Annotated in this window: 42 protein-coding genes (2 of these 42 running past the window's edge); 18 read left to right on the top strand and 24 right to left on the bottom strand. The window is 40.8% G+C overall.

Features of this window, described 5'->3' with window-relative positions; all coding sequences use genetic code 11:
- Positions 1-522 carry the 5' end (the start) of a glycoside hydrolase family 127 protein gene (locus EV194_RS10130; protein ID WP_132433917.1) on the bottom strand. 1,863 nt of this gene lie to the left of the window's left edge, so the window shows 522 of its 2,385 coding nt (coding positions 1-522); its start codon is at positions 520-522; the stop codon falls past the left edge of the window.
- Positions 523-946: 424 nt separating this feature from the next.
- On the opposite strand from EV194_RS10130, the gene aroB reads away from it, so the two are divergent.
- Both aroB and EV194_RS10120 read left to right on the top strand, forming a co-directional pair.
- A complete protein-coding gene (aroB, locus tag EV194_RS10125) occupies positions 947-2,014 on the top strand; it encodes a 3-dehydroquinate synthase (RefSeq protein ID WP_132433916.1) in 1,068 nt (355 codons plus the stop codon).
- A 35-nt stretch (positions 2,015-2,049) separates the two neighbouring features.
- On the top strand, positions 2,050-3,276 hold the full coding sequence (locus tag EV194_RS10120) for a 3-phosphoshikimate 1-carboxyvinyltransferase (RefSeq protein WP_132433915.1): 1,227 nt from the start codon (positions 2,050-2,052) through the stop codon (positions 3,274-3,276).
- Here the strand turns inward: EV194_RS10120 and EV194_RS10115 are convergent.
- From EV194_RS10115 to EV194_RS10105, 3 genes are all read right to left on the bottom strand, one after another.
- Positions 3,266-3,961, bottom strand: coding sequence for an ABC transporter ATP-binding protein (locus tag EV194_RS10115; RefSeq protein WP_132433914.1), 696 nt, complete (start codon positions 3,959-3,961; stop codon positions 3,266-3,268). The genes EV194_RS10120 and EV194_RS10115 overlap by 11 nt on opposite strands.
- The gene (locus tag EV194_RS10110) at positions 3,958-5,448 is read right to left on the bottom strand and encodes a DUF5687 family protein (RefSeq protein WP_132433913.1); all 1,491 of its coding nucleotides are present in this window, start codon (positions 5,446-5,448) and stop codon (positions 3,958-3,960) included. Before EV194_RS10110 ends, EV194_RS10115 begins: the two co-directional genes overlap by 4 nt.
- Positions 5,449-5,529: 81 nt before the next feature.
- On the bottom strand, positions 5,530-7,038 hold the full coding sequence (locus EV194_RS10105; RefSeq protein WP_132433912.1) for an acyl-CoA dehydrogenase family protein: 1,509 nt from the start codon (positions 7,036-7,038) through the stop codon (positions 5,530-5,532).
- Positions 7,039-7,231: 193 nt separating this feature from the next.
- On the opposite strand from EV194_RS10105, the gene EV194_RS10100 reads away from it, so the two are divergent.
- Complete coding sequence (locus tag EV194_RS10100) at positions 7,232-7,768, top strand: cold-shock protein (RefSeq protein ID WP_132433911.1); 537 nt, start codon at positions 7,232-7,234, stop codon at positions 7,766-7,768.
- Between the two features lie 615 nt (positions 7,769-8,383).
- Positions 8,384-8,824, top strand: a complete 441-nt coding sequence (locus EV194_RS10095) for an Hsp20/alpha crystallin family protein (RefSeq protein WP_132433910.1) — start codon at positions 8,384-8,386, stop codon at positions 8,822-8,824.
- Positions 8,825-8,865: 41 nt separating this feature from the next.
- Here EV194_RS10095 and EV194_RS10090 read toward each other — a convergent pair whose 3' ends face one another.
- The gene (locus EV194_RS10090; RefSeq protein ID WP_132433909.1) at positions 8,866-9,936 is read right to left on the bottom strand and encodes a PorP/SprF family type IX secretion system membrane protein; all 1,071 of its coding nucleotides are present in this window, start codon (positions 9,934-9,936) and stop codon (positions 8,866-8,868) included.
- A 10-nt stretch (positions 9,937-9,946) separates the two neighbouring features.
- Complete coding sequence (locus tag EV194_RS10085) at positions 9,947-13,825, bottom strand: PKD domain-containing protein (RefSeq protein WP_132433908.1); 3,879 nt, start codon at positions 13,823-13,825, stop codon at positions 9,947-9,949.
- Between the two features lie 291 nt (positions 13,826-14,116).
- Here EV194_RS10085 and EV194_RS10080 point away from each other — a divergent pair, with 291 nt between their 5' ends.
- Positions 14,117-15,028 (top strand): proline dehydrogenase family protein, encoded by a 912-nt coding sequence (locus EV194_RS10080; RefSeq protein WP_132433907.1) that lies wholly within the window; start codon positions 14,117-14,119, stop codon positions 15,026-15,028.
- Between the two features lie 15 nt (positions 15,029-15,043).
- On the opposite strand, the gene EV194_RS10075 is transcribed toward EV194_RS10080, so the two are convergent.
- A complete protein-coding gene (locus tag EV194_RS10075) occupies positions 15,044-16,417 on the bottom strand; it encodes an MATE family efflux transporter (protein ID WP_243699384.1) in 1,374 nt (457 codons plus the stop codon).
- Between the two features lie 168 nt (positions 16,418-16,585).
- Here EV194_RS10075 and gdhA point away from each other — a divergent pair, with 168 nt between their 5' ends.
- The 8 genes from gdhA to EV194_RS10035 all read left to right on the top strand — a co-directional run bounded on the left by gdhA (position 16,586) and on the right by EV194_RS10035 (position 25,706).
- Positions 16,586-17,953, top strand: coding sequence for an NADP-specific glutamate dehydrogenase (gene gdhA / locus EV194_RS10070; RefSeq protein ID WP_449406766.1), 1,368 nt, complete (start codon positions 16,586-16,588; stop codon positions 17,951-17,953).
- Between the two features lie 49 nt (positions 17,954-18,002).
- Positions 18,003-18,773, top strand: a complete 771-nt coding sequence (locus EV194_RS10065; RefSeq protein WP_132433906.1) for a TatD family hydrolase — start codon at positions 18,003-18,005, stop codon at positions 18,771-18,773.
- 13 nt (positions 18,774-18,786) lie between these two features.
- A complete protein-coding gene (locus EV194_RS10060; protein ID WP_132433905.1) occupies positions 18,787-19,812 on the top strand; it encodes an asparaginase in 1,026 nt (341 codons plus the stop codon).
- Between the two features lie 387 nt (positions 19,813-20,199).
- The gene (locus tag EV194_RS10055; protein WP_132433904.1) at positions 20,200-21,000 is read left to right on the top strand and encodes a MotA/TolQ/ExbB proton channel family protein; all 801 of its coding nucleotides are present in this window, start codon (positions 20,200-20,202) and stop codon (positions 20,998-21,000) included.
- A gap of 9 nt (positions 21,001-21,009) precedes the next feature.
- A complete protein-coding gene (locus tag EV194_RS10050) occupies positions 21,010-21,456 on the top strand; it encodes a hypothetical protein (protein WP_079556463.1) in 447 nt (148 codons plus the stop codon).
- 60 nt (positions 21,457-21,516) lie between these two features.
- On the top strand, positions 21,517-22,098 hold the full coding sequence (locus tag EV194_RS10045) for an ExbD/TolR family protein (protein WP_132433903.1): 582 nt from the start codon (positions 21,517-21,519) through the stop codon (positions 22,096-22,098).
- Positions 22,099-22,581, top strand: a complete 483-nt coding sequence (locus tag EV194_RS10040; protein ID WP_079556465.1) for an ExbD/TolR family protein — start codon at positions 22,099-22,101, stop codon at positions 22,579-22,581.
- Positions 22,582-22,736: 155 nt separating this feature from the next.
- A complete protein-coding gene (locus EV194_RS10035) occupies positions 22,737-25,706 on the top strand; it encodes a PEP/pyruvate-binding domain-containing protein (RefSeq protein WP_132433902.1) in 2,970 nt (989 codons plus the stop codon).
- Between the two features lie 216 nt (positions 25,707-25,922).
- Here EV194_RS10035 and EV194_RS10030 read toward each other — a convergent pair whose 3' ends face one another.
- Positions 25,923-26,558 (bottom strand): porin family protein, encoded by a 636-nt coding sequence (locus tag EV194_RS10030; RefSeq protein WP_132433901.1) that lies wholly within the window; start codon positions 26,556-26,558, stop codon positions 25,923-25,925.
- Positions 26,559-26,797: 239 nt separating this feature from the next.
- Here EV194_RS10030 and EV194_RS10025 point away from each other — a divergent pair, with 239 nt between their 5' ends.
- Entirely contained in the window at positions 26,798-29,137 is a 2,340-nt protein-coding gene (locus EV194_RS10025; RefSeq protein WP_132433900.1) for a TonB-dependent receptor, read from the top strand.
- Between the two features lie 4 nt (positions 29,138-29,141).
- Positions 29,142-30,002, top strand: coding sequence for a DUF4249 domain-containing protein (locus EV194_RS10020; RefSeq protein ID WP_132433899.1), 861 nt, complete (start codon positions 29,142-29,144; stop codon positions 30,000-30,002).
- Here the strand turns inward: EV194_RS10020 and folE are convergent.
- The 16 genes from folE to EV194_RS09940 all read right to left on the bottom strand — a co-directional run bounded on the left by folE (position 29,999) and on the right by EV194_RS09940 (position 54,008).
- Positions 29,999-30,622, bottom strand: coding sequence for a GTP cyclohydrolase I FolE (gene folE / locus EV194_RS10015; RefSeq protein ID WP_132433898.1), 624 nt, complete (start codon positions 30,620-30,622; stop codon positions 29,999-30,001). The genes EV194_RS10020 and folE overlap by 4 nt on opposite strands.
- A gap of 349 nt (positions 30,623-30,971) precedes the next feature.
- A complete protein-coding gene (locus tag EV194_RS10010; protein WP_132433897.1) occupies positions 30,972-31,547 on the bottom strand; it encodes a nitroreductase family protein in 576 nt (191 codons plus the stop codon).
- A 46-nt stretch (positions 31,548-31,593) separates the two neighbouring features.
- Positions 31,594-32,169, bottom strand: coding sequence for a superoxide dismutase (locus EV194_RS10005; protein WP_132433896.1), 576 nt, complete (start codon positions 32,167-32,169; stop codon positions 31,594-31,596).
- A 250-nt stretch (positions 32,170-32,419) separates the two neighbouring features.
- Positions 32,420-33,022, bottom strand: a complete 603-nt coding sequence (locus EV194_RS10000; protein ID WP_132433895.1) for a superoxide dismutase — start codon at positions 33,020-33,022, stop codon at positions 32,420-32,422.
- Positions 33,023-33,235: 213 nt separating this feature from the next.
- Positions 33,236-35,023: a translation elongation factor 4 gene (lepA, locus tag EV194_RS09995; RefSeq protein ID WP_132433894.1), complete on the bottom strand. Its 1,788-nt coding sequence runs from the start codon at positions 35,021-35,023 to the stop codon at positions 33,236-33,238.
- Between the two features lie 194 nt (positions 35,024-35,217).
- On the bottom strand, positions 35,218-36,855 hold the full coding sequence (groL, locus tag EV194_RS09990; RefSeq protein WP_132433893.1) for a chaperonin GroEL: 1,638 nt from the start codon (positions 36,853-36,855) through the stop codon (positions 35,218-35,220).
- 38 nt (positions 36,856-36,893) lie between these two features.
- Positions 36,894-37,172 carry a co-chaperone GroES gene (locus EV194_RS09985; protein ID WP_132433892.1) on the bottom strand — a complete coding sequence of 93 codons (279 nt, stop codon included), beginning with the start codon at positions 37,170-37,172 and terminating at the stop codon, positions 36,894-36,896.
- Between the two features lie 309 nt (positions 37,173-37,481).
- A complete protein-coding gene (gene secG, locus EV194_RS09980; RefSeq protein ID WP_132433891.1) occupies positions 37,482-37,844 on the bottom strand; it encodes a preprotein translocase subunit SecG in 363 nt (120 codons plus the stop codon).
- A gap of 12 nt (positions 37,845-37,856) precedes the next feature.
- Positions 37,857-38,789: a hypothetical protein gene (locus tag EV194_RS09975; protein ID WP_243699383.1), complete on the bottom strand. Its 933-nt coding sequence runs from the start codon at positions 38,787-38,789 to the stop codon at positions 37,857-37,859.
- 33 nt (positions 38,790-38,822) lie between these two features.
- Complete coding sequence (locus EV194_RS09970) at positions 38,823-39,350, bottom strand: LptE family protein (RefSeq protein ID WP_243699382.1); 528 nt, start codon at positions 39,348-39,350, stop codon at positions 38,823-38,825.
- Complete coding sequence (locus EV194_RS09965) at positions 39,334-40,584, bottom strand: sigma-54 interaction domain-containing protein (RefSeq protein WP_132433889.1); 1,251 nt, start codon at positions 40,582-40,584, stop codon at positions 39,334-39,336. Before EV194_RS09965 ends, EV194_RS09970 begins: the two co-directional genes overlap by 17 nt.
- A gap of 84 nt (positions 40,585-40,668) precedes the next feature.
- Positions 40,669-48,180: a T9SS outer membrane translocon Sov/SprA gene (sov, locus tag EV194_RS09960; RefSeq protein ID WP_243699381.1), complete on the bottom strand. Its 7,512-nt coding sequence runs from the start codon at positions 48,178-48,180 to the stop codon at positions 40,669-40,671.
- A 43-nt stretch (positions 48,181-48,223) separates the two neighbouring features.
- Positions 48,224-48,805, bottom strand: a complete 582-nt coding sequence (gene ruvA, locus EV194_RS09955; protein ID WP_132433888.1) for a Holliday junction branch migration protein RuvA — start codon at positions 48,803-48,805, stop codon at positions 48,224-48,226.
- A 68-nt stretch (positions 48,806-48,873) separates the two neighbouring features.
- Complete coding sequence (gene thiL / locus EV194_RS09950) at positions 48,874-49,917, bottom strand: thiamine-phosphate kinase (RefSeq protein WP_132433887.1); 1,044 nt, start codon at positions 49,915-49,917, stop codon at positions 48,874-48,876.
- A gap of 103 nt (positions 49,918-50,020) precedes the next feature.
- Positions 50,021-51,970, bottom strand: a complete 1,950-nt coding sequence (locus EV194_RS09945) for a DUF3857 domain-containing protein (RefSeq protein WP_132433886.1) — start codon at positions 51,968-51,970, stop codon at positions 50,021-50,023.
- A gap of 175 nt (positions 51,971-52,145) precedes the next feature.
- On the bottom strand, positions 52,146-54,008 hold the full coding sequence (locus EV194_RS09940; protein ID WP_132433885.1) for a DUF3857 domain-containing transglutaminase family protein: 1,863 nt from the start codon (positions 54,006-54,008) through the stop codon (positions 52,146-52,148).
- Positions 54,009-54,625: 617 nt separating this feature from the next.
- Here EV194_RS09940 and rimP point away from each other — a divergent pair.
- From rimP to infB, 3 genes are all read left to right on the top strand, one after another.
- Positions 54,626-55,093 (top strand): ribosome assembly cofactor RimP, encoded by a 468-nt coding sequence (gene rimP, locus EV194_RS09935; RefSeq protein ID WP_132433884.1) that lies wholly within the window; start codon positions 54,626-54,628, stop codon positions 55,091-55,093.
- An 18-nt stretch (positions 55,094-55,111) separates the two neighbouring features.
- The gene (gene nusA, locus EV194_RS09930) at positions 55,112-56,353 is read left to right on the top strand and encodes a transcription termination factor NusA (protein ID WP_079556486.1); all 1,242 of its coding nucleotides are present in this window, start codon (positions 55,112-55,114) and stop codon (positions 56,351-56,353) included.
- A 76-nt stretch (positions 56,354-56,429) separates the two neighbouring features.
- Positions 56,430-57,671, top strand: partial view of a translation initiation factor IF-2 gene (infB, locus tag EV194_RS09925; RefSeq protein WP_132433883.1) — the beginning only. The gene runs 1,728 nt beyond the window's last position; only the first 1,242 of its 2,970 coding nucleotides appear in the window; it begins with the start codon at positions 56,430-56,432; its stop codon lies off the right edge, out of view.

The following is a 57,671-nucleotide window of genomic DNA, read 5'->3' as shown; positions in this document are numbered from 1 at the left end:
ATGGATATTGTACCATGGAACCCATTTCCCATTTAAAGAAAAATTACCAGCATTGATATGACCGGTTTTGATCTCCTCCCACATGGCCATACCTCCCGGTATTCCACCAACATATCCATTGCCATTGGCTATTTGACAACGCTCCAATTCATCAACCATATAATCCAGACGACGTTTTGCTTCCTCATTACCGGTTGAGGCATACATTAGTGCAAATGAGGTAAGAAAATGCCCACCCGTATGGCCGTCAAGGCCGTCACTTTCCCAATTCCCATAACGAGGTGCCCGCGGTTCAAGTCCGGCATCAATTAAAAATGGAGCTAGCAATCGATCAACATCATGCGCCATTACATAGCCTTCGTTCATAAAACTAGCATGAGTAAAAGGACTCTCAAGCAAACTGACAGCAGAAAGGTGAAAAGGCTCTAATTCTCCAGATGGCAGAGGAGTTTTACCACAACTTAAAAACACAACCGCCACCACAAAAAGAAATGCTTTAAACCTAATTAGATTTTTTCTCATAAAAAGATGTTTTAGTTTGTTATGGCATTCTACATAATTAGAAACAAATAAAAAACATTCATGAAGTTACCACAACAATTGTATCTACACAAAAGATTAAAAGGTAAATATACTTTTAAAAGTATTATTAAAACAAATATCATCCAAAAAAAATATCATTTTTTTTAATAACATGCATTTTCAATAAACAAAAAGCCTTAGTCAACGGCACAAATTCGAACAACTCTCATTTAAAAGTATTATTTTTGTGGCTAATGTAATAGCTTGCAAGTTCCTTTAATATTGGCTTAAAGCAATCTCTTCATTTATAAAAACCTGCCAAAAAAGCATCTTGTAGCAAGAATATAGTCCTAAGAATGAGTTAAAGTCAAGTTTAACGTCGTCAACTTTTGAGAATATTAGAATTCATGTTTTACATAGCATTATGCAATCACTACATACACAAGAAACAGATGTTTTCCTGGCTGACAATCTGGCCAATGACCTTGAGCAACTGATTGAGCCTTTTAAAAATGAAAAGATTTTTGTCCTTACCGACAAAAATACTCACCGCCATTGTTTCCCGCTGATAAGCCGGATTGAAGGTATTTCTGAAGAGCGTTGCATCATAACGGATCCCGGCGATGAATATAAAAACACCGAAACGCTGATTTCTGTGTGGCAAAAACTGGTGGAAGGCGGAGCCAACCGCCATGCTTTGCTGATTAACCTTGGAGGCGGAATGCCTTGCGATTTGGGAGGTTTTGCCGCAGCTACCTTTAAAAGGGGAATTGCTTTTATCAACATTCCAACCACACTTCTGGCTCAGGTGGATGCGTCGGTTGGAGGTAAAACCGGAATCAATTTCATGGGGTATAAAAATGAAATTGGTTCATTTATGCAAGCCAAACATGTTTTGGTGGATACGACGTTGTTAAAAACCCTTGACCAACCCAACTTAATTTCCGGTTTTGCAGAGATGATTAAGCATGCGTATTTAAAAAACGAACCATTACTGAAAAGAACCCTCAATTTTGACATTCTCAATCCCGACATGCAAGAGTTGTCAAAACTGGTAGCAGAATCCATTAAAATAAAAGACGAGGTGGTAACTGCCGACCCTTTTGAAAAAAACATCAGAAAGGCGCTGAATCTTGGACATACCATTGGTCACGCTTTTGAGAGTTTTGCCCTCAAAAACAACCAACCGGTTTTACATGGGTATGCCGTGGCATGGGGAATGGTGGCTGAACTCTATTTGGCGCACATCAAACTGGGTTTTCCTCTAAAGATGGTTGAAGAACTGACTGCATATACAAAAAACATCTTTGGAAGTTTTTCATATACAAAAGCTGATTTTGATTATTTGTATGAAACCATGACTCACGATAAAAAAAATCAGGCAGGACGCATCAACTTTACACTTTTAAAAGCTGTTGGAGATATTGCCATCAATACCCACTGCGAAGTGCACGAAGTGCACGAAGCGCTGAGCTTCTATCTGGAAAATTAAATAATCATTTGTTGAACCTTCTTTGAAATCTGTATATGTCCATCATCATAAAAGCACCTGAAAAAACCAATAACATCAACGTAGAATTGCCTGCATCAAAAAGCATCAGCAACAGGTTGCTTATTCTTAATGCATTAAGTTACAGTCCGCACCCCATTAAAAATCTGTCGGATAGCGACGACACAAAAGCTATGTTGCAGGTTTTCAACTCAAACACCAACCATTTTGACATTGGCGCAGCAGGCACCACCATGCGGTTTTTAACCGCATACCTTTCAAAAATTGTGGGAGAATGGACCATTACCGGCAGCACACGTATGAAACAACGGCCTATTGCTGTTTTGGTGGATGCCCTGAATCAGCTTGGAGGTAAAATTGAGTACATGGAAAAGGAGGGATATCCTCCTTTAAGGATATTTGGGAGTTCGCTGACCGGAGGTGAGATGGAACTGCCCGGCGACATCAGCAGTCAATATATTTCGGCTTTGTTAATGGTTGGTCCGGCCATGGAGAATGGCCTCAGACTAAAACTTACCGGAGAAATCACCTCCCGTCCATACATTCATCTTACCCTAAAACTGATGGAAATGTATGGCGTTAAATGCCACTGGAAAGAGAACATCATTACCGTGCCTGTTGCCAATTACAAACCGGTTGAAGCCAAAGTTGAATCAGACTGGAGCGCAGCCTCCTATTGGTTTGAAATCATAGCGCTTTCTAATCCCGGCGATTCTGTTACGCTGAAAGGACTTGACAGGTACAGCTGGCAAGGAGACTCCGCCGTAGCTGAGTTGTTTAAGAAGCTGGGTGTTCAAAGTAAATTTTCAGCGAAAGGACTCACGCTGACCAATACCGGAGAGTATGCAGAGAAGTTTACACACGATTTTACCAAGGAGCCTGACCTGGCACAAACTTTTGCTGTAACCTGTGCATTTCTAAACATTCCGTTCAGTTTAACAGGACTACACACACTTAAAATAAAGGAAACCGACCGCATTCAGGCTTTGGTAAACGAATTGGGAAAATTCGGATTTGAATTGAACACCAACGATAAAGACAATCTGGTTTGGCAAGGTGATAAAAAAGAAGCGACCTCAGATATTGAAATTGCCACTTATAAAGACCATCGCATGGCGATGGCCTTTGCTCCGGCCGCTTTAAAACACAACCTGTTTAAAATTGCCGACCCGACGGTGGTATCAAAATCTTATCCGGCTTTTTGGGATGACCTCCGCAAGGCAGGATTTGAAATTACTGATTAAAGTAATTCTCAAGCTCAACCGCCATTTGTTCGTCAGATTTCATATCCTTTATTACCAAACCCTTCTCCAACAAAACTATCCGGCTGCAAATTTCAGTCACATGATTCAAGTCGTGACTGGAAATAAGAAATGTACGTCCGAACTCCTCCTGCTCCCTTCTGATGATTCGTTTCAGTCGGGTTTGGGAGGTGGGGTCAAGGTTCTCAAATGGTTCGTCAAGCAATACCAGACCAGGATTACCAAACAGTGCAGCAGCCAAACCTGTTTTCTTGATGTTTCCCTTTGACAAGTCCCTGATATATTTGGATGTGCCGGTAATTTCTCCGTTAAAAAAATCAAAAAACCGGTCTAAATGAATGCGAACATCTTCTTTTGACAAACGATAGAACTTTCTCAAAACCTCAAAATACTCATCGGGAGTTAAATACCCCAACAACATATACTCATCCAGATAGGCACCTGTTCTTTTTTTCCACTCTTCGCCTAAACTCACATTTTCACCATTGATTGTGACAGAACCGGCTGTGGCTTTTATCATATCCAAAATCAGACGAAAGAGAGTGGTTTTTCCCGCACCATTATTCCCAACCAGACCGAAACACTCTCCTGTTTGTATCTGAAGATTGTCAATATTTAATACCACTTCCGAGTGGTATTGTTTTTTTAAGTTGATAATTTCTATCATGACTCTTTTCTGAATGTAGAAGATATATTATATCGGTTTTCAATAACTTTTTTCACCGCAAGACCTGAGAAATATGGAAACAGAATTAAACCTATCAGCCCTATTCCTCCAATTACAATAAAAGCAACTACCTGGCTAAAAAAGAAAGACAAAATAGCGACAATGATTAATGGAACTCCCAAAACAGGAACTGCAAGTAGAAACTGTGCGCATCCCATGCCTTCCATGTTCCATGTTCCGCCTGCATTGAGATTGATGGGTTTGGGTTGCCATAAGGCAAGCCAAACTATTATGTTCAAATTAACTCCCACATTGTATAAGAATGCGGCCAAATGCAGATACAATATCTGCCATCCAAAATAAGCATAAGGCAGAGATAAGATAAGCATAAAAGAAACAGCCAACATATAAAGCAGGTATTTGCCGCGAATTAAACTGGAAATACCATCAGGTTTGTTCATGAAAAAATCGAAATGAGAACTGTTCCAACTTATAAACAACTGACCAAATTGCATCGCAAGCGTTCCGGTAATAAAAATAGCCGGCAATATTAACACAGTGCTAATGGATCCATCTTCGTTAAAGTATTGAGGATTGGTGTAAAATATCATTCCATATGTTAAGAAAATCAGACCTGTAAAAAGGAGGTTTCTGCTTCTTTTATGTCTCAAAATTAACCTCCATTCAAGTATGGCAATATCACCCAGAAAACCAAATCGGGATAAGATTCCCGGAGCATAATTGTAAAAATTGTACCCGACTTTCTTTACATCATCTTCAAGATGGGTGTGCAGTTTAAAACTTCGAAATACAAGAAGAAAGAAAAACAGCATAACAAGCAACAGAACAACAAAGGGAATGACGCTACTTGCTGCAAATTCGAAAAATGGATGCAATCTGGTCAGTACAGCGAGATAACCAAAGTGATCCATTCCGAGAACCAAAGCAATTACCGCCAAAAACAGTAAAAACCCCCTGAATCCCTTTTCAGTTTTGAGTTTTAGAAGAATTACCAACCAATGCAGTGTGAAACTTATGGCCAGCAAAGTGCCTAACCATAAAAAGCCTGCTGTGCTTCCGTAAAACGGAATCACAGCCTGACGTGCAAATGGTAAAAAGACGGCCAGAACCAAAAGGCTCATTGGAGATATCAGAGATTTTAGAAGTAACCAAAAGGTAAGAAGGGACTTTGGAACAGGTAAGTGAATAAAAGGAGAAATATTGGCTCCGGGAACTTTTTGAAAAAAGTAGCGAAGCAATATCTCCATCAGGAAAAAGTGAGCCAAATATGTGTTCACAACATAAAAAACATCATCACTTCCTGTAAGGGATTGAATTACGCTGGGCAGAGCTCTTCCTATAAGGAAAAGCCAAAATAAAACAAACAGCATTGAAAAACCTGCAAAGATGTTGACAAGGATATTCTTTGCAAGGTTGGAAGACCGGAATAACTGCTTAACCTCAAGCTTAATAAGTCCTAATATCATTTTTGGGCACGGTAAAGTGAATGCACAAAAATAGAACTTTTGTTTTAAGCATCCACCTTTCCGGCACTAAAAATCAAAAAATCAGACAAAATCCCGCCAGTTGCTTTCCGTATTGTAGACCTCTATGGCATTTACCTGACGATTAAAGTGGTAACCTGACATCAGCATCTCAATCTCCTGCTCCAAAATCGTTACAGCATTTTCAATAAGCTGATGATTAAACCCCGTTGCACCCAATTTGAGAACCTGCTCCATGGAAACAACGCGTCCTACAACCTGTCCCAACTCCACCATTTTTCGCTGTGGCAATGCAGATTGAATTTTAAAATCCAGAATGGATTTAATGCGTTCTGACGCTTTTGATGTCAGAGAGTTACTTTTTAAAGCATAAAAAAGATTAAACTCTTTGGCCTTTTTCATCAACTTAACTAATCCTTCCGAAATTTGAGCGTACAGAATGTCATTGGAACCTTCAAAAATCTGGAATGGACGACTGTCAGTAATACCCCTTCCGGCAATGTGATTAATTTTATAGGCTTGTGCACCCACCAATTGAGTGGCTGATTGAGCGGCCTCCTGCATCATATCCGTCACCACACTTTTAACTGAATTGGCTTCAAGTCCATTCAGACTTAAATCATTTTCTATACCGGCTACTTTACTGCTGTTGTGGCACATGGCCGAGGTGATGGTAAAATATGCCTGTAACTTTGCCAAGCGCTGCTGCACCTGATCGTAGCTGAGAAGATTTCTTCCTCCTATTTGACGCTCACGTGAGTGTGCGATTGATTCATCAAGAAGCCGATGAATAAATCCCATGGCCATTCCAGGGAATTGCATCCGACTCCGGTGGAGCAGATCCAACATCATCTTTACCCCGGTGGTTTCAGGAATCAACCGCCGCGATGAAGGTATCTGCACATCCAGAATGTTACGCCCATAAGGAATTTGATACAATCCCAGGTTTTCATAAACCTCATCTACTTTTATTTGCTGATTGGGTTCATTCACATCACAAATAAAAAAATCGATATCCCTTTTAAGTTTTCCTTCAGGCGACATTTCTCTGGCGGTAAGTAGCCAAAAATCAGCCCAACCGGTTAATCCTGCCCAGTGCTTAGTTCCCTGTATATGATAGTTTCCGTTATTCTCTGTAAAAGATGATTGCATATTCAGTGCATCACTACCGTAATCAGGTTCTGTAATCATTAACCCACCCATGTTTTGATGATTGATAAATCGATCAAAAACATGCTTCTTTGACTCTTCGTTGGCATATTTGGCAACAGGTTGAAGAAACAACGCTGAATTAATACCGAAAGTCAGTGAAAGTGCAAGCGATTCATAGGAAGCTGCTGCCAAAAGGCCAATATTTTCTTCCATTTTGCAACCACGGCCGCCGTATTCGGCTGGTATTCCTACTGAAAGCGGATTGATACTCATAATCTCCCGCATGACAAACGGTGGCATTCCTCTCTTCAATGCCATTTGATCAATGTCGGCACGCAGATGAAAAACATTTTTCATGGCCGCATTTAACTCATTCAGAAATGCCTCAAAAGGCATTTCCTGAAAATTACTCTTACTCATAAAATAACAGATATCAGATAAACATATTTCCGTCCAGCAGGATTATTAAAATATACAATCAAAAAACTGAACCATATGATATGAACACCAAAACGTGATTAAAGTTCTTCAAATCAATAATCAATTGCAGAACATTGCATGTTAAGCTTTTTATCGTAACTTTGTCCTCTAATACTTAATTTAATCATTTTATATGGCAAGATCACAGGAAACTTTTGGAAAAAAAGAGAGAGAAAAAAAGAAACAAAAAAAGAAGCAGGACAAGGAAAAGAAAAAAGAGAACCGCCAAAAGCAGAGTCTTGATGATATGATTGCCTATGTTGATGAGAACGGGAACATCTCCTCTACTCCTCCCGATCCGGGTAAAAAGAAAAAAGAAGTAAAAATTGAAGACATCGAAATAAGTGTATCACGCCAAAAAGATCCTGAACCGGAAGATTTGATTCGTCATGGTATAGTTACTTACTTCAACGATTCCAAGGGATACGGTTTTATTAAAGATCTTGAAACCCAGGAAAGTGTTTTTGTTCATTTAAATGGATTGCTTGACAGAGTTCGTGAACGCGATAAGGTAATTTTTGAAACAGAGAAAGGCCCCAAAGGTCTGAATGCCATAAAAGTGAAGTTTGAGCCTAAGGTAGAAAAACCTGTAGCAAAACCTGCTGAAAAAGAGGTCAAGCCAAGCGAAGAAGAACAGAAGGACGAAGATAATGCGTCATCTGCTGAATAATCATTATAATAGACCTTTTGATTTATTCCGAGACATTAGGAACTAGATACTGAGCACGGCGAAGTTCCACACAGCGGAATTAGATTCTGTGCACAGCAAAATTTTAACACAGTAAAACGAGTCCCGAAATTTCGGGACTCGTTTCATTTTCACACTCTTTGAACACCCCTAAATATTTGATTTTTACATTTCGCGCAAAAGCATTTTCGTTATAACAGGGGCGTCAGCCCTGGCATCTTCGTAGCAACGAGGCATCAATCCAATCCCCCAAGGGGCGTAGCCCTGGTATCTTAATGCATAAAACAAAGCTCGCCGCAATTAGGAATATTCATGTTTAACCTGCCGTGCAGATTGCAGGGCTAACGCCCCTCCGATCTCAACGCTTGATATTTTATTCTACGAAGATTACAGGGCTACGCCCCTTTAAACACATATACCCAATCCCATGCTCGGTCATTTTGTCATTAAATAATTTACAATGCTGCCATTACGACATACAATGTGCCGTAAAACTGTCAATATTACCGCTTTAAACGCATGGCATTTGGTTTGCAATCCTTCTATCAGAATCAAAAAAAACTAAAGTTTAACTAAAATATTTAGGAGGATTAAGCTATGGCTATTGTAAGAAGATTCAACAACCAAATGCCTGACATCTCAAACATTTTTGATGATTTCTTTGGCGGTGATTTCTTTAACGCACCAGTAACTTCAGGCAGACGTTCTGTACCATCGGTAAATGTTCGGGAAACACAGGACGAATACGAGATTGAAGTGGCAGCTCCCGGCCTGAACAAAGACGACTTTAAAGTGGAGGTAAATAACAATGTACTGACCATTTCATGTGAACGCGATGAAAACAAAGAAGAATCAGATAGAGGATACACCCGTCGTGAATTCTGCTACACTGGCTTCCGTCGCTCTTTCGCAATCCCACGCAACGAAGTGGATGAATCAAAAATTGACGCTTCCTATAAGGATGGAATTTTAAAAATCACTCTTCACAAACGTGAAGAAGTAAAGCCAAAACCGGCAAGAATGATTGAAATCAAGTAAATTTAGAAGCGCTCATTGACCAAAGTCAATGAGCGCTTTTTTTACCGGAATAAGCGTCTGTTGTTTCGACGATATTTTTGAGCCTCATTAAACAGGGGGTTTGCACTTTCACTACATGGAACAGCCGGACGACGTCCGCCCAAACGCATCTGCTGATTAAACTCATAAATAAGAGACAACTCGTGAGCCCCGGCACTTTGAAGCCCCAAACCTGAAATGGTTATATCGTAACTGTAGCCAACTCTGAAAGGCCCATATTTGTAGCTCATTAAAACTATCAGAGCGTCATGATTTATGCGATTGTCAACCTTCGAAAAAACTGGTAATCCACGATACCAAACACCTAATTCTATCGGATTATTAAACCAGTAAACACCTGCATCAAGCTGATTAAAACCATGTTGATGCTGGTACCTGAAACTGGTTGCAAAAGCTCTTTCCTGATTTGTCCTACGCCGTTGCTGTGTCCATATATTGGCTCCTCCAAACAACACATATTTTCGGTTTAGACGTACCTCCTCTCCCAAAAAAGATTCTGTCGGCTGAGTTAAATGATCGATTGTAAGTCCTACCCACAAATATGGGTTATAAACCAACCCGGAAGCTGCAAAATCAACAAAATCCATGCGCTCATTAGAAAGTCTCTCCCAAGAACCCGACGCCCCACTGCCTATCTGCTCATCACCAAACACAAGTTTACTAAAATCCAACGCCCTGCTGCCATAGGCAAACTGAAGTCCGGGGACAAAATGCCACTGGTTATTCAACTGTAAATTGTAGCTGTATTGTAAAGCTGCATGAGTAAATGTCAGATCAGCACTCCCCGCCCTGTCCTGAATGATCTGTATCCCCACACCACTATTAAATTGGTTGAAAAAATTATCAAAAGATACGGCAGAGGTTGAAAAAGCCTTGGTGATTCCCGGCCACTGGTTACGATAGTTCATAACCAACCGCGCCCCATCAGTAGCACCGGCAAGCGAGGGACTCAAATATAACGGAGCGGCGTAAAACTGAGAAAAATGCAAATCCTGAGCCTTCAGGCTCACTCCACAAGCCAAAACAGATACCAAAAACAGGTACTTTATTCTATTTATCCAACAAATCCTCATTCAAAAATCCTTATCTTATCAGTGTAACATCGCCCGCTCTCACCCTCATCTTACCATCTGCCGTTTTATAACGAACCCGATAAATGTAGACTCCCTGGGGAACCAGTCTGTTTTGTTGATACCCATCCCAGCCAATGTCTATATCATTGCTTTCAAAAATAAGCTCCCCCCAACGCGTATATATTTGCAACTGATATTCAATAATTCCCTTTTGAGTTGTGGGATAAAAAACATGGTTTCTTCTGTCTCCCATTTCATATTTTCCACCGGAAGACCCCGAAGGGTTGGGTGTGAACGCATTGGGGAAAGCCAATTCACCACCTTGTTCTACCGTTAAGGCCTCTCTAAATAGATATTCGTCTGTACATCCATCATCGTTGGATACCTGAAGCGTGACATCATAAACTCCCACCCCGCTGTATTGATGAGTGGGTGAAAAATCTGTTGAGGTTGCTCCATCTCCAAAGTTCCACAGATATGACGTTGCACCAATTGACCTGTTTATAAAAGCCGGGGAATCATCAGGAATATAAAGCAATCGGGGAACCACCTCGAACATGGCTACCGGATTCTCAAACACCACAATTCGCAAGTCCTCTGCTTCACTCACTCCACCGTGACCTGTAGCAGTTAATCTAACATTATATGTACCTGGGGTACGATAAACATGCACCGGTTCAGCATCGTGTGACATACGACCATCACCAAAATCCCACAAGAAGGTATGTGCATCAACAGTATTGTTTCTGAACTCAACAGTAAGCGGAGGACATCCGCTTACGGGGTCGCCATAGTCAACAACGGGAAGCATGGGATGTATCAATACATCTTGCGTAAATACATCACTACACCACTCACTGTATGCAGTAAGAACGATGGTATAATTTCCGGAAACCCCATATTGATGTTGACCCGGATTAACGCCATCAAATACATTTCCATCACCAAACTCCCAATGATATTCCCAATCAGTTCCTTCGGTAAGGTTGGTAATGGAAACTTCTCTGTCCGGCATGTGTAATTCAACCGGAGATACTGAAAAGTTTGCAATGGGAGAAGGGAAAATCGTTACTTCTGCAAAAGCTGTTGCCTCGCAGGAGAATGCGTTTATGCCGGTAACCCGGGGAGTGAAAACGACTGGCTCCTCCCCATCATTAACATATGTATGAACAGCTTCACGACCACTGATGATGGTGTTGCCATCATCAAAAACCCAATCATAACTCACAGCTCCAGATGACGCTGAAAACAAAACTTCAAGTGGAGAACATCCTTCGGTGGGGGTTGCGATAAGTGTTAAATCCGGAACCGGATATACCGTAATCGGTATATCCAACGAATCTTCACAGCCAAAAGAGTTTTCTGCGAACATCCGAACCTGATAAGACATGACAAAATTTTCATCATTTCCAAATAAGTATTGGGGAGAAACTTCATCCGAATAATCGACTCCAGCCTCAAAAACCCATCGATAACTATCAGCTGCGGTGGATGTATTCACAAACTGCACCTCCAAGGGAGCACATCCCGCATTGGGTGAAGCAGATGCTCTGGCTCGTGGAGACGGTGCCACTTCAATGGGAAAACTGTAACTGTCGTTGCAGTTGTATAAATTTGATGCAGTAAGTGTTACATTATAAACTCGCACATCTCCGGAGAGATTTTCGTAGATAAAGGATGGTTCCGCTTCGGAGGAGACAGCTCCGCCGCCCAATTCCCAATGATATTCATCGGCACCGGATGATTGATTGCTGAAAGTAACTTGATACGGAGAACATCCGCGATCCGGCAATGGATCAACCAAAGCGACTGCCTGTGGCAAAAATTCTACTTCCACCTCCGCAAAACCTCCGCAATTGGCAGATGTGGTTTCAGTCCACCTAAAACGGTATATTCCGGGTTCGGAAACAAGGACACCACTTTCAGGCAAATTTTCATCATCAAACGTAACGCCGCCAGCTCCCGATTGCAACGACCAACTACCAGTTCCATCATCAGGAATTGCTTCCAGAATAGTCTCTGTTCCACAAACAGAAACGTCATCCATAATTCCAGGTGAAGGAACATCAGAAAAGGTAATTGTTACAACATCGGCGGAAATACAACCATCCAAATCTGCCAACCAGCGAAATTCATAAGTTCCGCTTTCAGTTACGGTTACGGATGTCTGAGCATCCGTAGCATCGGCAAAAGCGGCATCACCATCTCCAGATATTAAAGACCATAACCCTGAAGCATTTGCAGGTTCCACAGAACCTCCTAATTCATAAACCAATTCGCATACATCGTCATCATCTCCGGCACTTACAAATGGCTGTTCTTTTACAATAACCGTGATGATAGCTTCGCTGCTACATCCTCTGTCATCGGTTACACGATAAAGAAATTCAAAAACACCTGTTTCTGTTGATAAAAACTCAGGATCTGAGACATCTGTGTCTGATAAAAGATCGATATGATCTCCCTCCCATTCGTGTAAAACATAAACCCTTGACCCTCCAGTAGTAATGGGGTTAAGTGCTAATGGCGCTCCCTGGCACGCTTCCACTACAGGCGGATTAAACTCTATTTCTACCGGTTCTATTTCGATGACAATACTTTCGGTGGCTCCGCAATTGTGTTCATCTGCCACGGTTACAAAAAGATTAAAAACACCTACATCGGTGGTAAAGAAAATCGGATCGGCGATTGTGGTACTGCTCAACGGATCGGTATCACCTGTCCAGCTGATATTTAAAGGTGGGGTTCCTCCTGTAATTTCAATATCCAGATACTGCTCCAAACCGGGACAGAGGTAAAAGGCTTCGCCGGCAATCAGGTCAATTACGGGAGACTCACGCACTTCAATCTGCACATCACCCGAGGCAGAGCAGCCGTTATCATCTGTAACAAAATATTCGATGGTATGCAAACCCGGCCCGGCTTCGGAAGGATAAAACCAGCGGGAGTTGGGATTGATCATTCCGGGACCACTCCATGTACCTCCTGTGGTGGCCGGATGAAGCAGTACCCGGGGATCATTATCACAAAAAGGACCAATGGCACCAACAGAACCATCAGGTAAGTCAACAATTAAAGCGATGGCAGTGGTTTCAACCGGATCGAATCCCTGATCGTAAGGATTACATTGGTTCCAGTTTCGAATGGTCACCTCAAAAAAGTCACCCACCTCAAAATAGTCGGGGATATAAATTTCCATGCTTTGATTCATGGGAGGTGTTGGAGCTTCAATAGGCTGTGGGGTAACCTCTACCGGCCCTTCAAATGGATAAGTTCGAACAGTGCCGTCCACCGCAGCAGAAGAGATGTTGGTACCACCTGTTCCGTAAACCCATTGAATCCATCTCCGGCGTTCATTTTTCACATCATTTTCGATGGGTGGAACACAGTTCCACTGACTGGCATCCATAAAAGTAACAGTTCCGTCGTTTCCAACGCAAATCGGAAAAACCTCCGGATTGATCTGCATCTCGCCGCCGTTTTCGTCATCGGTATCCCATACGGTAACAATTTGGGTTTGAATAGAACTGGTACAAAGAGTACCATCAACCACCAGCATCACCTGAATGGTATAAGTACATTTATCTCCTCCTCTTGGGTAGAGGTGGCTTGTAGAAACAATCCACCTGTTATTGCCCGGATTAAAAGTAGCCGGTATAATTTGTGGTGCCGAACCGTCATCCCAGTCAAAATATATGCTAACGTTACCACCTGCATAGGTAAGTCCACCGTAGTAAACTTCAAGATTGGCCGTAACAGGTGCGCACAACCTGCCGGGCTCGAAATCAATCCCGTTGGAAATGTAATCGCACTGTTGAGCTTTAACCTCTATTCCTGAAAGAAACAGAAAAACCCAAAACAATAAACCGGCTAACCTTTTCACCACCATTTTCTATCATCAACAATAATTAATCATTTCTCTTATTCAATCTCTTCCGAAAAAGACGGAGAGCCAAAACCAGTTTCACCCCATTAAAGGCGATATTACATCCCATATATTACTCTGCCATTGCATAGTAATATATTATAAGTTCGTACTTAAACGGTAAAATGTCAAACGCAAAAATCAAAAATGAGTTTCATCATTTTTTAATTAGCAAATAAAATGGAATTTAACTGTAGAATTTTGGAGTAGAGAGTGATCAAGACAATCACAAGGTATTGACATAATTAATAACGTATGATTCAAAAACTAATTGCATCCATTCTGCCTTTCTTACCGAAAAAATTCATCTGGATGTTTTCCAAAAGATACATCGCAGGTGAAAACATCGAAGACGTGGTAAAAACAACATACGACTTGGATGCCATAGGAATAACCGTCACCATCGACTTTTTGGGTGAGTTTGTCACTACCCTGGAACAAGCTCGTGCTCAAAAAGACACCTATATGGCCTTGATCGACCGGTTTGGTCGGCAAGAGGTTAACATCTCTATATCCTTAAAACCAAGCAGTTTTGGACTACTCATAAATGAAGAAACATGCTACTCTCTGGTGCGAGAAGTCGTTATAAGAGCGGCTGCCAACAGTCGAAGGGTACGCATCGACATGGAAGATTCCAAGTGTGTGGATCGAGAGATAAAACTCTACAAAAGGCTCCACGAAGAATTTCCTCACAACGTAGGGATAGCTATTCAGGCCTATCTTAGAAGAACAGATGCAGACCTGAAAAATCTGCTGAAATGGAACACAGAAGAAACCCCGATTAACATAAGACTCTGCAAAGGAATTTACAATGAACCGGAAACCATTGCCTATAAAAAATATGAGCAAATCAATGCTCAGTTCCTTAAAAACCTTGAATTCCTGCTCACCAACAACATCTTTGTGGGAATTGCCACACACGATAAGCATCTTATCAACGGAGCGTTAAACATCATTCATAAATACGGTTTCAAAGAAGACCTGTATGAGTTCCAGATGCTCTACGGCGTAACCCCTGAATTGGGTAAAGAACTTGTAGAGAAAGGTCATCCTATGAGAGTTTATGTTCCGTTTGGGAAAGATTGGTTTAGATATTCAACCCGAAGATTAAAAGAGAATCCAAAAATGGTTGGACAAATTATAAAAGCACTTTTCGTGAGAGGTTAATGCCACCACGTGGCATCAACCAAAACGTTTTCTGATGGCTTTCGGGTACAGAATGGTCAACATCACACTTCGGGAAAGCATAAACAAAACCATTGCAACCCAAATGGCGTGATTCTCCAAATAAGGAAACAGCAGATAAAACGGCACAAAGAAAAACAACAGCGCGGAAAGAAATACACTGTTTCGCATGGCTCGTGATGCGGTAATACCAATAAAAACACCATCCCATATAAAAGACCCGAAACTGACTAGAGGTATCAAAACCACCCAAAAGAGATACCTGGTTCCGGCCTCAATCACCTCTGCCTGATCAGTAAATACGCCCAAAAGCATTTTCCCCATGACTGCATACAACAATGAAAAAAGGATGGCAAACCCTATTCCCCATCGAAACAGAAGCACTACAGTCCTCTGTAAACGGATTTTATCACGTGCGCCAAAAAACTTCCCAACCAGAGCTTCACCGGCATAGGCAAAACCATCCAGGAAATAGGCAAAAAGAAACAGATATTGCAACAAAGCACTGTTTACGGCCAACACAACATCCCCAATTCCTGCCGAACGTGATGTAAAAAAAGTAAATACTGCTATGATGCTCAGCATTCTGATAAAAATATCACCACTTACATTCAGGAAATGTTTAAGATTACGAAGCAGTGGCATCAATTTAAGAGTAAAACCCGACGATAATGCACGGTACTTTTTATAAAACAGAAGAATCGCCAGCAACAAACCTGAATATTGGCCCACCACCGAGCCCAGCGCCACTCCCTCAGCCTGCATGTGAAAACGGTTCACAAATATATAGCTCGCAATCACATTCACAAGATTTACCGTAACAGCAATCAGCATAGGATATATGGCGTTCTGCATTCCCAAAAACCAACCATACAAAACCATCAGAGCTATGGCAGCAGGTGCGGCCCAAATCCTTACAAAATAATATCCCCTGGCAATCTCCTTAACCTCTTGACTGCCCTCCAGCAACCAAAAACTAAAATTGGCCAACGGAACCTGCAGAGCCAAAAGGAGCAAACTCCCGGCAATGGCAATCAACATACCACGTTCCAACACCAATGCCATCTCCTCTTTGTCGTCGCGCCCAAAAGTTTGCGCAGCAACCCCACTCATTCCCATTCTTAAAAACGCAAATCCCCAATAAACAAAATTAAAAATAACACTCCCCAAGGATACTCCACCCATAAAATGAATGGAATCCTGATGTCCCATCAGATACATATCAACCATCCCAAGCAAAGGAACCGTTAAATTTGTAAATATATTTGGTATGGCTAGCCTGTATATCTGTCTGTTCACGTCTATCTGTTTTCGGCAAAAATAGTGATTTACATCGAATCCAAAATTCATCGAACCACCCTGGTAGCTCATTCTCCCCATTTACAAATCATAACCATTATTCAAGCATCAATAACATGATTTTTATCAAGCCCCACTAAAGCAATCTCTTAACCGCTGTTTTACTGATCATTACACCCACCTATCAAAACCCAAATTCCTCTTACAATTTAACAGCATTATTCAAAAAAAATCTTATTTTTGAGTAAACCACATTTAAAAACTTACACCATGGACAGCAAGCTTAAGGAGTTTATGAACACTGTCAGGATGAATAATCCGGGAGAAGAAGAGTTTCTTCAGGCAGTTCAGGAAGTCGTTGAAACCATATGGGAATTCTACCAGGAAAACCCCCGTTATAAAAAAGCCAGAATACTTGAAAGAATGATTGAACCGGAAAGGGTCATAATTTTCCGTGTTCCGTGGATGGACGATAACGGCGACGTCCATGTAAACAGGGGATTCAGAGTGGAGTACAACTCAGCCATAGGACCTTACAAAGGTGGACTTCGATTTCACAGCAGCGTATCCCTCAGCAGCTTAAAGTTTTTGGGTTTTGAGCAGACATTTAAAAACAGTCTGACATCTCTGCCCATGGGTGGAGGGAAGGGTGGCTCAGATTTTAACACCAGGGGAAAATCAGATGGTGAAATCATGCGGTTTTGCCAATCATTCATGAGCGAACTATATCGGCATATTGGACCAAACACTGACGTTCCTGCCGGCGACATCGGCGTTGGCAGTCGAGAAATCGGATATCTATACGGCATGTATAAAAAGTTGAAAAACGAATTTACCGGTGTTTTCACCGGTAAAGGAAGAGAATACGGAGGAAGCCTCATTCGACCCGAAGCTACCGGTTTTGGGGCCATCTACTTTGTTAGGGAAATGCTCGCATTACAAAATGAAAGCCTAAAAGACAAAACCATAGCGCTCTCAGGCTTTGGAAACGTGGCATGGGGAGCAGCCACCAAAGCAGTAGAGTTGGGTGCCAAAGTCGTAACCATTTCCGGTCCCGATGGCTACGTTTATGATCCGGAAGGCATCAGCGGAGAAAAAATTGATTACATGCTTTGGCTGAGAAATTCAAACATGGATGTGGTCAAACCATATGCAGAGAAATACGGTGTTCAGTTTTTTGAAATGAAAAAGCCCTGGGAACAAAAGGTTGACATTGCCATTCCATGCGCCATACAAAACGAACTCAATGAAGAAGACGCAAAAACCCTTATAGGCAATGGTTGTCAACTCATTGCCGAAGCCTCCAACATGGGTTGCACCGCCGAAGCTGCCACGCTGGCTGCCAAAGAAATCCTATTTGGCCCGGGAAAGGCAGTTAACGCTGGTGGCGTGGCCGTTTCCGGACTCGAAATGACCCAAAACAGCATGCGAATAGATTGGACTCGCGAAGAAGTTGATGAGAAATTAAACCAAATCATGACCAATATTCACAATACATGTGTTAAATTTGGCCAACAACACACAGGAAAAATCAACTATATAAAAGGAGCCAACATCGGTGGCTTTGTAAAAGTGGCCGAGGCCATGATGGCACAGGGACTGGTGTGATCATAGCAACTGAACACTGAAAATTGAACACTGATAACTGAACACTGAAATGATAGACACCCACTCTCACATTTATGCGAAAGAGTTTGACCAAGACAGAGACGAAATCATACAGAGAGCAAAAGATGCCGGTATTACCGGCATCTTTTTGCCAAACATAGACACAGAAAGCATACTGAGAATGCATGATACGGAAGAGAAATACCCGGACATCTGCAAAGCCATGATGGGTCTGCATCCTACATCTGTAAAAGAAGACTATAAAGAACAGTTAAAACTGATTGAAAAACATCTCAACCAAAGACCATACGCAGCTGTTGGAGAGATTGGCATGGATCTATATTGGGACACCACATTCAGAAAAGAACAGGAAGATGCACTGATGGCGCAAATCAATTGGTCGAGAGAGCTGAATTTACCGGTTGTTATTCACACGAGAGATGCATTCCCGGAGATATTTTCCGTTTTCGATAAAGTATATGACCCGGAGCTTAAAGGCATCTTTCATAGTTTTTCAGGATCGCTTGAAGATGCCAAACGCATCCTCTCCATGCCAGGATTTTATCTCGGGATAAATGGGGTAGTAACCTTCAAAAAGTCAAATCTCCCTGAGATACTTACTGAAATTGGGTTTGAAAAACTGGTTCTTGAAACCGATGCGCCATATCTGGCTCCTGTACCATATAGAGGAAAAAGAAACGAACCGGCATATTTAACAAATGTAATCAATAAGCTATCAGAAATTTTCAATGTTTCTATAGAAACATTGAAAGAGGCAACCACAAAAAATGCGATAGATCTTTTCGGAAAAATCGATTAAAACCAAATTTAAAGTGAGACAAAAACTCCTTATCATATACACTGGCGGAACCATTGGAATGGTTAAAGACACCACGACGAATTACCTGGTTCCTTTCGATTTTGATAACATCTATCAACGCGTTCCCGAACTCAATAAATTTGATTTTCTGGTAGAGAGCACCTCCTTTAGTCCTGCTGTGGACAGCACCATGATGCGTCCGGAAATCTGGATTCAACTGGCCTCAATAATAGAAGAAAAATATCATGAATATGAAGGTTTTGTTGTACTTCATGGTACCGACACCATGGCCTATACGGCAAGCGCTCTCAGTTTTCTTCTGCATAACCTAAACAAGCCGGTGATACTCACTGGCAGCCAACTCCCTCTGGGAGCCATTCGTACAGATGGCAAAGAAAATCTTCTAACGGCTATAGAGATTGCATCAGCTCAAAAAAACGGACGCGCACTGGTTCCCGAAGTGGCCATATATTTTCAGGACAAATTATTCAGAGGGAACCGAACGACCAAATATAATGCAGAGCATTTTCATCCATTCAGATCAGATAATTATCCTGCTCTGGCAGAAGTTGGAGTTCATATAAAATATAACTATCCCTATATCAGATACGCCACAGAAGAAGGCCAATTCTATGCATCAAAAAAGATGGACACATCCATTGCGCTAATTAAAATATTTCCGGGAATCACCCCCTGGGTTTTAAACGCGCTTCTGCAGGCAGAAGGAATAAAAGCTGTGATACTTGAAACATACGGCTCCGGGAATGCCCCAACCCATAAATGGTTTCTTGATGCCCTGGAAAATGCCGTTCGTAAAGGTCTGATCATACTCAACGTTACACAATGCCTTGCAGGCAGTGTGGAAATGTGGCGTTATGAAACAGGCATCCATCTTTCCGGGCTGGGTGTTATCAGTGGGCACGACATGACCACCGAATCAGCTGTAACAAAGATGATGTACCTACTAGCAAACAGTAGTTCTCCCGAAGAGGTAAAAAAGAACCTCAATAAAAACCTTAAAGGTGAAATAACACTTTAATCAAGCGCTATTTTATATTTTTTTTGTAATTTGCACCCGGTTTGACGATTCTATAATCAACAACAAAAAATATAAGATTTCGGATTCATAATAAATAATAGTGAATCGAAACAGGAAAAAAAGGATTACAACGAGTGGCTAAAGAGCAAGTTGAACTCATTAACAATCAGTATATTTTAACGTTTGTTTACGTTACAGCGTGTTTAAAAACAGCTATTCGCCATTAAAGATAATATAAGCACCCCCTAGGCGTTAAATATTTTAAATTCTGATGGCAAATATTTGTTTTTCGTAACAGATACAATTATTTTTGTTTTCAATGTTTAAAAATAAATATGATCATTGAGTATTAACAAACCAATACAAATTTCAAATTAAGAACACATTATGAAAAAGCTAATTGCGTTTTTGGCAGTTGTTGGGATGCTTAACTTTTTAAGTTCATCAGCCATTTTTGCTCAGGAAGAAGAAACAGTAGGAACCGAAGTTGTAAACCAAGCAGCTCAGGCAGCTCCGGTAACAGTTGCAGAGGAAGTGGAAGAAGCTGAGGAGCGTGGCATCCACAAAGAAATTAAAGCTAAATTCATTGAAGGTGGTGCCATATTCATGAGTTTTGTGTTACTAGCTCTTATCTTCGGTTTGGCTATCTGTATCGAGCGTATCATTTATCTGAACCTGGCATCTACCAACACAAAGAAATTACTTCAGGATGTTGAGAATGCCCTTCAGGAAGGTGGCGTTGAGGCAGCAAAAGAAGTTTGCCGTAACACCAGAGGTCCTGTTGCTTCAATTTTCTATCAGGGACTTGATCGTTACGATGAAGGCATTGAAGTGATCGAAAAATCAGTTATTTCTTACGGATCAGTTCAAATGGGACTGTTAGAAAAAGGAATGACCTGGATTTCTCTGTTTATCGCCATTGCTCCTATGCTTGGGTTTATGGGAACAGTAATCGGTATGATCGATGCTTTTGACAACATTCAGGCAATGGGTGACATTTCTGCAGGTGCAGTTGCCGGGGGTATTAAAATTGCCTTGATTACTACAGTATCTGGTTTGATTGTTGCGATTATTCTTCAAGTATTCTACAACTACATTGTATCAAAAATCGATGGAATTGTGAACACAATGGAAGACGCATCTATCTCTCTATTGGATATTCTGGTAAAATACAACACCAAAAAATAAGACCAAATTATGACTAAGCTTTCAAAGATATTAAACATTGTTTTATATGTATTGTTGGCTGTTACAATCGCATTGGCCGGATTATTCTATTTCGGCGGAGAGATTGAAGGAGCAGCTTACAAAACACCTGTTTACACAGAAAGTATATTAAATTGGGCCATTGCTCTTGTAATATTTGCAGCAGCTATCTCAATCATTGCTGAAATCATAGCATTGGTTCTGCGTCCTAAAAGTGCAATTCGCTCCTTGATTTCTATTGTAGGACTGGCCATCATCGTGCTGGTTGCATACAGTCTTGGAGACGCCACAGCTTTGGTTTTACCTGGCTATGACGGACCGGATAATGTACCTTCCATGCTAATGTTGGCAGATACATTTCTATACTCGATGTACTTTTTGTTTGGTATAGCAATTGCAGCCATTCTGTATACAGAAGTATCGAGGCTGTTTCGCTAACAATGGTAACAAACCTATACCATTACCAATGGTATAACAACAGAAAAAGAATTATTTTCTATGGCTAAAAGAGATATACAGGAAGTTAACGCAGGTTCAATGGCAGACATTGCTTTCCTGCTGCTGATCTTCTTCCTTATGACCACCACCATGGATACAGATACAGGGTTGACCAGAATGCTACCCCCACCGGTACTGGATGACCAGGAGCCCCCGCCACCAATCAGGGAGCGAAATGTATTTGAGGTGCTCATAAATGCTCAAAACCAGCTTTTGGTTGAAAGACAACCAATGGCTTTGAGCCAACTAAGAGATGCAGCAAAAGAGTTCATTGAAAACCCTTTGAACCTGGATCATTTGCCAGCTAAAGAAATGGTAGACGTACCTTTTTTTGGAACAGTTCCCGTAACAACCAATGCGGTAATCTCTCTCCAAAATGACCGGGGTACGCAATATCAAATGTATTTGGCGGTGCAAAATGAACTTCAGGCAGCTTATACTGAACTCCGTGATGAGATTAGCAGACGTCAGTTCAACAGACCCTACAGAGATCTGACTTCGGATGAGCAAGCCGCAGTAAGGCAGATATACCCACAAAGAATATCTGAAGCTGAACCACGTAATTTTGGAGGAAGAAACTAGATGGCAAAATTTAAAAAGAAAAAGAAAGGTGGATCAGGAGCGATTAACACAGCTTCGTTACCCGACATCGTTTTTATGTTGCTTTTCTTCTTCATGGTAAGTACTACTATGAAAGAGGTGGAAATGAAGGTGATTACAAGATTACCCGAAGCCACTGAATTAAGTAGACTTGAGAGAAAATCTCTGGTGACTTACATTTATGTTGGAGTACCTATGCGTCAGTATCAAAGGAGCCACGGAACTGAGCCACGCATTCAGTTAAATGATCAGTTTGCAACTCCTGAGGATATTCAATCATTTATTGCGCAGGAAAGAGAAGCCATGAGAGAACACGAAAGACCTCTTATGACTGTTTCCATAAAAGCTGACTATGATTGTCCAATGGGTATCATTACCGACATTAAGCAAGCGTTAAGAAGAGCACAAGCCTTGAGGATTAATTACTCCGCAAGACAAGGTGATGATCTGGCCTATAACTTTTAAAATCTAAGATTTTAAATAGGCACACTATATTAATAAACAAGAACGGTCAATTCGCATAGCGGATTGACCGTTCTTGTTTTACTTCAAAAAATCATCTATATTAAAACCCTGAACAGAATCCCCTTTTCACAATCATCTCCAATCAAATAAAAATCATGAGCATAGAACAAAAATACTATAACGTTCAGAACCAGTTTGAAGAAACCGCCTTCGACCAGTTAATGCAAAAACGCATCCATCGAGTTTTGCTCATATGCAGTTCGTACGATGCTTTTATGCTTGAGGAAGATGGCCGGATTGACGAACAGATTTTCAATGAATATGTATCCCTCAGTTTAAGGCATCCGCCCCAATTCATACATGTAGCTTCAGCAGAGGAAGCTTTTGAGACACTTAAAACAACAAAGATTGATCTTGTTATAACCATGTTGAGTGTTGGTGGTATGGATCCGTTTTCACTCTCAAAAAAGATCAAAGACAGCTATTCAAACATTCCAATTGTTGTTCTTACACCCTTTTCAAGGGAAGTGTCATTGTATCTCAGCAAAGAAGACACCAGTGCCATCGATTACGTTTTCTGCTGGTTGGGAAACACTGATCTGCTCCTTGCAATTATAAAGTTGATTGAGGATAACATGAATGCACCCTATGACGTGCCCGAAATAGGAGTGCAAACCATTTTGCTGGTAGAGGATTCCGTGCGATTTTACTCAAGTTATCTGCCGCTGATATATAAAATCCTCTTTAAACAATCACGCAAGTTTATGACAGAAGGGCTAAACGCCCATCAAAAGATGATGAGAATGCGAGGACGTCCAAAAATCCTTCTGGCACGAACATTTGAAGAAGCCGCATCAATTTATAAAAAGTATAACAAAAATATGCTTGGCATCATCTCCGATGTATCTTTTAAACACGACGGGGTGAAAGATTCACAAGCAGGTGTTGCATTGGCAAAACTTGTAAAAAAAGAGAATCCATACATGCCGTTTCTGCTTCAGTCGTCTGATCAAAGCATCACACAAACGGCGAAAGAGGTTAAAGTCGGGTTCATCCATAAACACTCAAAGTTTCTTTTACAGGAGCTTAAAGATTTCCTTAACAATTATCTGGCGTTTGGCGATTTTATATTCATAAACCCTGCTACAGGGGAGGAAGTTAACAGGGTCAGCGATTTGCGTGAATTGCAGGATAAATTGTTAAGCATTCCGAACGAATCTCTTCACTATCATTTCAAAAGGGATCATGTTTCTAAATGGCTCACTGCCCGTGCCCTTTTTTCCATTGCCGATGTAGTTAAAAATCTTAAAGTTGATGATGACTCAGATATTGATCAAATCAAAAATGACCTGTTTCATATCATTGCGCACTTCAGAATGTATAAAGGAAGAGGCATTATTGCCTCTTTCGACAGTGAACGGTTTGATGAATATGTTAATTTTGCTCGCATTGGTGAAGGTTCTTTGGGAGGTAAAGCCAGAGGGCTTGCCTTTTTGAGTACACTGATTAAAAAATACCCGGTTTTTAAAAGCTTTGAAGATGTTCTCATTTCAATACCCAGAACTGTAGTATTGGGAGTAGATATTTTTGAAGCCTTTATGGAGAACAACAACCTTTACCCTATCGGGTTGTCGGAAGCGCCTGATGAAGAAATATTAAAGGTATTTGTGGCTGCCAAACTGCCCACTGGAGTAGAGAAAAGCCTCCTTAAACTTGCACAGGTGGTGCGCAAGCCCATAGCTGTTCGTTCATCAAGTATTTTGGAAGACAGTCATCACCAGCCATTTGCAGGTATATACTCAACATACATGATTGCTCACAATCAGGATTGTGAGCAAATGGCAAAACAAATGGGAGATGCCATCAAATGTGTTTATGCTTCGGTTTATTTTAAATCGAGCAAGGCATACATGGCCAGTACGCTCAATCTCATTGATGAGGAACGAATGGGAATTGTATTACAGGAGATCGTTGGGCAGGAGCATGAAAACAGATTTTATCCTACTTTCTCAGGGGTTGCCAGGTCAGTCAATTTCTATCCCATCCCACCAGAAAAATCTGAAGAGGGGATTGTAAATGTAGCACTTGGCCTGGGAAAACACATTGTTGACGGAGGTACTTCTTTGCGATTTTCGCCAAAGTATCCACAAAAGGTCATCCAGCTCTCCTCTCCGGACATGACCATTCGGGAAACTCAAAAAACCTTCTATGCCCTGGATTTGGATGCCAGCACATTCTCTCCTGTTGTTGACGATGGCATCAACATACGCAAACATGATTTGAGTGCTGCCCTTAAAGATGGTTCAATGCGATGGATTGGTTCTTTGCTGGACATGCAGAATTATGTTGTGCGCGATGGGACCATGGGCGAAGGATACCCTCTTGTTACATTTGCCAACATACTTAAATATGACGTATTCCCTTTGGCTCAAATTGTAAAGGAAATTCTTGAAACAGGTCAAAAAGAGATGAATCAACCTGTTGAAATTGAGTTTGCAGTAGATTTACAAACACCTGACGATATGCCGTCGGTTTTCTACCTGCTCCAGATCAGACCTATTGTTGACAGCAGAACTTCACTGGGGCCGGCCATTACAGTTGAAGATTCGGAAAATGCATTTTTATATAGTGAATCAGCGCTTGGCAATGGCACCATAAATGAAATAAAAGACATTGTATATATTAAACCTGAAGATTTTAAGCCGGCCAATAATCCTGCTATAGCAAGGGAAATTGAGTCTATAAATGATCTCCTTCAAAAAAGCAATCGACCCTACCTGCTTATTGGACCCGGCCGTTGGGGGTCACAGGATCCGTGGCTTGGGGTTCCTGTAAAATGGCCACAAATTTGTGGGGCAAGAGCCATTGTAGAAATGGGATTGGAGAATTACCATGTTGAACCCAGTCAGGGTACGCACTTCTTTCAAAACCTCACCTCATTGCGCGTTGCCTATATATATTTAAACACCCATCTGGGGCAGGGAAAGATGGATATTGAATGGCTCAACGAGCAAAAAGCAGAAAAAGAGACAACACATATTCGACATGTGAGAACAATCTCACCGCTTGTTCTCAATATTGATGGAAAAGAGGGTAAAGCAGCAATGCTTTACCCTAAAGAGTAGTATTTAGTGACTGAGCGAAAACACCCAGAAACAGCAATCAACCTTCTTCCCCCCTTAATCCCCCAAGGGGGAAACCCCTAACAGAAAATGCGTTGAAATCCTCCCCTTTAGGCTTCGGCGTGAGACTTCCGTGTGAGCTCAGTCGAACACTCAGTCGAACGGGGAGTTAGAGGGGCGAGCGTGTGATTAGACGAGTTTTCGCGCAGGCTCTATTTATCAAAAACCAAACAATCGGTATCCTAAGGTGAACATCAATGTACGGCTCTTACGATCCAGTTCACTGCGGGATAAATCATTTAATCCCCATTCATAACGTGCATCGAGACTAAATTTCCAAACCTGAGCACCCAAACCGGCCTGAAAATTCCAGTTGACATCATTCAAACGATCTCCTGACCACACAGAAGCAAGATCGCCTGAAACAGATGACCGTTCACTTGCTTGAAAAGAGGCCACAGGTCCAACGACTCCATACACATTGGCTACTTTTAAATCAAGAACTCTCAAGTGAGCAAGTATGGGCAAATCCCAACTATAGTATGTCACCTTTTCATTTAAAATTTCAGATCCCGCACGAAATTCAGTTGAACCACTTTTACGGGCATAATACAATTCGGGCTGCAGAGACAGATTGCCAAACAAACCTATTCTTGAATAAGCACCAATCATAAAACCACTCCTGAAATCATCCTTGGCATCCTGAAAGGTGTAATCACCTAATCGATCAACCTTTCCGGTATTAAAAGACGTTGAATTATATCCTGCCTTTAATCCCAATTCAAAACGGCTTTGTGCTTCGGCCACAGTGAATAATAAAAACACTGCAGGTAAAAATATCAATATTCGTTTCATTGTGAATTTTATTAAGTGAATAAATAAAAAAATCAAAACATCAAACTATAGCAAATGTATAAGTTTAATGCACATTTAACAAATATCGTGCAAATAGAGAAAACCCTTTGGTTTTCTAAGTATAATTTGCGCTAAACATTGAATTTCCTGATATTTGATAATAAATAGCCACTATCAGATGTATATTCATTGTGTGGATTTTTATCAACAACTGCGGGGTTAAAAAAAGAACCACCTTAATGCTGAAATTTCGTTTCATAATTATTCTGTTAGCCAACATGTTGTACATAAATGCACAACATGATGCCAGGCATCCTGTAATCAGCGGTTATGTAAAAGATGTTTTAACAGGTGAAGTCCTTCCCGGAGCAACCATCCTGATTAAAGGGATCTCAACAGGCACTTCAACCAATGCATACGGATACTTTTCATTATCAGTTCCCGCAGGAAATCACAACATTCAAATTGCTTTTGTGGGTTACGAATCTCTGGAAAAGGAGATCGATATAACCAGAGACATGAGGATCTATCCGGCCTTGACACCGCTTACTGAGCAGATCGGAGAAATTGAAATCCTTTCATCAACTCGTGATGATCTAAGACGAAATCCTATTATGGGTACTGAAACTCTGGATGCTTTAACCATCAACTCAACCCCTGTTCTTTTTGGTGAATCAGATCCATTGAAAACTCTCCAACTATTGCCTGGTATATCAGCAACAAGCGAAGGTTCAACTTCCTTATCTGTGAGGGGCGGTGATCCTGATCAAAACCTGATTCTACTTGATGAAGCGACTGTTTATAACGCGGGACACCTTCTGGGATTTTTCTCCATATTTAATAATGATGCGATAAAAGAAGTAACCACTTATAAGGGGGATCTTCCTGCTTATGCAGGAGGAAGAATAGCCTCACTGGTAGATGTTCGAAGCAGAGACGGGAACATGAATCAGATGGCCGGCATCGCCGGCATTGGTATCATTTCAAGCAGATTGATGCTGGAGGGCCCGGTCATCGAAAATAGGGCCTCATTTCTGACAAGTGCAAGAAGAACATACCTTGACATGTTTCTTCCCCTTGCCAACGATGAAGAGATCAAAGACAACAGCCTCTACTTCTATGATCTGAACCTTAAACTCAACTATATTGCCGATGACAACAACCGCATCTTTTTGAGCACATATATAGGAAGGGATGTTTTTTCAAATGATCTGGCGAGAATGAATTTTGGGAACAAGGCTGCTTCTCTCCGATGGAGCAGGGTATTTAATCCCCGCTTGTTTGGAAACCTCTCATTAATAACCAGCAGCTATGACTACTTTCTGGGAAGTTCGGGAGATGAATTCCAGAGAATTACATGGAAATCTAAATTAAATGACTATAGTTTGAAATACGATTTTACTTATTACGCATCATCAGAAAGTCAGTGGAGCTTTGGAATACAATCAACCTTCCGGAAAATTAAACCAGCCATTATTACCAGTCCCAATGAGGAGGCATTTATCACAGAACTTCGTGTTCCTGATTCAAACTCATTAGAAAATGCCTTATATATCAGCCATTCGCATCAAATCGGTGATTTGATATCCCTTAGGTATGGTTTAAGATATTCATTGTTTCAAAATATCGGAAGTGGGCAAACCTTTACTTTGAATGACGAGTTTACAGTTTTGGATACACTAAAACACACAGGAGGAAAAATATTTAACTCATATTCAGGTCTGGAGCCCCGTTTAGGAATATCGTATTTAATATCTCCAAATATAACATTAAAAGGGAGCTACACCAACAGTCGTCAATACCTTCATCTTGCAACTAATTCCTCATCATCCACACCTCTGGATGTATGGTTCACAAGTTCTCCCAATATTAAACCACAAATAGGACATCAGTTCTCTTCCGGATTGTTTTATTCGAATTTGTCGGGGATATGGAATCATTCGTTGGAGGTTTATATAAAACAGAACAAAAATGCTATTGACTTTAAGGACCATCCCGATTTGCTTGTTAACGAAGCCCTTGAAGCAGAAGTGCGACCGGGAAAAGCGCGCTCTCGTGGAATTGAATGGATGAGTCGATATTCAGGGACTCAAGTTTCAGGATGGTTATCATATACATTTTCCAGGGCAGAGAGGCATAGCCAGTGGATAAATAATGGTAATTGGTATTTATCTCCATATGACCGCACTCATGATTTTTCAATTGTATTGATGTATAACTTGAATGAAAGACTTAACATATCAGGAAACTGGGTTTACTTTACAGGTGCTCCTGTAACCATGCCGGTTGGCCGATACAGTTTTCAGAGCGGGGTAGTGCCCATTTATTCTGACAGAAATTCTGAACGGATGCCTGATTATCATCGGATGGATATATCGGTTACTTTACGAAACAGAAAGCAACCAGACAGGCGATGGCAAAGTGAATGGAACTTTTCAGTATATAATCTTTACGGCAGAAAAAATGCCTGGCTCATTAACTTTACAGGCGATGAATATGTGAAACCAGGTTACAGATATGCTGAAATGACCTATCTGTTTTCAATAATCCCATCAATTACCTACACCGTAAAATTCTAATAATATGCAGCATAGCAAAATCATAATTATCTCACTGTTGATATCACTCCTTTGGGGTTGTACCGAAGTTATAGATCTGGAACTCAAAACCGCTCCTGAGCGTTTGGTGGTTGATGCAATCATTACAAATGAGGACGAGTTACAGATTGTATTCCTGTCAAAATCAATGGCCTATTTCAACGAAAATGAGCCTGATCCCGTAACAGGTGCCCAAGTTTCAATTGGCTATGAGGATAAAATGATTGAATTAAGGGAATCGGTTGAGCATTCTGGATATTACTTTACTGAGCCATATAACCTAAATCCACGACCGGGAATAACATATACATTGCACATTACTACAAATTCCGAAAATGGACACCATCCTGAGTATTACACTGCTTCCAGCACCATGCCCAATAATGTTAGTTTAGACTCAATACAGATGCAACTTCGTGAAAATCTTGATGTCTGGCAAGTTCTGGCATGGTTTCAAGATTCTCCAAACCAGAAAAATTACTATATGTTTAGACTGAAAAAAAACGACTATTTATTTACTTCAAGGCCCAAAGACTGGACAGTTACAAATAACACATTCTTTCGTGGAAAATATGTTAATGGATTGTGGGTGCAATCAATCAGCGCCGATCCTGCAAGAAACATAATGAACGAAGGAGATAAGATAATCTTGGCTATGAACTCCATTACAGAAGAATTCTATAACTTTATTGTAGCACTACAGAGGGAAAATACTATAAGTAGCCCTTTATTTGGAGGGCCTCCTGCCAATACTCCAGGAAATATTAGCAATGGAGCTTTTGGTATTTTTACTACCATGATGGTGGATACAATGGGCCTTTACTATGACCCTATTCTGCATGATTAATGCAATTTTGAACCAATTATATTGAAAAATTCGCCCCTGGTTGCCATATTTTTCAAAAATGCTCCGGTAAAATCACTGGTGGTAGTTACTGAGTGTTGTTTTTGTACACCGCGCATCTGCATACACATATGCTGCGCCTCAATCACCACTGCAACACCAAGGGGGTTAAGCGTGCTATCTATGCACTCCTTTATTTGAGTGGTAAGCCGTTCTTGCACCTGTAACCTGCGGGCAAAAGCTTCTACTACCCGGGCCACTTTACTCAAACCGGTGATATGATGACGCGGGATGTATGCAACATGAGCTTTTCCAAAAAAAGGAAGAAGGTGATGCTCACATAAAGAGTAGAGCTCTATATCCTTTACAACCACCATCTGTTGATAATCTTCACGAAACATGGCCGAGCGTATAATATCTTCCGGCGACATATTATAACCCTGAGTTAAAAACTGCATGGCCTTTGCTACCCGTAGCGGAGTTTTCTCCAACCCTTCACGAGAAGTATCTTCTCCCAGTAGTTCTAACGACTCCTTATATATTTCAGATAATCGTTGCGTGGTCTCATCGTCATACGACTCCTTCTTGATATATCCGTTATCTCCATTCAAAGTAAATTCCATGACATTTCATTTTAAAATGTTTACATCCCTCCTGCCTACAGTTAAAATATCGGCAATGGCAATGCTTTTAGATGTCCCTTCCGAAAACCATCACTAAGTGATATGAAGGTGCAAAATTATTCAATTAATTTGTTTTACAAACCAGCATATATCTTTAAACAAACATTAAAGCGTTTTGATCACAACAAAATGCTATATTTTTATTCATGTAGATCAGAAAGGACACACAACATATATTACGCTGACAATCTTTACATTAAAAGACAAATTACTAATTTCGAAACCAATTAAAATTAAAAAATCCGCAATATTGCGGATTTTTTATCTGAAAATATTACAAACTTTTTAATCATAAATCCAATATGAGTTCATCCAACGGCCTTTTGGGGACATAATGAACTCCATTTTCATCTCGGTAATATTTTATATCGCCATCTTTAGATGTTTCAATTACAACCTTCTCCTTGGGTTTACCCAAAGCAATAACCTGAATTATTTTAAAATGTTTTGGTATTTTTAAATCCTTTTGAAGTTTTAAACGCTCGATAGAACCTACAATACAGCCTGCAAGCCCTTTTTCGGTTGCTCCCAATAAAATGGACTGCGCTGCAATACCTTCATCGCAAAAATAGTTGTCGGAAATCCGGGTATCACTCAACATGATCAGGTAAGCGGGAGGACGTTCACCCTTTTCGGGTCCATCCCAATCCTTAAGATAACCTGCCCAGGCTAAATGTGGAAAAATTAGTTGATTTTTTTCCGGTGTATTGGATATAATATATTTAATTGTTTGAGCATTGCGTGCAGATGGTGATAATCGCGCCAAATCAATCAATTCTATCAAAACCTCTCTGGATACAGGCTCATTCTCAAAAAACCGGCGACAACTGCGGCTTCGTAAAACAAGATCTTTCAAATTGCTCATAATATAAACGATTTAGGAGTTTAACCTGTTGATACATTTTTGGAAACTAGAAGCGACTTTCGATCACTTTCCAATCTATTAAATCCCAGAATTTCTCAATGTATTCCGGTCGCTTATTCTGATAATCGAGATAATAAGCATGTTCCCATACATCGCATGTCAAAAGAGGAGTTAATCCTTTACACATAGGATTTCCGGCATTGCTCTCCTGCACAATTTCAAGTTTTCCATCCTTGTTTTTAACAAGCCACGCCCAACCACTGCCAAAAAGTGTAGCGGCTGCATCGGCAAACTTTACTTTGAACTGTGCAAATGATCCAAAAGCACTGTTAATGGCACTCGCCAACTCTCCGGATGGCTCTCCGCCACCTTTTGGTGAAAAAGATGAAAAATAAAATGTATGATTCCAAACTTGTGCAGCGTTGTTGAAAATCCCACCTTGTGATGACTTTACAATGGTGTCGAGGTCTGCATTTTCAAACTCAGTACCTTTAATCAGGCCGTTTAGTTTGTCAACGTAAGTTTGATGATGCTTCCCATAGTGAAACTCCAATGTCTTTTTTGAGATGACAGGTTCTAAAGCATCAAGTGTGTAAGGCAATTCGGGCAATTTAAATGTCATGGCTGATAGTTTTTGGTTATTTGTTACGTTTTGTAACAAATTTAACCAAAAACGGGAGAATTCAAAGAATTCAGACAAGAAATCGACATATGTTATAGCGCACAAAAAACTCCCTGAAAAGGGAGTTATTAGTTCTGCCTACACAATCAGCCATGATTCGGTAGTCATCTCAAGTCCACAAATCTACAACACATGAACTAATTTCCTTTCCAGAGAGTCTTTTGTTTCTAATGTCTTAATTCTATTGGTATCAGCCTTTGAAACGGCTTGCCACCTCATCCCAGTTAACCACGTTCCAGAAAGCCTGGATATAATCAGGACGACGGTTTTGATATTTCAGATAATAAGCATGTTCCCATACGTCCATTCCTAAAATGGGAGTACCTTTTACTTCGGCAACATCCATCAAAGGGTTATCCTGATTTTGGGTTGAAGTAACAACCAGTTTACCGGAAGCATCCTTCACAAGCCAAGCCCAACCTGATCCAAAACGGGTTGCACCAGCCTTTGAGAACTCCTCTTTGAACTTGTCAAATGAGCCGAAATCTTTTTCAATGGCTGCCAACAAGTCGCCTGCAGGCTGTCCTCCTCCATTGGGACCAATCACTTTCCAGAACAAGGTGTGGTTATAGTGTCCTCCTCCATTGTTTCTTACGGCAGGGCTTAATTTGGAAATGCCCTTGAATAGCTCTTCCAAGGTTTTTCCGGCTTCTGCTGTTCCTTCGATGGCCGCATTCAGGTTGTTTACGTATGCAGCATGGTGCTTGCTATGATGAATCTCCATTGTAGCTGCATCAATGTGCGGTTCCAATGCTTTGTAGTCGTAGTCGAGTTTTGGTAATTCGAAAGCCATAATTCTATGTTTTTTATTGATTAAACAATCTTGTTTTTATTTAGTCTCTTTATTGATTAGAACATAGCAATGGGGAAAAAGTTCAACGCAGTTATCTTTTTTCACCATATAAGACATATAAGGAAATACAAGTGTATTAATGCAATCAAAAAAGGGCGCAAAGATAATCTTTGCGCCCTTTGTAATTCATATGGCGAATCAAGTTTAAACCTTTTAATCAAGCTTTAGAACAGCTAAAAATGCTTTTTGCGGAACTTCCACATTACCCACCTGCTTCATACGCTTCTTACCCTTCTTCTGCTTTTCCAGAAGCTTGCGCTTACGGGAAATATCACCTCCATAACATTTTGCTGTTACATCCTTACGCAATGCCTTTACAGTTTCTCTAGAAATAATTTTAGAACCTATTGCGGCTTGTATTGCCACATCAAATTGCTGACGAGGAATAAGCTCTTTCAATTTCTCACACATCCTTTTTCCCATGCCGTAGGCATTATCAAAGTGTGTCAATGCAGAAAGTGCATCCACATTTTCTCCATTCAACAGGATGTCAAGCTTTACCAGCTTAGAGAGTCTAAAACCAGTCGTATGATAATCGAACGACGCGTATCCCTTAGATATACTTTTTAGCTTATCGTAAAAATCAAAAACGATTTCGGCCAGAGGCATATCAAAAACCAACTCTACACGGTCGGTGGTCAGATAGTGTTGTTTAACTAATTCGCCCCTTTTTCCAAGGCAAAGGCTCATTAAATTGCCAATGTAGTCGGAATGACTGATAATTTGAGCGCTGATATAAGGCTCCTCAACGTAATCGATGAGCCCGGGATCAGGAAGTCCGGAAGGATTGTGTACCTCAATCTTCTCTCCTTTTTTTGTGTAGGCTATGTAAGGAACGTTTGGTACCGTGGTAATCACATCCATATCAAATTCCCTGTCCAACCGTTCCTGCACAATTTCCATGTGAAGCAATCCCAGGAAACCACAACGAAATCCGAAGCCCAAAGCAGCAGAAGATTCCGGTTGAAAAGTTAAAGAGGCATCATTCAGTTGAAGTTTTTCAATGGATGCACGCAAGTCTTCATAATCTTCGGTATCGATGGGATAAACTCCGGCAAAAACCATAGGTTTTACCTCTTCAAAACCGGCAATGGCCTTTGCACATGGTCGCTTAACATGGGTGATGGTATCACCCACTTTAACCTCTTTGCTGGTTTTTATTCCGGAAATAATATACCCTACATCTCCCGTTTTCAGTTCACCGCGAGGAACCAGATCTAAACCTAAAATTCCAACCTCATCGGCATAATACTCTTTTCCGGTATTTACAAATTTTACAAGGTCGCCTTTTTTAATGGAGCCGTTTACCACCTTGAAATAGGCTATAATGCCTCTAAATGAATTAAACACTGAGTCGAAAATCAATCCTTGTAAAGGAGCTTCAGGATCACCTTTTGGTGCAGGAACAATTTCTACAATGGTTTCCAGAATTTTATCAATGCCCATTCCTGTTTTACCGCTTGCGTGGATGATTTCGCTTCTGTCGCAGCCAATAAGGTCTATAATCTGATCTTCTACCTCTTCGGGCATGGCATTTGGCATGTCCATCTTGTTCAGAATGGGAATAATGGTCAAATCGTGGTCAACTGCCTGGTATAAATTACTGATGGTTTGAGCCTGAATTCCCTGTGTGGCATCTACAATCAGTAACGCCCCCTCACAGGCCGCGATGGAACGTGAAACTTCATACGCGAAATCAACGTGCCCCGGAGTATCAATCAAATTGAGTGTATATTTTTCACTCTGATACTCATACTGCATTTGGATGGCTTTACTTTTTATGGTAATTCCCCGCTCACGCTCAAGATCCATGCTATCCAGTGTTTGAGCCTGTAGATCCTTTCCTGAAACAGTATTGGTATATTCAAGCAGCCGGTCGGCCAAAGTACTCTTCCCATGGTCGATATGGGCTATAATGCAAAAATTTCGAATGTTCTTCATCTGTAAAAAATGGTTTCTACCTCGTATCAAATAACTTGATTATCAAACCTCCCCCTTTAAACTTTATAAATATTTAAAGTGCTGCAAATATATTGATTTCCAATGAAATTTCAATAAAACTGATGAACCAAAAAAGGGACTGTCTAACGGACAGTCCCTTGAATATATATTGGAGAAATGTATGATGCGGTTTATTACATCATTCCTGGCATTCCACCTCCCATACCACCTGGCATTGCAGGTGCTGGGTTGTCTTCTTTCTTCTCTACCAGTACACACTCGGTAGTAAGGAACATACCTGCAATTGAGGCAGCATTTTCCAAAGCTACGCGGGTAACTTTGGCAGGATCAATTACGCCTGTTTTGTAGAAATTCTGATACTCGTCAATGCGTGCGTTGTAACCATAGTCATCTTTTCCTTCGCGAACTTTTTGTACAATCACGGCACCTTCTTTTCCTGCGTTGAATACAATCTGACGCAATGGCTCCTCAATAGAACGCTTCACAATCTCGATACCGGTAGTTTCGTCTTCGGTTTCTCCCTTAAGATTCTCCAAAGCAGCAATGGCACGAATGTAAGCTACACCACCACCGGGAACAATTCCTTCCTCAACAGCAGCGCGGGTTGCGCTCAAAGCATCGTCCACACGGTCTTTTTTCTCTTTCATTTCAACCTCAGAGGCAGCACCAACGTAAAGAACGGCAACACCACCAGAAAGTTTGGCCAAACGCTCCTGAAGTTTCTCACGATCGTAGTCAGAAGTGGTATTTGCAATTTGAGCCTTAATTTGAGCCGCACGAGCTTCAATGGCATCTTTTGCACCGCTACCATTAACCACGGTTGTATTTTCTTTGTCGATGGTCACTTTCTCAGCAGTTCCCAACATATCGATGGTGGTATTCTCCAGTTTCAGACCGGTCTCTTCAGATATAACAGTACCTCCGGTTAGAACAGCAAGATCCTGCAACATCTCTTTACGACGGTCGCCAAATCCCGGAGCTTTAACAGCAGCAACTTTCAGAGATCCTCTCAAACGGTTCACTACCAAAGTTGCCAATGCCTCGCCATCAACATCTTCTGCAATAATCAGCAATGGACGTCCGCTCTGTGCAGTTTGCTCAAGAACAGGAAGCATGTCCTTCATGGTGCTGATTTTCTTGTCGTGAATTAAAATGAAAGGATTCTCAAGATCAGCTTCCATTTTTTCAGTGTTGGTTACAAAGTAAGGAGAAATGTAACCACGGTCGAACTGCATACCTTCAACAACCTCTACAGTGGTTTCGGTTCCCTTTGCCTCCTCTACAGTGATAACACCTTCACGGCCTACTTTTTCCATTGCCTCAGCAATCAAGCGACCAATTTCCTCGTCGTTATTGGCAGAAATTTTAGCAACCTGCTCAATTTTGCTGTTGTCGTCACCAATTTCGTGAGCCTGACTGCGGATGCTATCCACAACTTTAGCTACAGCAATATCGATACCTCTTTTAAGTTCCATTGGGTTTGCTCCGGCAGTCACGTTTTTAATTCCAACGTTAATAATTGCCTGAGCAAGTACAGTTGCAGTAGTAGTTCCGTCTCCGGCATCGTCTCCGGTTTTTGAGGCAACTTCTTTAACCATTTGAGCTCCCATGTTGGCATACACATCGTCCAACTCAACTTCCTTAGCAACAGTTACACCGTCTTTGGTTACCTGAGGTGCTCCAAATTTCTTGTCGATTACAACATTACGACCTTTGGGACCTAAAGTCACTTTTACTGCATTTGCCAACTCATCAACTCCTTTTTTAAGAAGTTCACGTGCTTCAATATCGAATTTAATTTCTTTAGCCATTTTTATTTTCGTTTAAAAGTGGTTATTATTCTTTCTAATTAAGCAATGTATAAAATGTCACTTTGCGAGATCAAGAGATAATCCTCGCCATCGATGTTTAATTCAGTTCCTGAGTATTTACCATAAAGAACCATATCACCGGCTTTAACCTCCATAGCCTCATCTTTTTTGGCGGCTCCTGTAAGAACAACCTCGCCTTTTAATGGTTTCTCCTTGGCGGAATCAGGGATAATAATACCACTTGAAGTTTTTTCTTCAGCTGCCTGAGGTTTTACCAAAACCTTACCGGCAAGAATTTTTCCTTTTAAAGTTGACATTTCTGTTAAATATTTAATCGTTAAACATTTTGTATTTGTATTTACGGCATCTCTTGTTTCACAAAACATGCCAAATCAAAAACCGGCTCTCACGAGCCGGTTTTACTGTCATTATTGCACAGATGGGTTATATATCTTTTAACACTCCCAGGAACTTCACCCATCTGTTATCATCATAAGAACTTAAAACAAACCCCTCCCAAACAGCATGTTACAAAATTCCAGATTTATAAAAAAGATAATCTGACAGCAAAAAAAAGAGTGTCAGTAAAACTGACACTCTGACACATTCTTTCTATCGTTAGATATTTATTCTTCAATATCCAGGTCAATATCCTGAACATCACTAGCTTCTTCATCAGGAATAGGAAAAGCAGGTGTTCCTGTTGGAGTAGGCGGAACAAAATTTTGCATCTGCTCATCTATTACAGATTGACGTCCCAACTGCTCTCTGGGTAATACCATTACCGAAACAAAAGTAAAAACGAGCAGCGCTATAGCCAGCGTCCAGGTAGCCTTTTCCAGAAAATCGGTTGTTTTACGAACGCCCATTACCTGGTTGGAGGCTTGAAAATTTGAGGCCAAACCGCCTCCTTTGGAATTCTGTACCAAAACAATTAAGATCAACAGAATACTGGCCAGAATCACCAAAACCGATACAAATGCATACATATCTTTAACTTATTACTGATTATTAATTTCTTCTTCCAACTCTTTGATTCGACGTGCAAAGTAAATGTTTTTTTCGGGATATTTCAAACTCAATTGCTTGAATATGTCAATTGCCTTCAAAAAATGTTTCTGATGAATATAAATATTTGCCAGTGTTTCCGTCATTAAATCATTGCTTTCCTGAAGACTTTTCAAAGAAAAATCCTTTGGGTTTTCTTTCCTTTGCTCCCCCTCAGAAACTTTTATCCGTCGCCTGTCACCCTGCTGCAAAAAGCTGTCGATTAATGCCATTTTTTTATCTTTCTTCTCTTCCGGTTCAACTTCTTCCTGATGCTGTTCGGATTTAGCAACCGGTTGATGACGCAAAACATTCAACCATTCTGAGAAAGACCGGGATTCATCCAGACTAACCTGCTCATTGTCACCGGGCAATTGATATTCCGAAGCAACATCAGTTTCGTATCCCAGGAAATCTGCGCTTGGAAGAATGATGTTCTCAGGGTCTGATTTGAACTCCTCTTTTTTATTGTTGAGGCGTTTATCAGAGAAGTCAACCTGACTTCCCGATGATGTTTCATATACATCATCTACGCTGAAATAATCTTCCCCGATTGCAGCTGCCTGATCTTCTTCTTTGTCCGGTGAAGCTAAAACGCTCTCCGGCTCAACATCCTGCAACACTTCCGTGGATACCAACTCCTGAGATTCCTTTTCCGGCTCTGCTAAATTAATGGGTTGAGAAATGTGATTTATTAAACTGTATAACCGGGATCGGTCAGGAATATGAGCTGCAGCCAATTTCAACTCATTGTTGTAACGAATATGGTCGAGATTATGAAGATTCTTAACCCACAAGAGGCGACCAGCCTGGAAGAATGGATATTCTTCCAGCACTTCCCTAAGTTGCTCCAACGATTGTTCGTTGAGCACTGAAGGATTTTGCATAGCATCTGTGAATTGTTGCCTGTTCATTATATTCTACCAATCAGAAAATGCTCGATTAAAAATATTCTCGGTTAATTGATCCACAATATCCCTCACCAATTCTTCCTCGATGGAGTGAATGCTTCTTTCACTTGGAAAATCCTGATGGGCGGAAAAGGTAGACTCCCAGTTGGTCTGAGGATCTTTAAAATTCCGGTATCTCACCCGCACGGTAACGGTAAGACGCGTTTCGGCTGAAACGGCATTGGCCTGAATGGCCATTGGTCTGATGTCGTACCCGGTTATTTCTCCAGAAAAATCCACATCTCCCATATCATCCCTAATAACCAGTCGGGATTCGCGAGTTATGCGATCTTTCATTCCTTCGGTGAATGTTTGGCTCAAAAGTGGGTTAATGTTCATGGCCCTGTTTTCAAAAAATTGAACAGAAGCGGTTCTAACGTTATCGGGAACTGATGACCCTCTGAAAGTGACCCTGACAGAACAGCTGCCTCCAACCATCAAAAGCACAATGGCAAACACCATTACAGGCCAGTTTATTCTTTTACCCCCTGATTCCATATTCCTTAATCTTTCTGTATAATGTTCTTTCGGAGATACCCAACTCGCTGGCGGCATTCTTTCGTTTGCCTCCATGCTTCTCCAATGCTTTTTCTATCAACTCTATTTCCTTGTCCTCCAATGAGAGTGACTCTTCAATAAATTCTTCGGTGTCTTCAATTTCATTTTCATCATGTTGATGGGGAGAAAATCCGGTGGAGGCTGCTGCTGGTGCAGCAGTTGGCTTCAACAACTCACCTTCATTATCATACAATTTCCTGATTATTCTCGCATTATCTCCATGCAAACTCAGATCTCCGCCGTGCTGGAGCATATCCAGAACGAGCTTCTTAAGATCGTTCATATCCCGCCGCATATCAAACAACACCTTGTATAGAATCTCTCTCTCATTGCTGAAATCGTGATTTTTGCCTTTCTCTGCCTCTACTATTGCAGGCAAATGCTCTCCTGCATGAGAGGGAAGATACCTACGCAACACTTCTGCGGTTAAAAGCCGTTGCTCCTCAATGACCGAAATCTGCTCGGTAATGTTCTTAAGCTGTCTGATATTTCCGGGCCAGCGATATTTTTCCAATAGCATGCGGGCTTCATCATCAAGTCGAATAGGTGGCATGCGGTATCTGTCTGCAAAATCGGCAGAAAATTTCCTAAAAAGCAGATATACATCTTCAACCCTCTCACGTAAAGGAGGAATTATAATCGGTACACTGTTCAACCTATAAAACAGATCCTCTCTGAATTTCGCGTCAGCAATAGCCTGCTCCAGATTTACATTTGTGGCGGCCACAACCCTTACATCGGTTTTAATAATTTTGGACGATCCAACACGGATGAATTCTCCTGTTTCCAGGACTCTTAACAACCGCACCTGAGTTGCCAGAGGCAATTCCCCTATTTCATCAAGAAAGATTGTGCCGCCATTGGCCTCTTCAAAATATCCTTTACGATCGGACAAAGCTCCGGTAAACGACCCTTTTTCATGACCAAACAGTTCAGAATCAATTGTGCCTTCGGGTATTGCACCACAGTTTACAGCGATGTAGGCGCCATGCTTCCGCGCACTGTGCTGATGAACAATTTGCGGAAAAACCTCTTTACCGGTTCCACTTTCTCCGGTAATAAGAACCGACAAATCAGTAGGCGCAACCTGAACGGCCACATCTATTGCACGGTTCAGGGCTTCCGAGTTTCCGATAATTCCAAATCGTTGCTTAATTTGCTGTACATCTCTCATGATCTAGCTGCAAAAATTTCAGGTTCGACTGACAAAGTTACAATTTCCCCGCTGATAATTAAATTCCCGAAGTTTTTTATTGCTTTATTGTGCAAGAGAGAACCTGAAATTCACCCCAAAACTGCTGGTTGTAATAGGATAACTGGTTGAAATATATGGCGAAGAGAGTTGACGGTCGTAAAATAACTGCATGTTAAACCGATCACTTAATACATAATCAGCTGTAAACTTCAAGGTTGTGATACGACTTCCTGCGGTCATCTGGTTTACGCCTTCTTCTATTCTGCGTATGATTGAGAAGTTATCACGAATTGAGATGTCTGCACGCAGATTTAAATCGGATGACATCTGACGTTGTCCTTCTCTTGAACCAAGTATAATATCCATTTTATCAAATCGATACCCCAGACCAATGACATACTCTTTCGAATAGTTTTCAATGAGCTGATTATTGTTTAAGCTGAGATTCAGGATCCTTCCATTTTTAATTTCAGCCCGGGTGGACATATTATTGAGCCATGTAATATTAAACTGAATAAGAGGGGTAAATTGCTCAGAGATTGACACTCCACTGATCTCATATTTGGGAATAAAATTCCCGGACTCATTACGGATAAAACTAAACCCTTCTCTTAATGACTCTATGCCATCATAATCCATGTTGGTCATAAAGTTACCAACAGTATATGTTGAACGATAAGCATGACTTACATCAAAAGAACGAATATACTTTTGAAACCATGGGATTCGTGATAAGCCGTCATATGTAACGCGCCAGTTAGGTCTCATAAAAGCGATGGAGGGCATCGGATCGAGAAAAATATCTCCGGCTCTTTTTCCTGAATAGGCAGCCAAAAAGGCCGGAATCATTACCTGTTGGGAAGTTAGACTGTAGCCATCTGCTCCTCTGGTGACTTCCATGCCCTCATCGGGATAGCCCGATGGATTATAAGGTCGTCCGGCCAATGGTGAATCTTCATATTGCCCCCCGGTTGGATGAGCTATTCCAATCCGTTTTTCCCCCAATCGATCGGCAATTATCTGTCGATTCAGTAAAAACTGATCGAACACCTCTGATTCATAAACGCCTCTTTTACCAACGCTTTTAAATGATGTACGATACACATTAAAAGTCATGGAAAAATTCCCTGTCTCCCTGGTGTTGAATGCATTAAATTGGTTATCTCTGTAAAAATAGTATTCCGACATGTTGTTTGACTGTCTGTGATTGGCATTTAAATCAATGCGCAATCCTCTGATTGGCTCAATCATAGCCCTTATGGTCAAATCGCTCGTACTGTTCATGGTGTAGGGCGAATTCAGGGTTGAGTCGGTGGTCAGCCACTCATTTTCTCCTGCCCGCAAGGCAAAGTCACGTTCCTGCCATCCCATCATAAAAGGAATACCCGGTGCAGTGGAACCATAATAGTTGTGCGTCCCCATAAACCGTGATTCAGGCATATATCCCGGCAAAATTGTTCCGTTATTTTCTGTGTAAGTAATGGTTATGTTTCTCAAGCTCGTCAACAACCTGAAAGAGTAATCCTTAAGCAAATCACCAAATGATTTTTCATCAACTTTTTGCCCGGTAACCATTACTCTGGCACTTGAAATGTCCTGCGATGGTGTAAAAGTCATATTATTTGCATCCAACACATTTTGTTCTCCCCTAACCGGATGTCCATTTTCATTAAAAACACGAACAGTAACATTGGTCGTACCAAGTTGATGATTAATTGAGAATGGCTCTCCCTGTGTCATTTGTAAGTTATGCTGAGTAAACCGGACAGTTTCTCCTTGCTGCTGCTGTCGTTGTTGTTGCTGTCGTCCAGCCGGTCGGTTCAGTTCCCGTAAATATGCAGAGCGGTTATAAAGCGTATTAAAGTTCAGCTGAGTATTTGCCTGGATATTATTTGAATTCCTGATTATATTGCCCCATTCAAAATCATCACGGGGGATTGGCCCCTGCTGCCAGTTGTACATGGCTCCGTAATTAAGTGTCGCCGAAGTCCAGTTCATGTATGGCAATTTATTTATTGGCAAAGTGTAACTGACATTTATATTATGCTGATAATTGGTTGTTCGACCCATATTGAGCAGATTCGTCATAACCGAATCTCTCCATAAATCATATTCATCCTTGTACAGATCCTTATTTACAGGCCCATCCGGCTCATCAATTATAGCATTGTTTGTTGTTCTGAAATCGATCGACAAAGCTCTGGTAAGATTATACCTCAATTCAAAATACCGATTGAAATAAAAATCTTTATTCACACTAACCGGAATATGAAAGTTAGGATCAGAAATACTCCTGAGTTGCTCTTCCCTGTATCCACGAGTAAGTTCCCAACGATAATTGACCTGTGTGGGTGCCAGATAAAAATTAAAATCTCTTATCAATCTTAAAGCGTCTCCGCTTACACTCGAAAACGGCTCAATCGCAGAAGGGCGATTGACAAAATTATACGCCAGTATCCCCCTGTAATTTCTGTCATAGAAATATTGCGTATCAATATTTCTTCTGTAGGTTTCATTAAATGAATAAGTAGCACTCAAGTTGGATGGACTATAAAAACTCACCTCACTATCTTTAGGTTGAAGTCGTACATTTGTGAAGTTAAAACTTTTACGGCGAACATAATCCTGCGAGACTTGCTTTATACTATCCCTTTCTGCTCTGGTTTCGGCATTGCTTAATGCTACATCAAGCGGGATATCAGGATCCAGCGGATAGTATTCGGGCGTAGCTACCTGCTCACTGTAGCCCATATAAAAAGGTATGGTCATTCGGCTTTCCGGACCAAGAAATTTACCTAACTCAAGAGATGTTGCAATATCGTACTGATAAAAATCTTCCTGACTGCGCTCTGTAACCCCTTGGTCAATACTGCCAAAACCGACAGTACTCATGGCACCGGCAACCTGAACACTGCCCAAATCAGCCAAACGAACATTCATTCTGCTGTTGGCAGCCCAACCACCACGATCATTAAACCCTGTCAAACGTAGTTCATTCATCCAGACCTCTGCAGTACGTTCTTCCAGGGCTCCATTTCGAACGCCAATCATCACCGCCCTCACATTTCCAAGGTTTGGATTTCCCCTGATTTTCAACCTACTATCAGGATTGTCAGGATCAAACCATTCATAAACATCAGTAAGCCGCACTTCCGAACCTGCCATTCGCATCTCATCGTTTCTTCTAAGTTTTATCTGTTGGAAAAGGTCAAGAGGGATGTTCATCCTGTTCTCTTCAGGCCACACAATGTAACGATGAGCTTCGGAACTGCTTCTGTAGAACCCGGGAGGAGTAAGTTTTAGCGGAACTTCATATTCGTAATAGTTGTTCTGATAATCGGAACCAATACGGATGAAAGCCCGCATTTCATTATCCTGCAAATGATATCCCTGCACCGCTTCAGCATGAATATCCATAACCAGATTTTGGTATTGCCGCATATCCATGTTTATGGATTTATAAACTCCTCGTGCATCTCCACTGGCAAGATCAACGACTTTAAGTGAGATGGACTGCTCGTTCAACTCCCTCACTGAAGGGTTGGCAGGGTCAATCACCCGACTGATTCCCGGGGGCAAGATATAATTAACCGGTTCCCGGTTTCCATTCTCCTCGATATTAACAGCAGAAACTTCAAATTGGGTACTGGGATTTGGTGTAACATTGTCTGCAATCTCGAATAGATCCCTGTCATATCTGCGCCATTCCGCCCTAACTAAATCCAATGTGGCAAAACGTAAAATAACCGTATCGCTGAAATTATGAAGAAACATCCTCATAAACCGGACAGACCTTAAGTCTCTAATGTCTCCAACGATTGCATCGGGAGAATTTACCGGCACACGAAACTGATACCATTTAATGGTTTCGGTGTTTCCATTACGAAGTGTGACAGTTGACTCAACAACATCAGTAATATAGTTCTCTCCCACGTTCATATCTCCGGGACGCAAGCTGATCCTGTACTGGTAGTAATCTTCAGCTTCACTCAATGTATTATCACCATTGATATCTTCCGAATCTGGGATGGTGGTTGCAGCGGTACTGAACGACTCTCCTGAAAACTCGGTGGGGCGACTGTTTCCTTCAGGGTTATTGTAATATTTATACCTTTCAAGAATACTCCTTTCATTTTCATCATGTTCACGCCCTCTGAAGTATCTAAAATCATCTGAAGCAGGGTCGTTCATTATTCTATTATATGCCTCTTCAGATAACTGACCCGTACTATACATATTCTCTATCTGATCCAAAAAGCCATTTCCACCTCCACGATAAAACTGACGCTCTCTTTCTGAACTCATCCCATTGAGACCCACATCCTGCATCATTCTGGTAGCTGGATCGTTGCTGAATGCATTAACCATACTCTGCCTCCGTGGAACATATCCCCAAACAGTGGAGTCAACATCAAATGGCTCTCCGGGCCCCGGTAAGCCCTGCTCAAAAAATTTGCGACCATCGCGTAAGATATCCTCAGAAACATTTCCAAGATTGATATAAAAATCTCCTCCTTCATGGGTTCCTTCATCATAGAAGAAAGGATCCATCAACCAAAACTCAATGTGATCTATATTTGCAGCCTCAAAATCTGTATTCCCGCTTATGGCTCGCATAATCCCACCCCATCGGCTGGCAGGATCATTCAAAAATCCATCCCTGTCAATTCGGGTGTCAAAATTATAAGGACCCCGCTCCTTTGGGTAGTATGCCAAATTTAGAACTGAAATGTTGGTTGGCTCTCCATAAGCAGTGTTTCTGTTGGGAAAAATTTCCCTTTCGAACACCTCTCTGACATAATGATTTGATTGTGAATCAGGATCGCGACGCAAATGCGAAGGCGTAAGGTTGTTATTACGCAAAAAGAGTGGATCAATTACGTACCACGCAAGCCTTGCCCGGTTATATCCGTAACTGAGATCGTTCATTCTATCTGCTTCGGGAAACAGATCCTGCCCCTGCGGAGTACTGGCCAAACGCCAAGCGTGCCAATGCTTCATGTCAATGGGAATCTTTGTTCCCTCAAAATCGTCGATATAGGATGTACCCTGTCGATCAATGACATTTGGGTGTCCGGGAATAAGATGTGCAAATTCAGCCTCGAATGAGATCGATGATGGTGCTGTGGTTTGAATCATGGGTAATCTGTTAACCAATGAGGTTAACAGATTTGACTCCCTGTAAAATGAAGTATTCAATCCCCAAATGGTATTGGCGATGGGTTCGTTACCATAAGCCACTTTTTGTGTAAGAGGACGTTCCCTCAAATGCATGACTGTAGCTCCCACGTTAAAATCTTCCGTAAACCGATAATCGAGATGTGTTCCGATCAAGGTCTTAGTCTGGAGATTAAATAGTGACTGACTCTCCAGAGAAACCTGTATGGGGGTTCCCGATTCCATTAACCCCTGGTTCAGAATCCGGATACGCCCAGATGTGTAATCAACAGAATAATCGACATTCTCAGTAAGTCTGCGACCTCCGGCAGTTACCACCACAGATCCTCGTGGAATATTAAAAGCATTGAGAGAAATCTCTGCTCCAGCTGATGATTTAAACGAACCCCGAATTCTGTATTTATTTTTCTCTGCCATCTGTGCAGCAACTGTTCTGGTTGAATCGTATAGTTCCTGAAAAACATACCGGTTACGAACATCCTGAGGTGCTCCGGAAAGTTTTCCATCCATATGTGAACCAAATGGTTCCAGTACCGGAAATATAACCCGCCCCTGCGCAGGAATGATCGTATAACCCGGAACAAAGTCAAACGTTCCGTCTGGAGTAGGTTCCAAACGGGAGTTCAAATTATCCAGCTCCATGATTGAGATAAAAAGCCGTCCGTTTAGTGGATCTTCAGGAAAATAGTTAAGATAACTCCCAATGGAGTCATTCATATGGACAACATTCAGACGAAAATCATCCGGACTCACCTGAAATGCACCAATGGAATAGATGTTCTTCATCATCAAATCCCAATACTTGAATTGGGGCGACAGGTTGGTTCCTTTGATCAGCTTTGCTATCAGCGAATTAGGCGCCTCTACTCCGGATCTACTGAACTCTCCAACCCTGAAAACCTCTCCATTGTAGGTATATTCAAAGGCAACAGCAAGAATCTCATCGGCATTAAGCGCTGAGTTAAGGGAGATGTATCCAAGACGACTGTTCAGCGAATACTCGGCTTCTGTTAAAAGACGCGCGTTTTCGATGCGCTCATAATCGCGGGTTGAACGTAGTTGCGAAATGCCGGATAAGGTGGTGGAGGCATTGTTGAAGTTACGAATATCTCCCTCGCTTCCTGTACTCATTACTTCATAGAGGTTGTTAGCCCTGTTAGATGGCGGGACGTTAACATTTCCCTGCCACCTATTATTCGAAATATTTGCTGAATTTTCACCCAAATCGGTAAAGGCAACGATGTTTCTGGATTGCTCAAAATTGCTGGTTCTGTTAGTTACCCAAACCTCAACCCTGGTAATATTTACCGGAGAGTTTACAACAGGGAGGTTTTGTAAAGCTCTGTCATAATTATCTCTAAAAAAATGGGAAAGAAAAAAGTGTCTGTTTCTGTCGTATTCATCTGCTCCGATGTCAAACTCCTGTGTTTGTGCTCCCCCTTGAATATTCATCACCGATGTTTCACCTTTTTGCTGTGAAAAAACAGAAGTTACGGTTAATTTGCCAAATTGCATCTCCGTTTTCACACCAAACAGACTCTGACTTCCTGTAATCAGAGTCCCGGGAAGAGGCATGGATACATTCCCAGCTTCTATTGATTTGATGATGTCATCTTCGCCACCTTCGTATTCCAAATTGATTTGGTTTTCAAAATCAAAAGTAGCTTCGGTATTGTAATTGATTCCAAGTCTGAGCCTTTCACCAATGTTCCCGCGGATATTCATCTGAATTTTTTGCTGGAAATCAAAGGTGGTGGTTTGCCGCATTCTTTCCTGAAGGGTGGGGTTATCAATTTTTGTGCGGTTAACTCCCAACTGAAGTTCAGCAGTTCCCTGTGGACGGATGTTTATAACATTGCTCCCGAAAATGCTTTCAAAAGCTTCGCCACCAACCCTGATGTGTCCAAATCCACGTTCGGCATCACGCTCCTGATCAACATTGTTTCGTTCCCAATATTCCTGCATGGATCGACGTTTCTGGTGATTTTGGTAATCTTCGAGCGACATGGTATACGGAAGGCGGACAGGAACATTCCCTATTTTTCTGTACATGGTTACCATGCCGGTTGCAGGGTCATATTCAGCTGTATAGTCAATATTGTCCGGATCTTGTAACCTGATTCTGCCTTGCCTATCAGTTCTGGGATCTTGCCTTACAGGTAAAGGAGTAATTCCAACCGGCTCCACCGGTTCGTCATCAACAAGAGAAGGGGTCTGGGGAGTATCATCAACACGCGGCTCATCCTCCTCATCTATGGGGGATTGTTCTTCAGTTTCGGGTACCTGAAAAGATTCTCTGTCTGTAAGCGCCTCTACCATATAATCATTGGTTCCGGCAAATAAGAACAGAGAGGTTAAAAACGGCACAATCAAACTATATGCAATCTTCTTTCTCAAACGAATTAAGGATTTTCACAGGACTCTTCTGAATTTTAATCAATTACAACATTTTCAAAGCCTGCTTTATTATTTGTTCCACCCGGCAGTCCGGCTGCGAAGATAAAATTTTATCAACCGCTTTTTGGGATGCAGCTTTTGCAAACCCTAACATTACTAATGCAGATAACGCTTCATCACGAACCGTATTGTCCGAATCAGCAAATAATTTTTCATCGATGCTCTCTTTCCCTAGTTTGTCTTTTAAGTCGACAATTACTCTTTGAGCAGTTTTAAGCCCTATGCCTTTAATCCCTTTCAGCTGGTTGACATTTCCTGATAAAATGGAAACTCTTAATTCGTCAGGAGGAAGCGATGAAAGCATCATGCGTGCAGTGTTGGCTCCAATTCCTGAGACAGAAATGAGATGTCGGAAAAGTTCGCGTTCAACTCTTGAATGGAAACCATATAGCGTATAGGCGTCCTCACGGATATTCTCATGAATATAAAGAGACGTTTCTTTCAATTCCTTTAAGGAGGTATAAGTGGTCAGGGAAATATTGACAAAATATCCAAGCCCGTTGTTCTCAAGAACAACATGCGCAGGACTACTTTCCACCACCTTTCCTGAAATAAATTCAAACATGGAGTTTAACTTTTAATAATTGCAGTTTCTAACCCTATAACCATTCAACCCTAAAACATATCACCCCTTTAGCTTTTCATCCCGTTTGTTCCCCACCCTTGAGCAGTTAGATCAATCTCTTCGTCAGATGAAGTAATCAGACGCCTCCCTTTTTCGGCATCTGCAACATACCCAATTGCGGAAATTCCCTCTGGAAATTGATTTCCGATTTTTTCAAAATCGGAAAAGGAGATGGTAAAGAGCAGTTCATAATCTTCACCTCCATTGAGTGCGGCCACCAGAGGATTAAAGTTCAGCTCATTGGCAGCCTTTAAGGTATTTTGATTTAAAGGAATCTTATTCTCATAAATATGACAACCCACTTTTGCAGCCTCGCACATCAGCAAAGCTGATGTTGCCAAGCCCTCTTTTACAGCCACCATGGAGGTGGGAGATATTCGATTTTTTCTAAAAAAATCAAATACTGTAAGAGGAATTTCAGGCTTCAACTGTCGTTTTAATACATAATCATTGTTTCCAAAATCAGGCTCAGTCTCCGCCTTCCCCTTTAGAACACGTTTCTCCCTTTCGAGCAAATGCAGTCCCATCAGAGCTCCTCCCAAATCACCTGACACACAAATCAAGTCGGTTGGTTTTGCTGTTTTGCGCAAAACGGTGTCTGATGGCTCAGCTGTGCCCGAAGAGGTCACTGAAATGGTCAATCCGGTTAACGATGCCGTTGGTTTGAACCCGGCCAAGTCAACACCATAAGTCTGACATGCCGATAACACTCCGTCAATCAGTTGATCAACCCGCTGAAAATCCATCTTATTACTGAGGCCAACACTCACATAAACCTGTTCAGGCTTTGCGTTCATTGCATAAATATCCAAAATGGAGGCCACCACAGATTTATAACCCAAATGCTGAAGCGGATGATAAACAAGGTCGAAATGAATTCCCTCTAATAATAAGGTGTTGGTCACAATCTGCCGGGACGGCAGGTCCAAAACAGAAGCATCATCTCCAATTCCCTGCAATGTTGAACCATTGATATGACGGACTTTCTCGTTCACATAATCCACAAGTCCATAAATACCTAACTCCGATAAGGATTGCTCTTTTTTGGTCATCCTAAAAAATAATATCTAATTAATCAACAGCTCCATTCTCATTTTAAGTAGAATGGAGCTGTAAATATACTGATGTTTTGCAAGGTAAATATTCAATTTCTGATTAAATTCTTTTCAATACTATATTCTCATTGCCTTTTTTTACGATTTCAGAATAGTAGGCTTTTAATCTTCCATAATCTCTCGCAGGATAAATGGCATGTTTAAACCAATATGAAAAAGAAACAATTAAGTCATCACCATTTCTATTAATATTATAGCTTATCTCAAAAATATCATTGCTAAAATTCAAGTTGTCCGGCAATACTTCTATATCATAACCTTCAGGAATTTTTAATGTAGATTGAAAAGTGCGCTTAGCAGAGTATACCTTATCAATTGGATACGTCCTCTGATTCTGCTTTAAAGGGTTATCATTCATAACATAGCCAACAAAAGGTGAAATCATGACTCTGTCCTGTAAATCATCTGTTTTAGCAAGAAATGAAAATCTGAGTTTCCAGGGCTGATCAACCTCCCACTGATTTTCTACTTCTATTGATGATTCATCAATTTCAAATTGGGAATTTTTCAATTGGTTCAATAGGTTGTTTTTGTCATCACCATAATTAGTCCTGTAATAAACTGCGTCAAACTCTGTCGCTGTTTTAGATGCATCGACACTTAATCCAGACTCACTCAGAGACATGTTGAAGACCAATGCTTTTTCCGAAGGCTTTTCAAATGTCAGATCCACCCACTCTTCCTTATCAGTATTAATTTTCAACCCTTTAAAGTTGATACATTTTAAAGGGATGCGATTATTTGGAACCATTCGGGAAGTTGCATCAGAAAGAATTTTTTCGCCATCAACGTTTGCAGAAATGATTACATAATTAAAGAAATGACTAAATGGATAATCATAATAGACCAATCCATGATCCCGTGTACTGATTATTACAGGGTCTGCCTCTATCCCAACCGCTCTTAAAGCGCCGACTGCAAACAAATTAATATCTGCGCAGGATCCATGTCCGTCTCTAATTAAGTTCCGGGGAGTTTTGGTTGCAAACTTTCCATGAAAATTATTCCACCTAAAATGCTGTTTAACCTGGTTCATTACATATTCAAAGCGTTCCTTCTCTGGCTTTTCAGAAATCGATTTTACATCCAAAATGCGCGAAGCGTCGCGCCTTGATCGATTTACATAGCGCCCAAAATCAGGATGTTTCGACAAATCGTTAATCATATCTGGCCATGTTGTTACTATCTGCTCTATTCGACCTGACGGATAAATGATTTTTGATAGTTGAAAATTAATTTTTATGATATAATCATTGATGGACGAGATGAATTCTTCATCATTAAATGGTCGGAGATCTTTCATGACAAAATTATGAACCATGTCATTATACTCTATTCCGGAGAAGTTTCTTTTGAATCTTCTATCGACTCTTGATCTCGAGCTATGGAAGCTATTAGCTCCCTGTAGAATGTACTGATACTCATAAAAAGGAACCACTCTTAGTTCATATTCGCTGTACTCAACAGGAATCCTCCATTGAAATTCCCAATCCTTTAATCTGAAAACATTTGGAGTCCGAACAATATATTTGTATTCAATTATTGACCCCACCCTAACATCCTGCAATGCAAATTTTCTCTGACCCCAGTATTCATTTATTTGTTCATCAAAAATATTGGAGTCATCAATGGAAGACCGATTTATTAGATTGTTGGTCAGATTATATGTATTCCCAGAGATCTCAGAAACTCTCTCATTTGCAGAGCCCCCCTGATAGTAGGGGATTTGAACATTTGCCCATTTAACTCCAGCCTCTGAAAGTATATGAATACGAGTAACACGCTCAAATTCCACTTCAAAGCCGTTTTGAGTTTGTACAAAAATTGATTTCCCAATATCGAAAAGCACCACTGCATCGGCATCTTCATTTTCACTTACAGTGTTAAAATCAGCAATGGTAATTGATCCGTAAGCTCCTGGTGCTCCAGCTGAGAGTATATCAGATGCCAAACAAGAATACAAGAAAAGAAACAGAAGAAATAGTTTCATAACAGATTTAGTTTAGAGATTATTGAAGGTTTACATTAATTTTTAGAAAAAACAATCTGACAATCAAGATACAATTCACTTCAATGCCTTAAGTGTATGGTTATATTATTTAGGAATCCTGTATTGATAAGCCCCTGATTAGCATAGCCTGAAATTTATTACTCCTGTTTGAGATTTAAATATCTTTTGATTTATGAATGAGCACAGATCCATTAGACTCTAGGCTTCGAACCTGCTTTGTGAATTCATACAAACCTATGTAGTCTTCGGAAGTATACTCCCCCTGATTAAGAAAAAACTCCTTTTCTACAGTAATCTTACCTTGACTATAGCTTGAAGCCCATCTATAATATCCAGCTTTATCCCTGATTACATGCTCGGTATCTTCTTCGATAAAAATGTAACCTTCAGGCAGGTTGTATTCAATAACATCTGAATAATATATGGGTACATCCAATTTAACAGGCAATTTCCTTTCTTCAGAACTCACAAAAGCAGGAATATTTAGAGGCAATATTCTAATCAACATTTGATCTTCACCAACTTTGACAAACGTATTTCTCGAAGAAGCCACCTGCTCAAAAGCAACCTCTTGATTAAAAAAGTCTGGCTCTTTTAAATCAAAACCAATAACATCAAATCCCTTGATTAAAAACTCATTCCGCAAAAACTGATCTCGGGTATTGCGTTGCATGAATCTTTCAGCCATGTATAGTGTTTCAAACTCAGCACCTCTGTATACTGTGGCAATGGAAACACTTGAGCGAGAATTGGACGGCGAAGAGAAACTGAACAGTCGTTCTCTTTTTACATCAGCTTTTTTAAATGCAGGAATATCAACGAAACGACTATTGTTTTTGTCTATCAATAAAGCTTCTCTATTCTGGTTAAATGTGCCGGGATAATTAAAAGGCCCTTTACTTGTACAATCCAACCATATGGTATCACCGTCTAAAAAAACACCTAATATAGCATGATTAAACTGTGTTGCCGGGAACTCCTTATTTATTGGTCGCACCCTCCTATCTCCTGCCCATATTAAAGTGTAATAAGAAGGAACTCCAACATGCTCCAAAACTGCTTTAAAATAATTGGTTAATGCTTTACAATCACCATATCTGTTTCGTGCGACATAGGACGCAGGATAAGGATTTAACCCACCAGTTTCAATCGAAACGTTTACATATCTTGTAGTGTTTTGAAGATACTCATATAGAATGTTAGTTTTCTCCCTTTTGCAATTAACTTCCGCAACCAAAGAATTAATTTTCAACTTTTCTGCAACAGGCAAATCTGACTTACCTTCTAATAGAGAGTATTGCCAATTCCCAAATTCAACCCAACTTGTTTGAGATCCGTTTTTAGCATATTTAAAGTGCAATGGAACAACATCCACAGAAGGCAGAAACTGATGAAGCGATGGAGAATAATTTTCAGGAACAATAAGTTCCTCATAAGTAGTCTCCCAACGATGGAACATCCTGTCCTCAGATTCTTTGAAAGAATACTGATCAATGAACTGCTTATGAATATTTATTTCGAATGATACGGGAATATCCACTTCAAGAGTTGCATGCCGGGTAGGTACATCCAGATTTAAAACAGGAGTCCAACTGGCTAAATACACAAACTCGCGCTGCCGCATTTGAAAGCTGTAAACTAATGTGTAAGGATATTCATGATGATTTAGGGTGAAGTACTTCTCCTTGCGATCCCGATAAAATGATATTCCAGAGACCGTGCTTCTCTCTTTGATGTCACGTCTGCTAAGTTTTTTCACCTCATTTCCGTTGGCATCCAAAATAAAAGCCTCAATATTTGAGACTCTGTTCATAGTCGAAAAAGGAATTACCACATCAGTATACCTCTCTCCTCCTCTATTGTTGATTTTAATCTCAAAGTGATTATTCGTAATCAACCTACCTCTGTTAATCGAAACTGAAGTTCTTAATGAAATTAACTCTGCATCATGCGATTGCCCCGTTAAAATGGCTGGAAATAAAATAAGAAGATAGGATAGAGTTAGTATATTTTTCATAAATATGACCAAAAACAGTGTTAATCAAAAGGAAATATTCATTACACAAAAGAGAATTTTTACTAGTTATACAATTATAGATAAAATATTTTAAACAAATACATATTTGTGTAAAATCCACTCGTTAATTGAATTTAATCCAAACAAACGAAACATTTAGATTCACTGATGTCTGATAAAAAAATAATTAATCAAAAAACTTGAGTTTAGATTCCTCTCTTCGTTCGGAATGACAGCTACTTAGATTTTAATTGAATGGGTTTAGTAACAGCAAAGCCGTTACTAAACCCATTCAAAGCATAAAACCACAAAACCATGTCATTTCGACCAAAGGGAGAAATCTCTAAAATTCTGCCGGACAACATTAATCTGGTTTATCAATAAAAGCTGAGAATGAATTTACTTATCAAATCAACATGCTTAATGGAGATTCTTTCAATTATAAATAGCATAGCTATTTAAACCATAAGCTACAATGATACAAAAATCAATACAGAACTGCTGACAATTAGTAATATATTTGGAAAATTAACTATTCATCATTACATTTGTGGCGAATTTAGGACTGAAAGGAACTAGGGGACTTACCGTCCCCTATTTTATTACTATTATAATTTATGATTTCAAACGAAAAAATAACAGAAATAATCCGGGAAAAAGTAGAAGCCGATGGCTTTTACATCGTGGATGTTGTTGTTAAATCCGGGAACCGGATTCAGGTTGAAATCGACAGTGAACAGGGAGTGCCCATTGAATATTGCGTATCATTATCGCGTTTGATTGAGCAATCTCTGGATCGGGAATCTGAGGATTTTGAACTGGAGGTTTCATCCCCCGGAATTGGACAACCATTGAAAATCCTTCGCCAATACCTGAAAATTATTGGCAAGGAGATAGAAGTGCTGACCACCGACGGTCGTAAGATCTCAGGAGTTTTGAGTCAGGCAGACGAAAACGGATTTCGATTAAAAGAAGAAAAAATGGTTAAACCTGAAGGAAAAAAGCGTAAAGAGTTGCAGGTTATAGATCATGATTTTAATTTTGAAGACGTTAAATCAGTGAAAGAGGTAATAAAGTTTAAATAAGAATATAGATAGCTGGCAATGGAAAATATCAATCTCATCGATACTTTTTCGGAATTTAAGGAGCTTAAGAGCATAGACCGTGTTACACTGATCCGTGTTCTGGAGGACTCCTTCCGCAGTGTTTTAATAAAACTGTTTGGAACCGACGAAAACTTTGACGTCATTATCAATACCGACAAGGGAGATTTCGAAATTTGGCGGAATCGCGAGGTTGTTGCCGATGATGAACTGACTGACAGCAATCTCCAGATCTCTTTAACGGAGGCAAAAAAGATTGATGAAGACTATGAAGTGGGTGAAGAAGTTACCGATGAAGTTAAATTCATTGATTTTGGTCGCAGAGCCATCTTAACGCTCAGACAAAACCTCTCCACCAGAATTATGGAGCTGCAGAAAGATGCCATCTATAATAAATACAAGGAAAAGATTGGTGAAATCATAACCGGGGAAGTTTACCAAATTTGGAAACGTGAAATTCTGGTTCTGGACGATGAAGGAAATGAACTCATTTTACCTAAATTAGAACAGATTCCATCAGATTTCTACCGTAAGGGAGATTCCATCAGAGCTGTAGTTGTGAGAGTTGAAATACGCAACAACAATCCGCTCATCATCATATCCCGAACCGCAGAAGCATTCCTTGAAAGATTGTTCGAACTTGAAGTACCCGAAATACACGACGGACTAATCACCATCAAGAAAATTGTACGCCAGCCGGGCGAAAGAGCAAAAGTGGCTGTTGAATCCTACGATGATCGCATCGACCCTGTTGGAGCTTGTGTAGGAATGAAAGGTTCGAGAATCCATGGAATTGTTCGTGAATTGCGAAACGAGAACATCGACGTAATAAATTACACAACCAATACACAGTTGTTTATACAGCGTGCTCTGAATCCAGCAAAGATTTCGAGCATCAAATTATTTGAAGATACCAAACGAGCACAGGTTTATCTTAAACCTGAAGAAGTTTCTCTGGCCATTGGGAAAGGTGGCCTCAACATCCGTCTGGCCAGCCAGTTATGCGGCTACGAACTGGATGTGTATCGTGAAACAGAAGGCGAAGAAGAAGAGGAAGATGTATCATTGGATGAATTCGCCGATGAAATTGAAGACTGGATTCTGGAAGCACTCAAATCCATTGGATGCGACACAGCAAAGTCTGTTCTTGATTTGACAGTTGAAGATTTAGCTAAACGAACCGACCTGGAGGAAGAAACCATCAGGGATGTTGTAAGCATATTAAAATCTGAATTTGAATAATTCACTTATCTTTGTCAAAAATAACAGATTAACCAATATCCTTTTATCACCAGAAATTTAACTGAAAGTTCCTTTTATGGCAGTTGGACAAAGACTCAGCAAAGTTGCAAAAGAATTGAACGTTGGTACAAGTACCATCGTTGACTTCCTTCAAAAGAAGGGGGTTGAAATTGATGTGAATCCAAACACCAAAGTTTCACCAGAAATATTTGAACTTCTTAAAAACGAGTTCAAGCAGGATTTGAGCGTAAAAAAAGCTTCAGAAGAGTTAATCGAACGCAAACTGAAAGAGAAAAAAGAGACCATCTCTATTGATAAGGTTAAGAAAGAAGACGAGATTTCTGACGAGGAGGATGAAGATATAGATGAAGTTCTTAAGCCACAGGTGAGAAAAAATGTGGATGTAAAGGTTGTCGGGAAGATAGATCTTGAAAAGAAACCTGCACCGAAACCACAGGAAAAACCAGCTCCTCCAAAAGAAGAGCCCAAACCTGCTGCAGAAAAGCCAACTCCAAAGAAAGAAGAAGCACCCAAGCCAAAAGAGACTTCAAAACCAGAACCTGAACACATACCGGTTTCAGTTAAGAAACCGGTTGAAGAACCCCGGGTTGTTGGGAAAATTGATCTTGATAAAAAACCTAAAGCCAAAGAAGCTGAACCAAAAAAAGAGGAGAAGCCAAAAGAGCAGGCTCAACCGGTAAAAGAAGAGAAAACGGCCACAGATATTAAAAAAGAGGTTCCTGTAAAAGCCGAACAACCGGCAAAAGAAACCAAAGTGGAAACTCCTGCACCGAAACAAGAAGAACCAAAAGTAAAAGCTGCATCACAAGAGAACAAAGATTCAGACTTTGTTCCAACCAAAATAAAAAAGCTGACAGGGCCCACCGTTGTTGGAAAAATTGAACTTCCTAAAGACACCCGAAACGGAGATAACCGTGACGATAAGAAAGGCCGTAAAAAGAAGAGGAAGCGAATTAAGAAGGAGAAAGAACGCGTAAACATCAACGCAGCAGGCGAAAAAACAACAGGTGGACAAGGTCCAAAAACAGGCACTCCACAACAACAGGGGGATAAATCAGCCGAACGAAAAGCGGCAGCCCGCAAGAAGGCACCAAAAGTTAAAAAACGCCCTGCTCGTCCTGAAGTGAGTGAAGAGGATGTTGCAAAACAGATTAAAGATACCCTTGCAAGGTTAACCTCCAAAGGAAAATCTAAAGCTTCAAGGCACAGACGTGATAAAAGAGACATGGCATCTCAACGTCATATTGCCGAACAGGAGCGAATGGACGAGGAAAAGAAAATTCTGAAAGTAACAGAA

It is taken from the genome of Natronoflexus pectinivorans, assembly GCF_004345615.1.
Classification (GTDB): domain Bacteria; phylum Bacteroidota; class Bacteroidia; order Bacteroidales; family Marinilabiliaceae; genus Natronoflexus; species Natronoflexus pectinivorans.
This window is presented reverse-complemented; position numbering and strand designations above follow the sequence as displayed.

Excerpts from the sequence above, each read along its gene's own strand:
- EV194_RS09965 (WP_132433889.1), bottom strand. The coding sequence starts at position 40,584 with ATGAGAGATGTACAGCAAATTAAGCAACGATTTGGAATTATCGGAAAC.
- EV194_RS10045 (WP_132433903.1), top strand. The coding sequence starts at position 21,517 with ATGGCTAAAAGAGATATACAGGAAGTTAACGCAGGTTCAATGGCAGAC.
- groL (WP_132433893.1), bottom strand. The coding sequence starts at position 36,855 with ATGGCTAAAGAAATTAAATTCGATATTGAAGCACGTGAACTTCTTAAA.
- EV194_RS10010 (WP_132433897.1), bottom strand. The coding sequence starts at position 31,547 with ATGAGCAATTTGAAAGATCTTGTTTTACGAAGCCGCAGTTGTCGCCGG.
- EV194_RS10110 (WP_132433913.1), bottom strand. The coding sequence starts at position 5,448 with ATGATATTAGGACTTATTAAGCTTGAGGTTAAGCAGTTATTCCGGTCT.
- EV194_RS10075 (WP_243699384.1), bottom strand. The coding sequence starts at position 16,417 with ATGAGCTACCAGGGTGGTTCGATGAATTTTGGATTCGATGTAAATCAC.
- EV194_RS09945 (WP_132433886.1), bottom strand. The coding sequence starts at position 51,970 with ATGAAACTATTTCTTCTGTTTCTTTTCTTGTATTCTTGTTTGGCATCT.
- EV194_RS10095 (WP_132433910.1), top strand. The coding sequence starts at position 8,384 with ATGGCTATTGTAAGAAGATTCAACAACCAAATGCCTGACATCTCAAAC.
- EV194_RS10105 (WP_132433912.1), bottom strand. The coding sequence starts at position 7,038 with ATGAGTAAGAGTAATTTTCAGGAAATGCCTTTTGAGGCATTTCTGAAT.
- EV194_RS10120 (WP_132433915.1), top strand. The coding sequence starts at position 2,050 with ATGTCCATCATCATAAAAGCACCTGAAAAAACCAATAACATCAACGTA.
- EV194_RS09970 (WP_243699382.1), bottom strand. The coding sequence starts at position 39,350 with ATGGAATCAGGGGGTAAAAGAATAAACTGGCCTGTAATGGTGTTTGCC.
- folE (WP_132433898.1), bottom strand. The coding sequence starts at position 30,622 with ATGGAATTTACTTTGAATGGAGATAACGGATATATCAAGAAGGAGTCG.
- EV194_RS09985 (WP_132433892.1), bottom strand. The coding sequence starts at position 37,172 with ATGTCAACTTTAAAAGGAAAAATTCTTGCCGGTAAGGTTTTGGTAAAA.
- EV194_RS10065 (WP_132433906.1), top strand. The coding sequence starts at position 18,003 with ATGATAGACACCCACTCTCACATTTATGCGAAAGAGTTTGACCAAGAC.
- lepA (WP_132433894.1), bottom strand. The coding sequence starts at position 35,023 with ATGAAGAACATTCGAAATTTTTGCATTATAGCCCATATCGACCATGGG.
- EV194_RS10080 (WP_132433907.1), top strand. The coding sequence starts at position 14,117 with ATGATTCAAAAACTAATTGCATCCATTCTGCCTTTCTTACCGAAAAAA.
- EV194_RS10025 (WP_132433900.1), top strand. The coding sequence starts at position 26,798 with ATGCTGAAATTTCGTTTCATAATTATTCTGTTAGCCAACATGTTGTAC.
- EV194_RS10030 (WP_132433901.1), bottom strand. The coding sequence starts at position 26,558 with ATGAAACGAATATTGATATTTTTACCTGCAGTGTTTTTATTATTCACT.
- EV194_RS10050 (WP_079556463.1), top strand. The coding sequence starts at position 21,010 with ATGACTAAGCTTTCAAAGATATTAAACATTGTTTTATATGTATTGTTG.
- aroB (WP_132433916.1), top strand. The coding sequence starts at position 947 with ATGCAATCACTACATACACAAGAAACAGATGTTTTCCTGGCTGACAAT.
- nusA (WP_079556486.1), top strand. The coding sequence starts at position 55,112 with ATGGAAAATATCAATCTCATCGATACTTTTTCGGAATTTAAGGAGCTT.
- EV194_RS09940 (WP_132433885.1), bottom strand. The coding sequence starts at position 54,008 with ATGAAAAATATACTAACTCTATCCTATCTTCTTATTTTATTTCCAGCC.
- EV194_RS10085 (WP_132433908.1), bottom strand. The coding sequence starts at position 13,825 with ATGGTGGTGAAAAGGTTAGCCGGTTTATTGTTTTGGGTTTTTCTGTTT.
- EV194_RS10020 (WP_132433899.1), top strand. The coding sequence starts at position 29,142 with ATGCAGCATAGCAAAATCATAATTATCTCACTGTTGATATCACTCCTT.
- thiL (WP_132433887.1), bottom strand. The coding sequence starts at position 49,917 with ATGACCAAAAAAGAGCAATCCTTATCGGAGTTAGGTATTTATGGACTT.
- ruvA (WP_132433888.1), bottom strand. The coding sequence starts at position 48,805 with ATGTTTGAATTTATTTCAGGAAAGGTGGTGGAAAGTAGTCCTGCGCAT.
- EV194_RS10090 (WP_132433909.1), bottom strand. The coding sequence starts at position 9,936 with ATGAGGATTTGTTGGATAAATAGAATAAAGTACCTGTTTTTGGTATCT.
- EV194_RS10040 (WP_079556465.1), top strand. The coding sequence starts at position 22,099 with ATGGCAAAATTTAAAAAGAAAAAGAAAGGTGGATCAGGAGCGATTAAC.
- EV194_RS10035 (WP_132433902.1), top strand. The coding sequence starts at position 22,737 with ATGAGCATAGAACAAAAATACTATAACGTTCAGAACCAGTTTGAAGAA.
- rimP (WP_132433884.1), top strand. The coding sequence starts at position 54,626 with ATGATTTCAAACGAAAAAATAACAGAAATAATCCGGGAAAAAGTAGAA.
- EV194_RS10000 (WP_132433895.1), bottom strand. The coding sequence starts at position 33,022 with ATGGCTTTCGAATTACCAAAACTCGACTACGACTACAAAGCATTGGAA.
- secG (WP_132433891.1), bottom strand. The coding sequence starts at position 37,844 with ATGTATGCATTTGTATCGGTTTTGGTGATTCTGGCCAGTATTCTGTTG.
- EV194_RS10100 (WP_132433911.1), top strand. The coding sequence starts at position 7,232 with ATGGCAAGATCACAGGAAACTTTTGGAAAAAAAGAGAGAGAAAAAAAG.
- EV194_RS10055 (WP_132433904.1), top strand. The coding sequence starts at position 20,200 with ATGAAAAAGCTAATTGCGTTTTTGGCAGTTGTTGGGATGCTTAACTTT.
- EV194_RS09975 (WP_243699383.1), bottom strand. The coding sequence starts at position 38,789 with ATGCAAAATCCTTCAGTGCTCAACGAACAATCGTTGGAGCAACTTAGG.
- EV194_RS10115 (WP_132433914.1), bottom strand. The coding sequence starts at position 3,961 with ATGATAGAAATTATCAACTTAAAAAAACAATACCACTCGGAAGTGGTA.
- EV194_RS10005 (WP_132433896.1), bottom strand. The coding sequence starts at position 32,169 with ATGACATTTAAATTGCCCGAATTGCCTTACACACTTGATGCTTTAGAA.